Source organism: Kitasatospora sp. NPDC101801, assembly GCF_044766665.1.
Lineage (GTDB): Bacteria > Actinomycetota > Actinomycetes > Streptomycetales > Streptomycetaceae > Kitasatospora.
Map to the genome: position 1 here is coordinate 113471 of NZ_JBIWML010000003.1, position 57516 is coordinate 170986.

The following is a 57516-nucleotide window of genomic DNA, read 5'->3' on the forward strand; positions in this document are numbered from 1 at the left end:
CATGCCGGTCGAGCCGGAGGTGTAGATGACGTAGGCGAGCGAGTCCCGGCCCGCCTCCTCCGCCCAACCCGGCGACTCCGCACCGGCCTTGGCTATCGCCTCGCGCTCCTGGTCGACCGCGATGACCGACCGGGCCGCCGAGGCGGGGATGTTCGCCTGGACCCGCTGCTGGGTCAGCACCACCCGGGCCGCGGTGTCCTCCAGGATGTACTCGAGCCGGCCCTGCGGGTGCGAGGGGTCCAGTACGGCGTACGCCGCACCGGACTTCAGCACCGCGAGCAGGGCGACCAGCGCGTCGAGGTCGCGTTCCATCGCCACCGCGACCACCTGGCCGTGCCCCACGCCCAGGTCGCGCAGGTACGCGGCGAGCTCGAACGCCCGGAGCTCCAGCTGGTGGTACGTCAGGCTGTCGCCCTCGTACACCGCGGCGACGTGGTCGGGCTGGGCGGCGGCCCGGCGGGCGATCGCGGCGTGCACCGGCTCGTCCGGGTGGGAGATCGGCTCGCCGCGACCGGCGGCCAGCAGTTCCCGGACCTCGGCGTCGTCGAGCAGCGGGAGTTCCGACACCCGCCGGGTGGGCTCCGCGCAGGCCGCGCCCAGCGCCTGGGTCAGGTGGCGGACCAGCCCTTCGATCCGCCAGCCGTCGAACAGGTCCGTGGCGTACTCGACCATCACGTGCAGCCGGTCGGCCGACTCGACGAAGTTCAGCGACAGGTCGAACCGGGCACCGGGCGAAGGGAGGGCCACGGTCTCCGCGGTCAGGCCCGGCAGGTCCAGTGCCGTGCCGGAGGTCCGCTCGGACAGGAACTGGGTGCAGACGCCGAACAGCGGGTTGCGGCCGGGGTCGCGCTGCGGGCGCAGCCGGTCGACGACCCGCTCGAAGGGGACGTCCTGGTTGTCGTAGGCGTCCAGCAGGGTGTCGGAGAGCCGGGCCAGCAGCTCGGCGAAGGCGGGGTCGTCCGCGAGGTCGGTCCGGAGCACCACCATGTTGGTGAAGTACCCGACCACCTCCTCAAGGTCGGGGTCGGTCCGGCCGAGCGCGGCGGTGCCGAGCGTGACGTCCTGCTGGCCGGTGTACCGGCTCAGCACCACGGTCAGTGCGGCGGTCAGGACCATGAACAGCGAGGCGCTCTCGGCCTCGGCGAGCCGGCGGGCCGCCGCGAGCAGCTCGGCCGGCAGCTCGGTCCGCACGGTGCCCGCGGTGAAGCCGGGTTCGGCCGGGCGCGGTCGGTCGGCCGGCAGGTCGAGCGGCGTGGCACCGTCCAGATTGCTGTGCCAGAAGGCCAGTTGATCCTCCAGCGCACCGCTGTCGAGGGTGCTGCGCTGCTCGGCGGCGAAGTCCGCGAAGCGGACCACCGCCGGGCCGGCCGGGGTCGCGGCACCGCCCGGGAGCGCGGCGGCGTAGGCGTCCGGGAGCTGCCGGAGCAGCAGGCTGGTCGACCAGCCGTCGGTGACCAGGTGGTGCAGGACCAGTGCCAGGACGTGCTCGTCCGCCGAGAGTCGGTACAGCGCGAACCGGTACAGCGGACCGCGCACCAGGTCGAACGAGCCGGTGGCCTGCCGGTGCAGGACCTCGGTGAGACGGGCCTCGCGGGACTCGAGGCTCCCCTCGGTGAGGTCTTCCACCGGCAGCTCCACCGCGGACGGCGGGGTGAACACCAGACCCGGTGTTCCGTTCGCCGTCGTCACCGTGGCACGCAACTGTTCGTGCCTGCCGACCAGTTCGGTCAGCGCGGCGGCGAGCGCCGCATGGTCCAGGGTCCCCCGCAGCCGATGGGCGACCGCGACGTTGTACGTCGCATGCCCGGGGTTCAGCTGCTCCAGGAACCAGAGCTGCTCCTGCCCGATCGACAGCGGGACCTGTTCGGCCGCCGTCGAATGCTGATCATCGACCACTGTGTCCGCTCCAAACCTGTGAACTCGACAGCCCTGTCAGCCTGTCGAGATCCACCGTGCCCTGTGCCGGCCGCCACGTCTTGTACGTTCTTGACTCCTCCGCCGGACCGCTCCGGAACTGCGCCGATCCGTCGACGAACGGGCTAGCATGCCCGCTTGTTCCTGCAGACGTTCGGAGGAGAACCCCCTGTGACCACCCATGTTCTGACGATCGGTGTGCCGGTCGACGACCTGCACGAGCGCCGTCTGGGCGCCGTCGCGGCCGCCGCCGGGCGGCTCGGCGCACCGCCCGCGACCGAGCCGTCCGGGCCGCCCGCGACCGCCGTCGACCTGCTCCGCGCCCTGGCCGGGACCGGCCGGATCGCGGTGAGCGCGGCGGACGAGACGGCCGGGCCGTGGACGCTGTCGTACGTGCCCTCGGCGGCCGCGCTGAGCGCGGTGGCCACCGGCCGCGCCCCGTCCTGGGGTGCGCGGGTGGACGCCAAGCAGCAGAAGGCGCTGCGCCGCAGCAGGGGCGCCCTGATCCGGCTGCCGTTCGCCGATCCCGAAACCGGCGGGCCGGGCGGCGGGGCGCTCAGCACGTTCACCACCGACTGGTCGCCGTTCACCGCCGCCTGCGCGGCCGTGGTGCACCCGGACCACGAGGCGCTGGCCGGCACCGAGGTACGCCAACGCCCCTACTTCAGCGGGCGGTTCGTGCACCACCCGCTGCACGGGGACCTGCTGCCGGTCTGGGTCGCGGACTGGGCCAGGCCCGAGTTCGGCACCGGTGCGGTGATCGTCAATCCGGCGCACTCGGCGGCCGATCTGGAGTTCGCGCGCGCCGTCGGCCTGCCGGTCCGCTTCGGCCTCGCCGAGCGGGAACCCGGCGCCGACCCGGCCGGCTGGCCGGTGCCGCCGGTGGTCAGGAGCGGCGTGGCGGTGCGGGCGGGCAGCCGGGTGGACGGGCTGTCGTACGAGGCCGCGATGCAGGTCTACCTGGACGACCTGACGGCGGCCGGGCACGCCGAGCCGGCCGAGTCCGTCTCGCTCGGCCGGATCCCGCTCGCCGTGCTCACCGCCGATCCCGGGGGCGAGCTGCGCTGGGCGCCGGCCCTGCGGGCCCGCAGTCTCACCGAGGCGGCGGAGGGCGTGCCGGTGGTGGTCGACGCCGCGCCGCTGCTGGACGCGGTGGCCGGGTACGCGGCCGGGCGGCGCACCCTGGTCGCGGCCTCGGAGGCGGTCGCCGGTGACCTGCTGTGGCTGCGGCTGCTGGCGCTGGACCTGGAGGTGGCGCACCCGCCGGTCGCGGTGCTGCCGGTGGCCCGGGTCGGTTCGGCGCAGGGCGTCGAGGAGCAGTGGCTGACCGGCGCCCTGCTGGTGGCGGGCCGCACCGACGAGACGGTGTCGGTCAAGGCCCAGCTCGGCGACCAGGTGGCACGCATCGCCGCAGATCACGCCGCTGCCGCCGGGGCCGCCGGGGCACCGGAGGAGGCCGAGTCCAAGCACGCCGTGAAGCTCCGCGAGGCGCTGGCGGCGGCGGACTTCCCGGCCGCCTTCGGCACCGTCGCGACGCTGGCGAAGGCGGTCCGGCGCGGCGGCGCGATCGGGGCGTCGGAACGCGCCGCGTTCCTCGAGGCGCTGCACGTGCTGCTCGGGCTCCCGCTGCCCGAGGACGCCGCGGCCGTGCCGGTGAGCCCGCCCCGGGTGTGATCCTGCGGGAAGCCGGAAGGGCGGGGCGACACCATGTCGCCCCGCCCTTCCCGGTGTTGTCAGCGGCCGGAGACCCGGTCCGGCACCTCGTCGCCGGCGGGGTTGCGCTTGGCGCTGATCCGCTTCTGGTTCGGGTCGGTGATCATGACCTGCGGGAGGACGCCCGGCAGGCCGGACATGTCCGTGGCCGCCGACCACAGCGCGCCGTCGTGCAGGGCCTGCAGGTCGGTCAGGCTCAGCCCGCTGATCCGCTCCAGGCGGGCCGCGAGCGCCCGGTCGGTGGCGCCGGCCAGCACCTCCCGGATCCGGTCCTCGGCCTCCAGCAGCTCGGGGTACTCCTGGACCAGGAACTCGTGCAGGTTGGCCGCCCGCCCGGCGAACGGCGAGTACACCATGCAGACCAGCTGGGTGGTGTCGAGCCCGAAGGCGTCCTCGCCGTACCGAGTGGCCTGCTCGCGCATCGACTCGACCCCGGCCTCGGTGGCGTAGCGCCGCTCCATCTCCTCGACCAGGTGCTCCGGGAAGTGCTTACGGCGCATCAACTCGATGCCGAAGTCCACGTACTGGCCGATGCCCTCGCCGTACGAGCGCTTGTAGACCCGCTCGGTGCGCAGCCCGCGCAGGTGTGCCATCAGCGCCGGGTTCACGCAGTCGGACTCGGTGAAGTTGAACGCGATCTCGTCGAAGACGAAGCCCAGGAAGTCGGTCAGCAGGCTCCAGTGCGCCCCCGAGGCGTAGCTGGTGTAGTCGTAGATCGAGTAGAACTGCAGCGCGGTGGAGATGTTCGAGGCCACGCCGCGGGCGGCGATCCGCTCCGGGTTGTCCAGGCCGTGGATCTCCTGGAAGTAGGCCTTGGCCAGCGAGTTCAGCGTCTCCAGGGTGCCCTGGAAGCCCTTCCGCCCCTCGGCCGGCTTCAGGCCGGCGCTGCGCGCCAGCTGACGGATCCACAGGGCGTAGTCGCGCTGCTCCTGGGGCGAGTCGCCGGTGATGATCAGGTCCACTCCCCCGCCGTGACCTGCGGCGACACCGAAGGAGTCCGCGACGTTGAGGTTGCAGGCGTTGCAGAAGGTGGCCCGGCCGTCGCCGTAGGTCCGGTGACCCGACATCAGCATGTCGATGCGGTTGAAGTCGATCAGCCGGTGCGGCATGCTCCGGTCCCGGTCGAACGGGCGGACCTGGCCGCCCTCGATGAGCAGCAGCTCGACGTCCGGGTCGTCGTAGAGCCCGAGCGCCCGGTAGCACCGGTCGATGTTCAGCATCACCTGGTACGGCATCCCGCCGTGCCGCATGGTCGCCACCCGGAGCTTGAAGGTGGTGCCGTGCCGCTCGGCGACGGCCAGGTGCACCGCGCGGACGAAGGCCAGCGCGTACGAGCTGTCCTTGCCGCCGCCGTAGGCGACCATCACCGTGTTCTGCCCGAGCTCGTCCGGCCGGGGCAGTGCCTCCAGCAGCGTGGTCGCACACTCCTGGACGGCCGGCACGTCGTGCTCCGGCAGGGCCTTCCGCAGATCGCTCAAAATGGACGCACTCATGACATCTCCTCCTGGCTGCCAGGCCCCAGGAAGGCAGCTGGTTCCAGTCGTCGAGGCCCCTCGGATCGGGGCCGGATGTGGGTGGACGAAGGCGCCGGCCAACGGTCGCGTCTCACATGGTGGACAGTATCGACCGCTCGTCCCCGGGGGCCCGGGCAGTGTCGCCGGGCAGCTCATCCGGGGTGGCGCGAGCTCTCGGCCGGTAGCCAAACACAGGTGTTCGTCCGATGTCCAGCGATTCAGGTTTCGTTCACCGAGCACCCCATCTCAGCATGCGAGACGTCGGAAGCCGGCCTCCGACCGCGCGAATTTCCGTTTCGGAGACTCCCCGGACCGCCCGTCAGGGCCCCCGTCCGGCACCCCGGTTGTCGGTCTGACCTGTGACGATCCGCCACCGGCCGGAGCGCGGCCGGGCTGCTGCGGTGGCCGGATCATGTCATCGGCGCGCCTGATCCAAGTCGGACAGAAGCGCGCATGTCGGCTCTCCGTCGCGCCGATCGGCGTTGATCTCCATCGGTTCCTGAGGCATAGTCGACCGCCAGGCGAGGTGGCCGGTGCCCCAGGGGGGACTGAGGCATTTCGGCACGGACCCAGATTGCTTGCGCATACCCGGCACGGGACTGCCGGTGGTCGCGCGGCGGTGGTCCCACCCTCCCTTCCTCCCGATCGAGACCGAGATCGGGATCTTCTGCAGCCGAACTCCCTCTGTGCCGCACCGCCATGCCCGCATGGCCGACGCCGGCGCATTCCTGCAGGAGCCGACCGAATTCATCTCCCATCTGGCACACCACAGAGCTACGGAGGACGGACATGTCTGCAATTCCCGTCTCGCTGTCCCCAGCCCCGTCGAGCGAGATCCTCGACGCGACCCTGCGCGACGGCTCCTACGCCGTCGACTTCCAGCTCGACGAGAAGTTCGTCACCGAGCTCCTCGGCAAACTCAACGAGACCTCCATCGGAAAGGTGGAGATCGGCCACGGTCTCGGTTACGAGGCCGAGCGCTCCGGGATCAGGGCGAGCAACATCGAGCTGGACCGCTGGTGCGAGATGGCCCGCGCCGAACTTCCGGACACCGACTGGGGCATGTTCGCCCAGCCCGGCTTCAGCCGGCTCAGCACCCTCCGGGAACTCGTCGACCAGGGCATGTCGTTCGTCCGGATCGGCCTGGAGGCCGACCAGGTGCCCGAGCACCTCGACTACATCGAGCGGGCCACCGAGATCTGCGGCGAGGTCTACCTCAACCTGATGAAGACCAGCGCCACGCCCGCCGCCCAGCTGCCCGGACTGCTGCGCGGGGTCACCCCCGCCGTGGCCGGCCTGTACGTGGTCGACTCCTACGGCTCGATGCTCCCCACCGACGTGCACCGCTACGTCGAGGTCGCCAAGGAGTGCTTCCCGGTGGTCGGCTTCCACGGCCACGACAACCTCGGGATGGCGAACGCCAACAGCATCGCCGCCCTGGAGGCCGGCGCCGCCATCGTCGACGGCACCCTGGACGGCATCGGCCGGGGCGCGGGCAACGCGGAGACCGAATCGCTGGCCGGCATCCTCAACATGGCCGGCAACCACCGGTACGACTACAAGCAGTTGGCCCGGCTCGCCGAGTTCTGCCGCACCAGCCTGGAGCTGCTCCCCGAGGACCGGAACATGCAGGTCCTCGGCGGCGTCATCGGCATCCACTCGGGCTACTTCCCGCTCATCCAGGAGCTCTGCGCCGAGCTCACCGTCGACCCGGCCCCGCTGATGGAGATCGCGCTCGGCCTGGCCGGGCAGAGCGTCGGCAAGAACCACATCCGGGCGGCCGCCGAGCGGATCTCCCAGGGCCTCGTCACCGTCTGACGGTCCTTCAACCACCAGCCACGGGGAAACACATGCGCATCGCACGAGTCAACACCGCCACCGGCCAGGAGATCGTGGCCGGCCAGGACGGCAGCTGGATCCCGCTCTCGGCCATCGAGGGATACCGGGCCCCGGCCCGGATCACCGACCTGCTGGACGGAGCGCGGCTGAGCGAACTCGCCGCCCTGATCGCCGCCCAGCCCGCCGACCGACGGGTCGAGGTCGGGTTCGAGGACGCCGCGACCGTCGCCGACGCCGGCGACATCTGGGGCGCCGGCCTGAACTACCGCGGCCACTCGGCGGACCTGAACACCGACCAGCCCGCCTCCGGCCCGGGTTCCTACCTGCGGCCGCGCGGCTGCCTGATGGACAACGGGCAGCAGATCGAACTGCCCTCGCAGAGCAAGCGGGTGACCGCGGAGGCCGAACTCGGCCTGGTCATCGGCACCGAGTGCAAGAACGTGTCGCGTGCGAACTGGCGCTCGGTCGTCGCGGGCGTCACCGCCGTGCTCGACCTGACCGCCGAGGACGTGATCCGGGAGAACCCCCGCTACATTCCGTGGGCCAAGGGATTCGACACCTTCTGCAGCGTCGGGCCGCAGCTGGTGACGCTGGACGAGTTCGACGACGCGGCGCTCCGGGCGATTCGTGTCACGACCGTCCGCAACGGCGCGGTGGTCTCCTCCGCGCCGGTCTCGGACATGAAGTACGACCTCGGATATCTGGTCGAGTACTTCTCCGCCGGTCGCACCCTCACGCCGGGAACCGTCATCTGCACCGGTACTCCGGGCGCCGCCGTGATCAGTTCCGGCGACACCGTCGAGGCCGTCGTCGAGGGCGTGGGAACGCTCGTCCACACCGTGCGGTAATTCGCCAAGACCATCGCTGAAAAGGGTTGAGTACGTGACTGTCCAGCAGATATCGGTAGTCGACGCGATCGCACGCGCCGTCCAGGACAATCCCGACGGCAGTGCCATCGAGACCACCGCGGGCGCGATCAGCTACCGGGAGTTCGACGAGTACGTCCGCGATTTCGCCTCGCGTCTCGAATCGCTCACCGCACCGGACGAGTTCGTCGGCATCGAGGCGAGCCGCACCTCGGGTTCGATCGTCGCCATGGTCGGCGCGCTGACCGCCGGCCGCCCGTTCGTCTTCATCGACCCGCGCGACAGCGCGGCGTCGAACCGGCGCAAGGTGTCCTCCCTCGGCATCAACGTGGTCGCGGCCGACCACGCCGCCGGGCCGGCCCCGCGGCTCGGCGCGGTACCGGCCGAGTGGCAGGACGGGGACGGGCCCCGGCAGGCACCGGCGGACCTGGCGCGGTACCGGGGGACGCTCGGCTACGCGATCCACACCTCGGGATCGACCGGTGAGCCCAAGTGCGTCCTGGTGCGCGCCGAGCCGCTGGTGCCGATGATCCGCGACCACGTGCGCCGCCTGGAGCTGGACACCCGGTCCCGCACCCTGCAGTTCGCCCGCCTCACCTTCGACGGGTGCATCACCGAGATCCTCTGGACCCTCACCTCGGGCGCCTGCCTGGTGATCCTGGGCGAGGAGCACCTGGCGCCGGGAGCCGTCCTCCAGCGGACCTTGGAGACGCACCGGATCACCCACCTGAAGACCACCCCGTTCGCGCTGACCGCCACCGCGCCGAGCGGCGCGATGGCACTGCGGCACGTCGTCAACGGCGGCGGCGCCTGCCGGCAGGCCGTCCTGCGGAAGTGGTCGCCGGTGGCGAAGTTCCACAACGCCTACGGGCTCACCGAGACCACCGTCTGCAACTTCCTCAGCGAGCCGCTGGACCCTGAGCGCTGCCGGGAGTCCGTGCCGCTCGGCGACCTGGTCGGCGACTGCGGGTACGACATCCGCCCGCTGACCGGGCCGGCCGGCTCCCCGGCGACCCGGGGCGAACTCGTCATCACCGGCGACAGCGTCGCCGTGGGCTACCTGACGCCGGACGGCGTACGGCCGTTCCTCGACGAGCGGGCCGACCGGGTCTACCCGACCGGCGACATCGTCGAACTCCGCGACGGGCAGGTGCACTTCGTCGAGCGGCTGGACCGTCAGCTCAAGGTCCGCGGCTACCGCCTGGACCCGGGCGAGGTGGAGAGCGCCGCCTGCCGGCTGGCCGGCGTGGTGGAGTCGGTGGTCACCGCCGAGTCGCACGAGAGCGGTGACGACTCCGCCGCCGACGCGCTGGTCTGCTACTACCTGGGCACCGCCTCCTCCCGGGAGCTGCGGTCCCACCTGGAGGCGGTCCTCGACCCCTACAAGGTCCCCTCGGTGATCCAGCGGATCGAGGCGATGCCGTACACCCGCAACGGCAAGGTCGACCGCGAGGCGCTGCGCGCGGGCCGCCGGGCCGCACCCGAGGCGGCCGCGGCCGGCACGCCGCAGGAGCAGGTCCTCGACCTGGTCCGCCGGCTCACCGGTGTCGACGACGCCGCCCTCGACGACAACTTCTTCGACCTCGGCGGCGACTCCGCCTCCACCGTGATCCTGGTCGGGAAGCTCAAGGAACTCGGCTGGATGGCCGTCGGTGTCCGCGACGTCCTGCGGGCGGAGAGCCTGCGGACGCTCGTCGACGAGCTGCGCGAACGGAGTGCGTGACCGCGATGTGTGGTGTGTGCGGAACCTACTCCCCCACCGGCCGGGTCGATCGCGGCATCGCGGCCGCCATGCACGACCGGCTGGTCCACCGGGGACCTGACGAGACCTACTCACTGAACACCGAGACCCTCTCCGCGAAGCTCGGCCGGCTCGGCATGACCGGCCTGACCGACGGCTGGCAGCCCGCCGAGGACCGCAGCGGCCGGTACGTGGCGATGACCAACGGCGAGGTCTACAACGCCAGGGCGCTGCGCGAGAAGGTCGGCGCCGACCGGCACGGCAACGCCGTCGACGTGTCGGTCGTCCCGGAACTGATCGCCCGGTACGGCATCCAGGGCCTGGACCTGGTGGACGGTCAGTTCGCCACGGTCGTCTTCGACCGGGCCGAGAACACCCTGCTGCTGGCCAGGGACCGGTTCGGCGTCTGCCCGCTGTACTACGCGGCGGCCGGCTCCGACGTGACCTTCTGCTCGGAGCTCAAGCCGCTGGTACGGAGCCTGGACCGGTCCTGGAAGGTCGACCTCGGCGCGGTCGACCAGTACTTCGCGCTGGGCAACGTGGTCGCACCGCGCACCCTGGTGCAGGGCGTGAGCGCGGTGCCGCCGGGCTGCGCCGTCCGGTTCGGACCGGACGGCAGCCGGGAGACCGTCCGCTACTGGCGCTACGGCGAGTTCGCCCCCGCCGCCGAACCGGTCTCCGGAGAGGCCCTGCGGGCCGGGCTGCAGTCCTCGATCCGGGACCGGCTGCACGCCGACGTGGAGATCGGCGCCTACCTGAGCGGGGGCTTCGACTCCACCGCGATCGTCACCGAGGCGACCGCCCAGTCGGACCGGCCGATCCGGACCTTCTCGGTCGTCTTCGACGACCCGTCACTGGACGAGGGCGGCTTCCAGCGGGAGGTGGCCCGGCAGGTCGGCAGCAAGCACGAGCAGATCCTGTGCCGGCCCACCGACATCGCCGCGCGGTTCGAGGAGATGGTCAGGCACTGCTGCTACCCGCAGCGCGAGACCTACAACGTGGCCGCCATGCTGCTCGCCGACACCGTACGCGCCGGCGGCGTCAAGGGCGTGCTCTCCGGCGAGGGAGCGGACGAGCTGTTCTTCGGCTACGACTCCTACGCCTTCGACAGCGCCGTCCGGTCCACCCGCAGCGCCTGCGCGGAGAACGAACAGGCTTGGGGCCGGGCCGACTTCAGCTGGGAGGTGGACTGGCGCAAGGTCGGCCGGCGCCGCGAGCTGCTGGCCCCGGCGGCCCGCGAGGCGCTGGTGGGCGAGGAGTTCTGGCGCACCAGGCTGATCCCGTTCTCCGAGCAGGAGACCCGGCTGCTCACCCCGATGCAGCTGCGCTCCGTCTCCGACGTGTACGTGCAGCTGGCCGGCCACCTGCTGGGCGACCACGGCGACAGCATGGTCATGAAGAGCTCGATCGAGGGCCGCTACCCGTTCCTCGGGAACGCGGTGGTCTCGCTCGCCCTGCAGACCGGCGACAGCGCGAAGGTGGCCGACTTCGAGGGCAAGGCCTGCCTCAAGTCCGCCTACCAGGGCGTCATCCCGGACTCCGTGCTGCAACGCGGCAAGCACGGCTTCACCGCGTACGACCTGCGGTCGGTCGTCGACGCCCGGACCTGGGGCGACTGGCAGGGCCTGGTCGAGGCCACCGGGATCTTCACCCCGGGCAGCCTGGAGGCCGTCCCCGGGCAGAGCGGCGCGGACAAGTGGGACTTCAGGCTCAGCCTGATCAGCATTGCCATGGTGATGGACGAGCTCGGACTCGGGCTCTGACGTGAGCCGTGCCGTCGCCCAGGTCGTCACACGTCGTCGGAACAGGAGGAGGAACGGGTGAGTCCGGAGAGCCCGAGTGTGCTCGTATTCCCCGGTGCGGGATCTTTCGGCACCGAACTGCGGTGTCTGATCGCCGAGTTGGGCCCGTCCGCCCGGCTCGTGCAGTACCCGGGGAGGTTCGGCCGGGACTTCGGCCGGGCGGCGGGGTGCTTCGCCGAGGTGGTGCGGTCCTGCGTCGAGCAGGCGGTGCGCCACCGGCCGGACCGGTTGGTCCTGGTCGGCCACAGCTTCGGCGCGTACGCCGCCTGGGCCACCGCAGGGGAGCTGGAGCGGCAGGGGGTCGAGGTGACCGGCCTGGTGGTGGTGGGCGCCGACGCGCCCGCTCTGCTGACGGTGCCGGAGGCGCCCACGCTCAGCCACCCGGACGCGGTCGCCTACCTCGAAGGCATCGCCCCCGACCTGCTGCCGGACGAGGCCGACGAGTGGCGGGAGATCGTGGTCGACACCGCGATGCAGGACCTGCGGCTGCTGCGGGAGTTCACCACCGCGACCGAGTTCCCCGCGGTGCGCTGCCCGGTCCTCGCCGTCCGTGGCGCGGACGATCCGCTGGCCTCCGCCCGGGGCCTCGCGGCCTGGGCCGGCGCCACCTCCGGCGGCTGCTCCGCCCGGGAGTTCCCGGGCGGCCACTCGGAGCTGCTGCGGACGCCCGAGTTCGCCCACTGGCTGTGCGAGACCGTCTCGCACCGCGTGGCGGGCTGAGCCATGGGGAAGCACGCCGTGATCGTCGGCGGCGGCGCCAGCGGGGTGACCATGTTCACCGCGCTGGCGACCGCCCCCGGGATCAGCTCCATCACCGTGGTCGACCCCAACCCGATCGGGCTGGGCACCGCCTTCGGGACCACCGACCCGCTGCTGCTCTGCAACACCTCGGTGGACGTCACCTCGCTGCGGCCGGGCGGCGAGTCCGACCTGCTGGCCTACCTGGCCGCGCGCGGCTGGCCGGTCCACCGGGACCATTTCGTCCCGCGCTACCTGGTCGGCCAGTACTGCCGCGAAAGGTATCTGACGTACCGTCGGATCGTCGAGCAGTCCGGCGTCCGGGTCCGGCACCACCGGGCCCGGGGCACCGCCGTCGGCCCGGGCGAGGGCGGCGGGCACACCGTCGTGCTCGACGACGGGAGCAGACTCGCGGCCACCGACGTCTTCCTCTGCCTCGGCCTCGACCAGCCGGTCGTCCCCGAGCTGGTCCGCCGTCACCTCGGCCATCCCGACCTCAGCAGCTCGCCGTACCCGGTCCGACGGCTGCGCGAACTGCCGCGCACCGCAAGGGTCCTGGTGCTGGGCAGCAAGCTCGCGGCGATCGACGCGACGCTCGTGCTCGGCCGGCCGGGGCGGCACGTGGTGCTCGCCTCGCCCTCCGGCCGGCTGCCCGCCGTCCGGACCCGGCTCAGCCGGCCCGCCCGTCCGGTGCTGGATCCGGTCTCCTGGCGACGGCTCGCCCCGAACTCCCCGGACTTCGACCTCGCGGCGGCCCGCCTGGTGGTCTCGGCGGTGGGCCGGGCCGGCGCCGGCGCCGCGCTGCGCACCCAGACCAGCGGGGCGGCCGCCCCCGCCGACCGGCTGGCCGAGGAGCTGCGGCTCGCCGAGTCCGGCCAGGTGCCCTGGCAGGACGCGATCGCCGAGATCATCGAGGCGATCAACGACAGCACCTCTGCCTGGCCGGTCCGCACCCGCACCGCGATCCTCGGGCGCTACCGCACCCTGATCTCGCGGTACATCTCCTCCATCCCGGCCCGCAACGCCCGGCTGCTGCTCGACCAGTTCACCCGGGGCACCCTGGCGATCGCCCCCGGACTGCCGGAGGCCGTCACCCCGGCCGAGGACGGCCCGGGCTGGCTGGTGCACTGGGCGGATGGCCGCACCGAGCGGATGGACCACATCGTCTGCGCGGCCGGCTACCACAAGCCGACCCTGCGCCGACTGCCCGACGGCACCCTGCTGCTCCACTCCGACCCGGCGTCGGCCTCGGCCGGTGCCGAGCCGGAGATCTCCGCCGACCTGCGGGTCTGCGACCCGCACACCGGCGAACCCGAGCGGATCTGGGTGCTCGGCGCCGCCTCGCACCCCCGGGCCGCCATCGTCAACTACCTGAACACCGCCGCCCGTCAGGCCGCCGACGTGGCCGGCGAACTGCTCCGGGCCGGGTACCAGGTACCCGCACCCACCGTCACCGGAAGGCCCGCATGATGTTCGTTCTCGTCAATCCCGTCTCCACCGGCAAGGCGCTGGCCGAGGCGTTCCGGGAGGAGGGCGCCGAGTGCCTGCACCTGTACGACGCCTCGCTCCGGCACGCGTACGACGCCGACACCTCCCCGCACACCCTGCTGCACGACGACCCGGCCAAGACCATCGAGGTGCTGGCGGGACTGCGCCCGGCCGCCGTCATCGCCGCCAGCGAGTACGGCGTGCTGCTCGCCGACGAGCTCGCCGTCCGGCTCGGCCTGCCCCACCACCGGCCGGAGCAGGCCGCCGCCCGCCGCGACAAGGACCTGATGGTCCGGGCGCTGGAGAGCGCCGGGGTGCCCGCCGCGCGCACCGCCTCGGTGCGCGACGAGGCCGAACTGATCGAGCTGCTCGCCTGGTGGGACAGCAGCTTCCCGGTGATGGTCAAGCCGCGCGACAGCGCCGGCAGCGACGGCTGCACCATCTGTCCCGACCGGGCCACCGCGCTGGCCGCCTTCCGGTCGATCGTCGACCGGAAGAACCTGATGGGCGAGGTCAACCACGAGGTCCTGGTCCAGGAGTTCCTGACCGGCACCCAGTACATCGTGAACACCGTGAGCATCGAGGGCCGCCACCTGGTGAGCGAGGTGTACGCCGAGCGGATCGACCACGTCGACGGCGCCCCGGTGCTCCGCCACATCATCTCCCGGCCGCAACTCGACGCGGCGGAAGCCGAGTTGGTGGCCTACGTGCTCAACTGCCTGGACGCCCTGGGCATCCGCGAGGGCGCCGCCCACACCGAGGTCATGCTCACCCCGGCCGGGCCGCGCCTGGTCGAGGTCAACTCCCGGGTGATGGGGCCCTCGTTGGCGCCGGACCCGTACCACGCCGCCTTCGGCTACAGCCACCAGCACCTGGTGGTGGAGCGCTTCCTGCGCCCCGAGGAGTTCGCGCTGCGGCTCGAACTGCCCTACCTGGCGGCCCGGACGGTGGCCAAGGTCTTCCTCCGCTCCGACCGCCCCGGGGTGGTGCGGGCCGTGGACGGCGCCCGGATCCTGCGCCGGCTGCCCGGCTTCCACAGCATCGACCGGCTGGCCGAGATCGGTCAGCCGATCGCCGACCGGTACCTCACCACCGGGGCCGGCGGCATCGCCTACCTGGTGCACGAGGACGAGGACCTGCTGGCCCACGCGCTCGGCGTCCTCCACGACCTGGAAGACGGCGGGGCGTTCTACCGCCTCGCCGCACAGGACTGATCCCCGGTGCCGATCGTCCTCATCGCCGTCTCCGTCCTGCTCCAGGCCGGGGCCGAGGGCTTCCTCTCCGGCCGGCTCGACCCGGCCGCCAGCCTGCTCTTCTCGTTCCTGGCGTTCCTCACCACCGCCGTGGCCTTCGGGCTGACCTCACTGCTGCGCGGCCGCCGCCGGGGCGCGCTCCGGGACCCCGAGGTCCGGCGACTGCTGTACGGGATGAACCTGGCCAGCGCGCTGACCTTCCTCGGGTACTTCCTGGCCCTGGCCTGGGTGCCGGCCGCCCTCGCCGCGAGCCTGATGGCCGGGGTCGGTCCGCTCGCCGTCGCCGTCCTGGGCGCCGTGCGGCGGACCGGTGGACCGGTGCCGGCAGACGGACCGGGGCGGGCCGGCTGGCTGCGGGCCGGCGCCCTGCTCGCGCTCTCCCTGGTGATCGCCACCTGCACCGGGTCGGGCGACCTCGGTGCGAGCGGGCCCGAACTGCTCGGCGGAGCCGCCCTGGCCGTGCTGTCCGGCTTCGGCGCGGCCGTCCTGGCGACCATCTCGCGGAAGCTGGGCGGCCTCGGCGTGGACCCGGTGGTCGTCACCGCACACCGCTTCCACCTGACCTACCTGCTGGCCGGCGCGCTCCTGCTGCTGCACGGCGGCCCGACCGGCCACGGGCTGTCCCTCGGCGCCGCCGCGACCACGGCGCTCGCCGGGGTGGCCGTCCCGCTGTACCTGCTCCAGATCGGTGCGCAGCGCTGCGCACCGGTGATCACCATGCTGCTGCTCACCACCCACCCCGGCCTGACGTACCTGGCACAGGTGCTGTTCGGCGACCGGTTCAGGCCGTTGAGCGCGGTGCTGATCACAGCGCTGGTGGTCCTCGCCGCGCTGTTCACCCGGATCGAGGCCCGGCCCCGCCGGCCGCTCGCCCCGACCGTTCCCGCACCCACGAGAGAAGGAGAACGCGATGCCGACCGTACTGGTGATCGGGGGCGCCGCGCCCAGGGAGTCCGGCTTCGTCCGTGACATCTGCGACCGGGCGATGGACCAGTTCCGCAAGCGCGGCGCGCGGGTGGTGCTGACCGACACCCGGGAGAACCTGGCCGCCGCCCCGGAGTTGACCGCGCTCGCCGACGAGGTGCACGAGCTGGACTTCGCCGACCCGGCGGCCTGCCGGGCGTGGGCCGCGCGGTACACCCGGCACTCCCCGGTGCACGCGGTCGTCGGGTACCGCGAGTACGCGGCGCTCAGCGTCGCCTCGGTGGCCGCGCAGCTCGGGCTGCCGGGCAACCCGCCGGAGGCGGTGCAGCTGGTCCGCACCAAGGACGAGTGCCGCGAGCATCTTCGGCGGCACGGCTTCCGGCAGCCCCGGTTGCGGATCTGCGCCACCGAGCAGGAGGCGGCGGACTTCCTGCGGGCCCACGGCCCCACGGTCGTGGTCAAGCCCCGCCGGGGCTCCAGCAGCGAGGGCGTGACCAGGGTCGCGGACCCGGAGTCGATGGCCGCCGCGTTCCGGGCCGCGCAGGACCCGGACGGGCTGGTCCTGGTCGAGGAGTTCGTGCACGGCCGCGAGTTCAGCGTGGAGGGTCTGTTCAGCGAAGGCACCCCGCACGTCCTGGCCGTCACCGCGAAGACGCTCGCCGCCGGTGCGTTCGTGGAGATGGGCCATGTGCTGCCCGCCGACCTGCCGGCCGACCAGGAGGCCGAGATCGTCGCCGCCGTCACGGCCGCGCTGCGGGCGATCGGCCTGCGGCGCGGCCACTTCCACGTCGAGTGCTGGCTCACCCGGGAGGGCGTGGTGCTGGGCGAGGCCCACGCCCGCCAGGGCGGCGACTGGATCCACGCGATGCTGGAGTGGTGCCACCCGGCCCTCGACCTGTACGGCCGCTGGCTGGACGACCTGCTCGGCGCGGAGCCGGCCGCGCTGCCCGTACGGGCCGAACGGGGCGCGGCCGTACGCTTCCTGGCCCCGCCGGCCGGGGTCGTCTCCTCGATCGACGGCTGGCCCGAGGCGGCCGGCGACCCCGCCGTGCTGGCCGCGACCTGCACGCTCTCCGTCGGCAGCCGGATCGGCCCGGTCGGCTCCAACCTCGACCGGCACGGGGCGATCGCGGTGGGCGCGCCGGACGCGGCCTCGGCGGCCGCCAAGGCCGAGCGGCTGCTGGACTCCGTACGGATCGAGGTGGCCCGGTCATGAGCGTCACCCGGTTGCTCACCCGGCGGTTGCGGAGCCTCCTGGGCCGGCGGGCATGACCCGCCGCACGCTGACGGCCGCCGTGGTGCAGGCCGGCGCCCCGCTGTTCGACACGCCCGCCGCGGTGGCCCGGGCCCGGGAACTGCTCCGCGCGGCCGTGCTGGACCACGGCGCCGAGGTGGTGGTGCTGCCCGAGGCGTTCCTCGGGGGCTACCCCAAGGGTCTGGACTTCGGCGTCACGGTCGGCAGCCGCACCCCGGCCGGCCGCGAACTCTTCCGCCGCTACCACGCCGCGGCGATCGCCGTCCCCGGCCCGGAGGTGGACGAACTGGCCGCCACCACCCGGGAGTTGGGGTGCCACGCGGTGGTCGGCGCGGTGGAGCGGCGCGGCGCCACCCTGTACTGCGTGGCGCTGCTGTTCGGCCCCGACGGCTACCTGGGGCTGCACCGCAAGCTGATGCCGACCGCCGCGGAGCGGTATCTGTGGGGTCAGGGCGACGGCGCGACGCTCCCGGTCGTCGAGGTCGGCGGCGCCCGGCTGGGGACGGCCATCTGCTGGGAGAACTACATGCCGCTGTTCCGCACGGCGATGTACGCCAAGGGCGTCGACCTGTGGTGCGCGCCGACCGTGGACGACCGGGACGCCTGGCAGGCGACCATGCGGCACGTCGCCCTGGAGGGCCGCTGTTTCGTCCTGAGCGCCGGTCAGTACCTGCGCCGCGACAACCTGCCGGCCGACCTGACCGCAGGCGGGGAGGACCCGCCGGACACCGTCCTGATCGGTGGCGGCTCGGTGATCGTCTCGCCGCTCGGCGAGGTGCTGGCCGGTCCGCTGCGCGACGGCGAGGGCATCCTGACCGCCGAGCTCGACCTCGACGACCTGGCCCGGGCCCGGTTCGACTTCGACTCCGTCGGCCACTACGCCCGCCCGGACGTCTTCACCCTGCACGTCGACGAGTCCGCCCGCCTCCGGTGAGCCCGCGGCCCGGAGCCCTCCGGGGCCGGCCGCTTGCGGCGGCCGGCCCCGGACGGACGCGCTCAGCCGGGCAGCTTCCAGGCCGGCCCGAGCGCGACGGCCCTCAGCTGCTCCATGGTCAGCAGCGGCTCCTGACGGGTCGCCGGCTGCTTGAGCCGGCCGCTGGCGTACCCCACCACCATGATCCACAGGCCGTCCGGCCGGAGTGCCTCGACCAGCCGGCGCCCGGGTTCGCGGGGCTCCTCGCGGTCCCGGATCCGGGTGCCGTCCGGCAGGATCTGCCAGCCGGAGGCTGGGTCGGGGGCGCTCTGCAGGTCGGCACGCCGGTCCTGCAGGACGATCTCGACCAGGCTCGGGCCCTGGGCGTCCGCCACGGTGAAGTTGGCGTAGCCGAGGCCACCCGTGCCCGGGTCGGCCGTGCCGGGCTCGGCGGCGGTGAGGCCGGCCGGGAGCAGCGCGGTGGCGGTGGCGAGGACCTGCTCCCCCGGGATCCCGGGCGTCCGGGACTGCTGCGCGGTGCTGACGGGCAGTGCGGCCACCACGCCGTCCCACCCGTCCGCCTGCGCCGCCGCCGTCAGCTGATCGGTGGTCAGCGGTGGTGTGGTGCGGGTCAGCGGTTCCGTCTTGCTCACCGTGGCGTTGTTCGCCTTCAGGACGACGAGCCGGCCGTCCTTGCCCGCGAGCACCACCGACGCCTCGGTGTAGCCGTCCCGGCCCATGCCGTACAGCGGGGTCCGGAGTGTCCTGACCACCGTGCCGTCGGAGAGCGTGCCGGTCCGGCAGGCCTCGTACGGGTCGATCTTCGGGTCCGGGCAGCTCAGTTCGGGGCCGTCGGCCTTCGCCTGGGCGGCGCGGTGGACCACCGACACCGACATCTGGCCCGCACCCGTCCCGTCGTCGTAGCGCACACTGATCCACCGGCCTCCCGACCCGGCGGCCCACCCGATCGGGCCGCGCAGCTCGCTGAACGTGCCGGCGGGCAGCGAGGCCTTCAGCAGGCCCAGCAGTGCCTCGTCCGACGGCGGCGCGTCGGTGGGCGGCGTGCTCTGCTGCGGGGGGTCGGGCGTGGCCGTCCGGGTCGGGCCGGCCGGCGGTGCGGGCAGCGGGTCGGGGGCGGCCGGGCGGACGGCGAGCAGCACCCCGGCGGCCAGCACCAGGCAGCCCGCCCCGGCCGCCGTCCGGGTGGCCGTCCGCAGCCGTCGGGCCCGGCGGCCCCGGTGCAGCAGCTCGGCCACCGGCACCGGGCCGAACTCCTCCTGACGGTCCGCCAGACCCCGCAGGGCACGGACCGTCCGTTCGTCGTCCCGCGTCATCGTGCGACCTCTTCGTTCTCTCGCAGCGCGGCGCGCAGGCGGACCATGGCCCGGGCGTTCTGGCTCTTCACGGTGCCGAGCGAGCAGCCCAGCACGGCGGCGGTCTCCTTCTCGGACAGGTCCTCGACATGGCGCAGGACCACCACGGCCCGGGCCCGCGCGGGCAGCGTGCGCAGCGCGCGCCGGAGCGCGTCGCTGTCGTCGAACCGGTCACCGAGCGGGTCGTTCCGGTGCTGCGGGCTCTCCGGCAGGTCGCCGGTCAGGTGCTCCCCGCGCAGTCGGCGCCACCGGCTGACGTTGCCGTTGACCAGCATCTGCCGCAGGTAGGCGTGCGGTTCACCGGCCGACAGCCTGCCCCAGCGCAGGTAGAGCTTCACCAGGCAGTCCTGGAGCAGCTCCTCCGCCCGGTGCGGGTCGCCGGTGATCAGTGTCGCCGTACGCAGGTGTCGATGCCAGGCGGCTTCGACGAAGGCCGCGTAGGCGGCGTCCTCGGATTCTTGACTCACGGGCTTCACACGTCCGAGCTGCCGGGAAGGTTGCCAAGAGTGTTCGACTTTCCCGGCCGCGCCCCGCGCGGGGCCGGGTCGCGGGGCGCGGCGGTCAGCTGCCCTCCTCCTCCCGGCCGCGCCAGGTGGCGCGGACGAGTTCCCGCTCGGCGGCGGTCAGGTGGACGGAGGCGGCGAGCCAGCTCTCCGCGTACGCGTCGGCCCCGCCCTCGGTGAGCCGGCCGAACACGTCCCGGCCGCGCCGGTCGGCGGCGGCGGCGAGCTCGGTGGTGCGGGCGGCCGCGCCGTGGAAGCCCGTCCGGGTCAGCGTGGCGGCGTCGGTCCTGGCTCCGCCGGTGCGGGCGGACTCGGCGACGGCGCGGCGGCCGCCGGCCACCCCGAGTTCGACCAGCCGCCGGACCCGCCAGAGCGGGGAGTCGGCCAGCGGGTCGGCGACCGCCACCGGCCGGGGCGGCTCGGCCGTCAGCGGGAAGTGCGCCCCGAGCAGCAGGTCGTAGCCCAGGTCCGCCCGGCCCTGCCAGGCGGCGGGCAGCCGCAGCGTGCGGTCCGAGCCGGGCACCGGGCCGACCGCGAGCACCCGCAGGGTGGCCGCCCGGTCGGGGTCGATCCGGCCCAGCACCCGCAGCTCGGTGCCCGGGTGGGCGGCGAGCCGGACCAGGTTGGCGGTGTGGGCGAGCTCGGCGTGCGGGTGTCCGGGGGCCAGCCGGACCACCGGGCCCGTGCCGCCGAGCTGCTGGGCGAGCACGCTGTCGCCGGCCGCTCCGAGCACCACCAGGTCGGCGCCGACCGGCTGCTGCAGCAGGTGGTCGTCCTCGGGGTCGGCCGGCGGGCCGTCGCCGAGGCGTTCGGCGGCGGCGCCCGCCAGCGGGCGGGCGAACAGCGCGGCCAACGGGCCGGCCGTCCAGGCCAGCCCCGGCAGCGGGTTGGCCTTCACCCCGCGCCCGGAGCCGAGCCGGCCGTCCGCCGAGGCGGTCGCCCCGGACACCAGCAGGCCGCCGCGCGAGAGTTGGGCGTGGTCCAGGGCGGCGGCGCCGACCGAGACCGGTGCGGTGCCCGCTCCCCTGGCCCGGGACGGCCCGCCGGGGCGGACGTCGGCGACCGAGAACCACCGGCCCTCCTCGTCCAGCAGGTGGGTGACCACGCCCGCGTACCCGGTGGCGGTCAGCACCGGCTCCCGGCAGACGCCGTGCACCCGCAGAGCGCCGCCCGCCCGGTAGGCCCGCCGGGCGGTGCCGAGCAGCGCGGCGTCGCCGCGCCCGGTCCGTACCAGGGCGGTGGTGAGCAGGAGTTCGCGCAGCGCGGCGGTCAGGTCGGTGAGCCGGTGGCCGTCCCGGCGGGCCCGGGCGCTGCGCAGGCCCCGGACCACCCGCAGGGCGGCGGCCTCGGCCCGGTGCAGGTCGGCCAGCCGGGCGGTGTGCGCCGCCCGCAGGAGCTCGGCCTGCGGGACGGCTCCGGCGGCGGGCAGTCCGGCGGCCAGCACGGCCGCCGCGGCCGTCCACAGGGCGTCAGCCGCCCTGACCTGGGCGGCGGTTGCCGCGGCGGCGGGCTCCGGCTCCGCCGGGGCCGGCGGCGCTTCGACGGCGACGGGGGCGGCGTCCGCGAGCGGGCAGCAGTGCAGCAGCGCGGTCCGGTGCAGGCAGCGCGGCGCGAGCAGGCAGCTGCACCGCGCCTGCCCGTCCTCGGTGATCACGCCGTCCGGGCCGGAGGTCAGGGTGACCACGGCGTCCTCGCCGCAGCGGACGGTCAGCCCGTCCGCGCCTGCCACCACCGGCAGTTCGGCGTACTGCCCGACCGTGGCGTCCAGCTTCTTGCGCAGCCGGGAGGTGAGCGACTCCACGGCGGCCGCGAGCAGTGCGGGGGTGACGGGCGGCAGACCGGCCGCCTCGGTGTCGGGGGTCATCGGTTCTCTCCGCGCAGTCGGTCGCCGACCCAGCGGGCGAGGGCGAGGGGGCTGAGCGCGGCCACCGGCATGCCGGCCGCCACGAGTTGCTTGGCGACCGGCACCGAGTAGCGCGCGTTGCCGGTGTCGTCCAGGGCCGCACAGCCCATCAGGTGCACCCCGGACCCGGCCAGCGCCCGGACCTCCGCGAGCAGGCCGCCGAGCGGGGCGCCCTCCTCGAAGTCGCTGACCACCACCACCAGGGTGCGGCTCGGCACGGTGACCAGGGAGCGGGCGTGGGCGAGCGCCTTGGCGATGTGGGTGCCGCCGCCGACCCGGACCTCGAGCAGCAGCGACAGCGGGTCGTCCACCTTCTCGGTCAGGTCGGCGATCTCGGTGGAGAACGCCAGGAAGTGTGTCGAGAGGGTCGGCACCCCGCCGAGCACGGCCGCCGTCAGGGCGGACCAGATGACCGACGCCTCCATCGAGCCGGACACGTCGACCACCAGCACCAGCCGCCAGTCCGCCTCCTTGCGGGAGCGGGTGCTGAAGACCGGGCGTTCGGGCACCACGACCGTTCGGCCGTCCGGCAGCCGCCGGGTGTGCGCCAGGTTGGCGCGCAGCGTGCGCGGCAGGTCGAGCCGGCCGCCGGGGCGGCGGGTCGGGCGCGGGGTGGCCAGACCGCTCAGGGCGGGGCGCAGCCGGGTGGCCAGCTCGCGGGCGAGCTCCTCGACCAGGCGGCGGACCAGCGGCCGGAGCGTGGCGAGGCGCTGCTCGGGCAGGCCGCCGGCCAGGTTCAGCACGGAGGTCAGCAGCTCCACCGAGGGGCGGACGGAGGCCGGGTCCAGCTCGGCCAGCACGTCGGCCCGGCCGGCCTCGGCGGCGCTGCCGAGCACCTCCTCGCGGACTTCGGCCCCGAACAGGGCCTGCAACTCCTCCGCCCAGTCGCGGGCTGACGGGAAGGACGCGTCCTGCCCGCCGCCGGGACCGCCGGTGAAGTCGCCGGCGCCCTCGCCCCGGCCCGCGCCGTACAGCTCGTCCAGCGCGTTCGCGTAACGGCGGGCGCCGTCCGGCAGGCGTTCGGGCTCCCGGCCGAGCAGCAGCCGCCAGCGGTCGGCGGGGGCGAGCAGGGCGGTGCCGGAGGTCTCCGGGCGGGGGGCCGGCGCTGTCGGAGCGTCAACTTCTGCGCCGGGAGAGGCAGGTGTGCCCAGGCCGAGGGCGGTCAGGGCGGCGGACGCGGCCGAGTCCGCAGCCGTCCAGAGCGCGAGCAGCCCGGGGGACGCGGTCAGGGTGAGGTCGGGCCGCTCGCCGAGCTGTTCGGTGACGGTCTCCAGCAGACGGCCGCGCGCGGCCGGGCTGAGGGCGTCGAAGCCGGCCCGCAGTGCGGGCAGCCGGTCCAGGAACTGCTGGTCGGGCAGGGTGTCGACGCGCTCCAGCAGCGGGCCGAGCGCGGTCGGCGCGTACTGGAGCAGCGGGCCGCCGGCCGTCAGCAGGCCGGTGAGGTGCCGGGCCAGCCGGCGGCGGGCGTCGGGGTGGGTGGCGGTGTCGACCCAGCCGGCCGCCCGGATGCCGAGCCGGTCCGGGTCGTCCAGGTCGAGCAGCACCCGGGCGGCCAGGGCCGCGCCCTGCAGCAACGGGGAGGCGGTCCGGGCGAGTTCGGCGAGGGCGGCGTCCATCCGCAGGCCGAGCCGGTGCTCGCCGGCCCGGGTGGCGAGGGCTACCAGGGCGGCCGCGTCGCCCGGGTCGTCGCTGCCGGACAGCCCGGGCAGGCCACGGACGGCCGCGTCGAGCAGGGTGACGGCCAGCTCGGCGGCCTGCTCGCGGCCCGCCTCGGTGGTACCGGGCAGGTGGCCCCGGCGCAGGGCCTCCAACAGGTCCAGCGCGCCCAGCAGTTCCGGCAGGGTGGCGGAGGCGGGCAGCAACTCGGCGGCGGCGTCCAGGCGTTCGGCGACCAGCGGGGGCAGGTCGCAGGCGGCCGCGGCGCGCAGCCCGTCCAGCAGCTGGGTGCAGCTCGGGCCGCCGTCGGCGGTCTGCTGTCGGGTGTGTTCGCGCAGCGTGCCGGCGGCGGCCAGCTCGGCGGTCACGCCCCGGACGCCCGCCAGGTCGAGGCGGGCCGCCGCCGAGGGCGTCCAGGACGCCCGCCAGCGGGTGGTGAGCGCGGCGGCGTCACCGGTGCCGGCCACCTGGACGGGCTCGCCGTACCCGACGCCGCACACCGCGAGGCGCTGCAGCAGGGTCTCCCGGCGGCGGTCCAGCGGGGAGCGCAGCGGGTCCAGCCGCAGCTCGCGGGAGTCCGGGTCCTCGGGTGCGGGCAGCCGCAGTTCGGCGAGCTCGGCCTCGACGGCCGGGCCGAGCCCGGAGCGCGGGGTGCCGGGGGCGGTCCGGCCGCGTTCGCCGCCGACCAGCACCGTCTCCAGCGCGCGGGCCAGCGCCCGGCCCCGGCCGAGCGGTTCGCCCTGGCCGAGCACGCTGGTGACGGCCTCCAGCAGCTCGCCCCGCCCGGGGGCGGGCAGGCCGCGCAGCCGGGCCAGGTCGCCGGCCAGCCGCAGCGTCTCGGCGGCCTCGCCGGTGCCGGCCGGGTGCCCGGCGGCGCGCAGCTCGCGGCAGACGTCGGTGATCGCCCGCGCGGCGGCGGCCTGCACCGCCTCGGGGTCGCCCCCGGCCGCCAGGACGGCCTGCTGCCAGCGCGGGTCGCGGATGCCGGCCGGGTAGCCGGAGCGGGAGTCCAGCAGCCCGAAGGTGTACGGCACCAGCGAGGTGGTGACGCCGGACTCCGCTCCGGCCTCCGGGCCGTCGTCCTGAGGCGCCGTCAGGGCGGGCCCGTGGAAGGCGCCGACCAGCACGGCGACCCGCCGGCCGCCGGCCCCGGCCCGGGCGATCACCCGGCGCATGTGCGCCTCCCGCGCCAGGTCCTGGGCCGGGATCTCGGCGGTGTCCCGGCGCAGTGCCCAGCCGACCGCGAGTGCGGCCCGCCGGACGGCCTCCGGGGTACTGCCCGGCGCGCGGACCTCCACGCTGCGGTCCCACAGGTCGTCGCCGTCCCGGCCGGAACCGGCGGCGGCGAGCCCGTCCGCATAGCGGGTCGGACCCGCCGGACCTGACGACGAGTCGGCCGCCCATCCCGGCGCGCCCAGCGGCAGGTCGCAGCAGAGCACCTCGACGCCGTGCTCCCTGGCCCAGCGGATCGCCGCCAGCTCGGGCGAGAAGTCCGCGAACGGGTAGAAGCCGAGCCGCCCGTCGGCGTCGGCCCCGGCGAGCGCCACCGGCGCCTCGGTGCCGGGGTCGGCCAGGTGCGGCAGCCAGCGCTGGAAGTCGGCCGGCAGCTCGACGCAGAGCACCTCCGGGCCGGCCGCCGCCAGCAGGGCGGGGACCACGGCCGCCAGTGCCGGGCTGTGGTGCCGGACGCCGATCAGGTACGGCCGGGCCGGGTCGGTGAGCTCCGCCAGCGCGTCGCGCGGGTCGGTCTGGGTGGTCGTCACCGCAGGTTCTCCCGCAGGTCCCAGAGGCGGCGCCAGAGCGCGGAGCCGTCCTCGGCGCGGCGCCGCACCGGGCCGTCCCAGTAGCCGAGCAGCCGGCCGTGGTCGGCCGGGTCGTCCTTGCGGACGGCGCCCAGCAGGTGACCGGGCATCAGGTCCAGCGCGTCGCCGCCGGACAGGTAGGCGCGGGCCAGCCCGAGCGAGGCCGCGACGTGCACGGCCTCGGCGGTGGACATCACGGTGCCGGGCCGCTCGACGTCCCAGCCCTCGGCGGAGCGGCCGGTGCGCAGGTCGCGGAAGACCGTCACCAGGGCGTCCAGCACGGCGTCGTCGACGCCGAACGCGGCGCCGGCCCGCTGGACGGCGGCGGTGGCCTGGCCCCGGACCAGCTCGGTCTCGGCGGCGGCGTCGGCGATCGGGTGCACGGTCTCGAAGTTGAACCGGCGCTTGAGCGCGGCGGACATCTCCGAGACGCCCCGGTCGCGCAGGTTGGCGGTGGCGATCACGGTGAAGCCGGGGGCGGCGGGCGCGGTCGCGTCGGGGGTGCCGGCCAGCTCGGGGACGCTGATCCGGCGGTCGGAGAGGATCGACACCAGTGCGTCCTGCACCTCGGGCAGGCAGCGGGTGATCTCCTCGATCCGGGCCACCCGGCCGCTGCGCATCGCGGTGAGCACCGGCGAGGCGACCAGGGCCTGCGGGGTCGGGCCCTGGGCGAGCAGCAGCGCGTAGTTCCAGCCGTACCGGAAGGCGTCCTCGGTGGTGCCCGCGGTGCCCTGCACGGTGAGTTCGCTGGTGCCGCTGACGGCGGCGGAGAGCAGCTCGGAGAGCATCGACTTGGCGGTGCCGGGCTCGCCGACCAGCAGCAGGCCGCGCTCGCCCGCCAGGGTCACCACGCAGCGCTCCACCAGGGCCCGCTCGCCGACGAACTTCGGGGCGATCACCAGCTTGGCGGGCAGCCCGCCGTCCTTGCGGCGGGCCGGGGTCAGGGTGAGCGCCTCGCCCGCGCTGCCGCAGACGAAGGTGACCACGGCGTTCGGGGTGAGCGCCCAGCCGGGCGGGCGGGGGCCGGCGTCGTGCGCGGCCAGGAAGGCGAGTTCGGCGGCGTACCGCTCCTCGGCGGGCAGGATCTGCCGGGCCTGGTCGGTGGTGCTGGTCATGGTTTCGTTCCTCGGAAGAAGGGATGGGGCCGGGGTGCGACGGCTGTCGCACCCCGGCTGACGGCGGGTCAGCGGCGCCGGACGCGCTTGACCTTGAGCTCCGCGAAGCACGGCGGGTCGCCGTCGAGCACCCGCTGCCAGGCCCGGCGGAACAGCGCGGCGACCGGCTCGGCCGGGACCACGGTGCCCAGCGGGGTGCCCGCGGCGGCGAACTCGCCGAGCATCGGCACCTTCCAGGTCTCCAGCGGCAGGTGCGGGGAGCGCAGCTCCGTCCAGCCGCCGGGCAGGAACAGCGAGCGCCCGGCCCTGGTCCGGGCCGCCGGGACCACCAGGTCACCGGCGGCGAGCTCGGCCCGCGCGGCCTTCAGCCTGGCCGGCTTCCAGCCCGTCCACCGGGCGGTGTTGCGGTCGGTCGGGTCGGGCAGCGCCAGCAGCATCAGGTACAGCGTGGCGGCGTCCGCGCCCAGGCCGTGGGCGGCCGCCGCCTCGGCGACCAGGCCGGGCACCGAACGGGACGGGTCCTGCGGCCACCAGGTGCCGTCCGCGTCCCGCTCCCCCGCCACCGGCTCGCCCGGGTCGGCGAGCAGCGCGGCGAAGGCGTCCGAGGCGGCCACCCGCAGCGCGGCCTCGGCCGGGAACGGCTCGTCGTCGCTCCCCCGGAGCGCCGCCAGGTAGGGGTCCTGGCCGGCCGTGTCCAGCAGGCTGGTGCGGATGCCGGGTGCGGGCTGGTCGTCGTGGGTGGCCATCAGCACGGCGCCGTACCGCTCGTAGCCCTCGCCGGTCTCGGTGGGGGTGCCGGCCACCTTCCGGAACGCGGTCAGGTTGACGTACCGGCCCAGGTCGAGGATCAGTCCGGGGTTGGCCAGCCGGGCCCGGACGGCCGCCAGGGCCGCCGGGAGCGAGGCGCGCAGCGGGTCACCGGCCGGCAGCCGGTGCGCCAGCCAGGCGGCCGTCGCCACCGCGCCGGTCAGGGTGGTGGCGGTGAAGCCGGTCTGCCCCTCCTCCACGGGCACGCAGCGGTCGCGGCGCACCGTCCAGTCCAGATCGCGGCCCAGCTCGGCCGACTGCGCCGGGTCGAGCACGGCCGGGACGGCCTGGTTGGGCGTCCAGGAGATCCGCAGCGCCTTGGCGGCGTCGCCGAGCAGGGCCTCCGGGACGGCCACCCGGCGGCCGACGGTGGTGTTCCACACCTCGGCGGCCGAGGCGGTGTCAGGACCGTGCTCCCACAGGGCGGTCGGGTCGGCCGGCAGCAGCGCGGCCACCAGGCGCTTGCGGGTCGCGCTCGGCAGCGCCCGCAGTTCGTCGCGGGCGACGGCGGCGTCCGCGACCTTGAGGCCGAGGGCGGCCCGGGTGTCGGCGGGCAGGAAGTTCCGGTCACGCACGTCCACCTGCGGCAGCCCGGCGGTGACCAGGGCGGCCATCGTGGGGGTGACGCCGGTGAGTTCGGCGAACCGCTCGGCCGCCTCGGGGTGCCAGGGCGCCGGGCCGCACTCGGCGGCCTCGGCGAGCAGCGCGGCCACCCGCCCGGTCGTGTCCTCGCCGCCCAGCGTCTCGACCGACCCGACGGTGTACGGCGCGGGCACCTCAAAGCGGCCTGACGGGTCGTGGAACAGCACGGTCGACACGGTGTCGCCGTCCTGGGCCGAGTCGGAGTCCACGAACAGCAGGAACGCCCCCTCGCCCAGTGCCAGCAGCGCGTCCCGCTCGCCGTCGCGGTACTTGCCGTCGGTGCCGAGCAGGTGACGGCCCGCCAGGTGCACCCTGACCTTGCGCCAGGACGGGGCCGCCCCGGCCAGGCCGAGCGCGTCGAAGGTCCGCGCGCACCAGGCCAGCGTCTCGCGCTCCTCCGCCGGGACGATCGCCGAGGCGGTGCGCAGGGCGGCGAGCTCGGCCAGGCCGGGCAGCGCCTCCCAGCCGATCCCGCCGTAGGGCAGCGCCGTTCCGTCCACGTGCAGGCGGCCCGCCGGGGCGGCCGGGGCGTCGGGCTGCGCGGCCTCGGCCAGCAGGGCCAGCTGCCCGGCGATGTGGTGGCTGATCGCGTTGCCCCACCAGTGGCCCAGTGCGCCGACGCCGCTCAGCGCGGTGTGCAGCGTCCGGTCGTCCGGACCGGTCGGCGCCACCGCCGTGCCGCCACCCGCGAGTTCCTCGGCCAGCCGGGTGGCGACCGAGTCGAGCACCGTCTGCTGGGCGGCCGCGTACCGCACCACGCCGACGATGCCCGTCAGCAGCGCCTGGTCGGTGACCTCGGGCAGCAGCGCGGCCACCGCGGCGGTCAGCTCGGCCGGCCGCTCGACGGCGGCCGCGACGCCCGCCTTGAGCAGCGCGGCGGCCGTGCCCGCGTCCAGCCCGCGCAGCGCGAGCGAACCCGCCAGGTCGCGCGGGCGCAGGAAGTGCCAGTAGCGCACCGGCGGCAGGATCAGGGTGCCCTCGGCGAAGGTGCCGGGGGTGTCGTCCGTCCGGGCCTCGGCGGTGACGGTGCCGTCCGCGTCGTACAGCCGGACCCGGTAGCTGCTCCGGACCACGGCGGTCGGGCGGTCGGCACCCGGGAAGATCAGCAGCCGGTTGGGCGCGTCCGCGTCGGCGGGCACGGTGACGGCGTTCCCGGCCAGGTCCTCGCCCCGGCGGGTGCCGTCGGGGTGCTTGACGATGCGCCAGCCGAGCAGGCCGCCGACCGGGGCCGCGCCGGGACCGTCGACACCGTCGGGGGCGGGCAGCACCCAGCCGTTCTGGAAGATGCTCCCCGCCGGGGCGCCGCGCAGCGCGTCGGCCAGGAAGGCGGGCAGCGAGGCCCGGCCCAGGGCACCCGTCGCCGGGTCGTACTCCAGCCAGGTGTACGGGTCCTCGCCGCCCGGGTCGGCCCAGACCCAGAACGAGGTGCCGTCACTGATCACCTGCCGGTCGCCCGGCAGTGCGGTGTCGCCGACGTGCACGACGCCCTCGCCGGTGGTCAGGCCGCCGCCCGCCAGCGGCAGGCCGAAGCTGCGCATCGAGCCCAGGTAGGTGGTGCGCATACCCCGGATGGTGGTGCTCTCCGGCATGGTGAACGTCCGGTCGGCGGCGGTGTGCCAGTAGCCGGTGGCCCGGTACTGGTTGCTCTGCGAGTTCCACTGCACCAGCAGCGAGCCGTCCACGTACAGGAACCCGGTGTCGTTGCCCCTGAAGTCACCGGCGGGGATGCGCAGGTCGTGGGTGAGCACGGTGCCCTCGGCGCCGAGCACCCGGGCCTGCGCGGGGCCGGCCGCGATCAGGTGCGGCCAGGCGTCGGCGACCACGATCTCGTCGACGTCCTTACGGGGCACCAGGGTTGCCGCCGCCTCGTCCCAGGCGGGCCAGCCGAGCTCGTCCAGGATGCCGCCGCGCAGGGTGCGGGCCAGGGTCTGCGACAGGTCGAAGCCGGTCGCCGCGCGGACCTCCGGCTCGGCCAGCGCCAGCACCTCGCCCGGCAGCCGGCGCAGCCGGGACAGCGCGTCCGGCAGGCCGGGCAGACCGGCGGCCGCCGACTCCCCGGCCACCTGCGCCATCCACTCGGCGAGCATCGGGCGGCCGCCCGGGGAGCGGACCAGCACGCCGAGCGCGATCCGGCCCTCGTGGTCGTCGGAGATCCGCTGCACACCGTGCCGGAAGGCCGGCCGGAACCGTGGGTCGGCCTCCACCGCGAGCAGGTCCCGGCGCCCCTCCTCGTCCTGGGCCCAGTCCTCCAGGCCGAGCACCGCGCGCTCCCCGGGATCGGCCACCGGCAGGCCCAGTGTGAGCAGCTGGTCGAGCAGGTCGACGTCGGCCTCGACGATCGGCAACGCCCCGCCGGAGCGCGCGAGTTCGGCCCGCAGCTGCTCGGCCATCCGGTCCACCAGCGGGTACAGCGCGAGGATCCGCGGCGGGCGCCGCCAGCCCCGGTCGCGCCAGGCGGTGAACCGGCCGTACCAACCCGCGCTGCCGTCGGCGGGCCGCTCCGCCGCCCCGCCGCACAGACCGGCGTCCGCGCCGGACTCGGTGAGGATCTCCACCCACAGGCCGGGCAGTTCGCGGTCGTCGCCGGTCGGCATCAGGTCGAGCAGCTGCCCCCGGACGGCGGCGTCGCGCCGGGCCAGCGAGACCAGCGCGGGCCGGTGGCTCTTCCACCAGCCGCCGGCCGCCCGCAGGGTGGCGGGCAGGGTGAGCAGTTCGGCCAGGTACGCGCCCTCGGCGGCGTCCGGGTCGGTGCCCGCCGCCCGGGCCAGCTTCCGCAGGTCGGTCGCCATCTGCGCGGACGGCTGGAGCCCGCCCGCCGTACGGCGCACGCAGAGCAGCCGGAACCGCTCGAACGCCTCCTGGGCCGGCACCCGGGCGGCGAGCTCCTTTCCGTACCCGCTCAGCACCTTGACGGGCAGTGCGCCGGCCAGCGCGAACTCCAGGAAGACCGCGTCCAGCCGGTCCTCGTCGAGCGTCAGGCCGTGCTGCGCCTCGGCCCGGCGGGCCTTGCTGAACAGCTGCGCGGCGTAGGTGGCGTTCTCCAGGCCGAGGAAGACCCGGCCGGCCTGCTCGTAGTAGGTCGGCAGGAAGTGCGGCACGGCGGCGCTCAACCGCCCGGCCAGCTCCTGGTAGGCGTCCAGCGCGGCCTTCGGCTTGGACTTCGCCTGCCGGGCGATCCGCTCCAGCTCGGGCATGATGCCCAGCGCGTGGTGGCCGTCCGCCGGGTGGTGCGCGAGCACCCACTCGGGGAAGCCGAGCGCCTGCCGCAGACCGAGCCCGACCTCGGCCGGCCCGGCGGCCGGCTGGAGGCCGAGGTAGCCGACCGCGAGGTCCTCGGCGGCGCCGAGCTCCCCGGCCACCAGCCGGACCACGATCCGGTCGTCCAGGCCGGGGTGGCGGTAGCTGCGCGCGGTGAGCGGCACGGCCCGCTCGCCCGCGCCCTCGGTGCCGGGCGGCAGCACCGCGCCGGCCAGCAGCAGTTCGGCCGCCTGGTGCTCCGTCATCTCCGCCGTCTCTCCCCTGGTGTCCTCGCTCATGCGCCCTTGCCCTCCTCGACGGTGCGCCCGGCGTACAGCGCCGCGGCCATCCGCATCCCCTCCGACCAGGCGACCGGCCCGACCCCGGCCAGCGGGATCGCCCGGCCGTCCTGGTCGTGCCAGCTCAGCCCGCCGGTCTCGGAGTCGCCGTCCCAGTACGGTTCGCCGATCCACACGTGCGCCTCGACGGTGCCGCCGCCGTCCCGCACCCGGGAGGTCGCGTAGCCGCCGGAGACCCGGTAGCCGAGCGCCGAGGCGCGGGCGGCCAGGCCGAACCGCGAGGGGTAGCGGCCGCCGGCGAAGTCCTTCACCTCGACCGTGTTCTCGGCGAGTTCGGCGGGCCGCAGCCAGGTGGCCCGGTGGATCTGCTCGACGCCCTGGACCAGGCCGAGCTCGGCCGCGAACTCGCGCAGGTCGTCGAGGTCGGGGAGCAGGACGGGGTGCGGGAAGGTCACCGTGGCGGGCGAGATCCGGACGGTCTCGCCGTCCAGGTCGACCAGCCGGAGTTCACCGTCGGCGGTCGCGTCCCGGAGGAAGCCGACCTCGTCCGGGTCGGTGCCGACCACCACCAGGTCGCGCAGCGCGGCCTGCCACGCCTCGTCCGGCCAGACCCGGGCCAGCAGGCCGGACGGGACCGGCAGCGAGGACACCATCCAGGTGTCCACCTGGGCGACACACGAGGCGGCGTGCCGGTCCAGCCACTCGGCGAACCGCCGCAGCCGGTCGGTCTCGGGGTGCTCGCGCACCGCCTTGGGCAGCGTCTTCAACTGCCGCGCGCCCCGGCCCCCCGTCGAACGTGCCGTCACCCGGCCCTCCACCAGGGCAACTTCGTACCCTTCGCCCGCCGCCAACCAGCCCATCGGTCCCCACCTCGGTCTCGTACAAGTCGTCAAGAACCACCGCAGAGCCGGAGGGAATCGGACACTCCGTGCGGTGATGCGGAAAAGCTAGCGGCTCGCACGGACAATCGGGCACGCAGGGTCGCCCCCGCGCCGTTCCCGGGCAGCACTGCGGCCCCGTCCCGGTCGGGGCGGGGCCGCAGTGGGGGATCGGGCCGGGCGGTTCAGCAGGTGATGCTGCCCTTGCGCAGCGCGTGGCCGCCGGTGTTGCTGTCGTCGGACCAGTACACGGGCTTGGAGCCGCCCACGCACTCGGCGGCACCGGCCACCGAGAAGCCCTCGTTGTTCAGGTTGGCCATGCCGCTGGGGCGGTTGTAGACGGCGGTGGCCGCGAAGGCCCCGGCGGAGTTCACCTGCATGGTGCGGTGCTGGCCGCTGCAGGTGTCGTCACAGACCACCCAAAGGCGGGCGGCCTGCGGCTCCCACTGCAGCTCCATGACGCCGCTCATGCCACTGGCGACGGTGGCGACCCGGGTGTAGCCGCCGCCCTCCAGCAGGACGTAGCCGTGCACCGCGCCGGTGCCCTCGACGCCGACGAAGAACACCCCGCCCGTGTGCGCGCCGTAGCCGGCCGGGTTGTACGCGGCGCCGGTGGAAGCGTCCTTGAAGCCCGCGCCGGTCAGGTAGCTGTCGGGGACCCAGGTGATCGCCTCGAAGCCCGCGTTGGAGCCCACCGCCGGGAGGTCGGAGGTGAGGTTCCACTCCCGGGTGGCGGTCAGCGAGGTGGCCGTCCCGCTGACGTCGTACCGCAGCACCGACAGCCGGCTGGTGCCGGACACGTCGCCGTTGCGCTCACTGGCCACGAACACCCCGCCGGTGGCACCGGCGCCGGTGAGCGTGACGCCCTCGCTGTCGGCGGAGCCCGAACCGCCCGGGAAGCGCAGCGTCTTGCCCGCCGACCACCCGTTCGCGGTGTCCGGCTTCCATCCCCCGGAGCCGTTGCCGACCAGGCGCCAGAGCTTCCCGGAGTTCTGCGCGCCCCACAACACGGCGCCCTCCTGGTAGAGGCCGCTCAGGTCCTCGCCGAAGACGTTCGAGGCGTCGGCGGTCGTCACCGAGCTGCTGCCCGGCCAGGCCACCGGCGTGGTGCTCCCACCGCTGCCGCCGCAGGCGTTCGGGGCGCCGAGCGTCAGCGCGGCCGACTTGAACGCGCCGGTGCCGTCGGCACAGCGGGACCAGGACGGGGCGGAGTGGCTGCTCCAGCTGAAGCTGTCCACCTGGGTGCTGCCGTCCGCCAGGTACAGCCGCGCCTTGTCCGCCGAGCCCAGCCCGAACGAGCCGTGCACGTCGAACGCCCGGAACGCGCCCGGGGCCAGGCTGGTGCCCGAGGCGATCTTGTACTTGGACCCGTTGTCGTCGTCCTTGAGGATCCAGCCCGAGACGTCGACCGTGGCGGTGCCCTTGTTGTACAGCTCCACCGAGTCGTTCACGTCGCCGGTGGTGACCACCTCGTTGATGCGGATGTCGTCCGCCGGGGCCGCGTGGGCCGGACCCGCCGTCAGGGTGCCGGCGGCCAGCGCCAGCCCGGCCACGAGCAGGAGCGGAAGGCTGCGGTGCCACCGGTGTGCGGGCGATTCGGTCACGATGTCCGTCCCAGGGTTGATGCGTCAGGGGCGCCCCGAGGCTCCCGGCCCCGGCCGAATGGCTCACCCCCGGGAGGTGGTCCTCCCGTGAACGATTACCCAACTGTCCGTGCCCCGCACCTGCTTGACCGTCAGAGGTCGCCCGACCACTCCTCGGAGGTGGAGAAGAAGCAGAGTGTCTCGTGGTCGTGGGCCAGCCACCAACCGGCGGCCTGCGGGAAGATGTAGGACCCGACGGCGCTGTCCGACTGCATCATGAGGGCGCGGGGCTCGGTGTCCAACTTCTCGTCGCAGACCGTCTGCGAGGCTTCGGCGACGGCCTGTTCGCCGGGGTAGGCGAGGCCACCGGGGATGCCGACCGCCGCGTAGATCTCCGTGCGGTGCGGTTCGTCGCACGGGACCACCGTGACGTCGGTGGACATGTCCGGCTGCTGGTCGAGCTGCTCCCTGATGCAGTCCCCCGCCCGGAGGTACCACTCACCGGCCGGGCCGGCCGCCAGCGGCCGGCCGTCGGGCCCGCGCTCCGGACCGGCCGTCAGCTGGGTGTGGACCGCCAGGACCAGCAGCACCAGCGCGACGGTCGCCAGGAACTGACCCACCGCGAGCACCAGGCTGGTGACCGCCAGACCGAAGCCGCGCTGGGGCCGCCGCTTCCTGCGGCGCAGCGCCGCGACGGCGAACCCGGCCGAGAACGCCCACAGCGGGAGGACGAATCCGACCAGGCCGAGGACGAAAGCGGTGACGGCGAAACCGCTCCAACTCTGCTCAGCCGTACGGTCGGCCGACGGCCGGTCGGCCGGCCCGGGGGCCGGAGCCGCGAACGGGTCGGCGGACGGCGGCGGGGCGGCGGGCACGGCGGCGGACGGTTCGCCGGTGTCGTTCGACAAGGGAATCGGTTCCTGGACACTGGTGGGAGTCGCGGCCTCTGACGGACCGCCGGGCGACCGGACCGGGTCACCAGGGCAGCGATCGTACAGATGTCCGACGGCCGTCCGCAGCAGATTCCGGTACCGCGAGACCCGTGGAACGGACGACGGGTCAGCGGAGCCGGGAGCGTCCCCGGGCCCGGGTCGGGCCGGCCGTGGAGCGCTTCGTCCGGGCGGGCCGGGTCGGCCGTACGTCCACCGTGGGGGCCTCGGTCCTGGCAGCCTGCGCCGCGGTGGCGGCGGTCAGCGCCTGCCGGGCGGCGACCAGCGCGAGCATCGCGGCCGGCTTCGGCTCGGCGACTCCGCGCCGGGCCATCACCACCTGGCAGGGGCTGCACCACACCGGACTCGCCGGTGTGCCGTCGCCGTAGCGCAGGTCCTCGGGCGGCAGGTAGTGGGCGCCGCACTCCAGGCACTCGAACACCGGGCGCATCAGACCCACGCCCCGGAGCCGCCGCACGCCGGGCGGACCTTCGGCCGCGACGTCCCGCCGCCCGATCCCGCGTCCTGTCCACTCATGGACTCTCCGCCCTTCCGGCGATTCACGTGTGCCGTCACCGTAGCGGAATGACCGCACTGCGTCAGCAACACGGCCCGAGGCACACACTTCCGGCACATGCCCACCCGTCGGAGGTCGCACGGTCGGACGACAGACGAACAGACCGCCCGCCCCGCACCCTTGGCTAGGCTCGGGTCGGGCATGTCCCCGCCCCGTCCCGTTCGGAGGAAGAACCGCATGATCCTGATCACCGTCAAGTTCACCGCCCGGCCCGAGTACAGCGACAGCTGGATGTCGCAGGTCGAGGCGTTCACCCGGGCCACCCGCGCGGAGCCGGGCAACGTCTTCTTCGAGTGGTCCCGCAGTGTCGAGAACCCCGACCAGTACGTCCTGTTGGAGGCGTTCGAGTCCGCCGACGCGGGCACGGTGCACGTGAACTCCGACCACTTCAGGACCGCGATGGCCGTCCTGCCGAAGACCATCGCCACCAAGCCGCAGATCATCTACGTCGACACGCCCTCCGAGGGGTGGTCCGAGATGGCCGAGCTCTCGCCCGTCGAGGACTGACCTACCCCACCGACCGGTCGGGCAGCCGCTGTTCCGCAGTGCGCCAGGCCCTGGTGACGGCCAGGTGGGCGGTCGCCGTCGCCTCGGAGGTGTCGCCCGCCAGCCGGATCGGGGCACCGAGGTGCACGTGCAGGCTGGGGCGGCGCAGCGGGGCGGTGGCGAAGCCGGCCACCTGCTTGGCCGTGCCGCCCGAGCTGAGCCGGCGGGCGCCGCACTGGCCGAGCGGCACCACGGGAGCACCACTCGCCGCCGCGAGCCGGGCCAACCCGGTCCGGAACGCGACCGGCGCGGCGTCCCGGGAGTCCCGGCGCTTCGGCAGCCCGCCCTCGCCGTAGATCAGCACCACCCGGCCCTCGGCAAGGGCGGTGGCGGCGGCATCCAGGGCTTCGGCCGCCCGGGCCGAACCGCGCCGGACCGGGATGTGTCCGCCGGCCCGCAGCACCCCACCGAGCCCGGGCACCCGCCACAGCCCGGCGGCCGCCATCACCACCGGCTCGGTGCCCACCCGCCGCAGCGCGGCCAGCACCACCCCCGGGTCGGCGAGCGAGCTGTGGTTGGCCACCACGATGCTGCCCGGCGCGACCGGCCCCGCCACCTCCGAGCTGACGGACAGTCGGCCGAGGACGGGTACCAACGCACTGGCGATCCGGCTGAGCATGGCGGGAGTCCTTCGTCGCGTCGGGCGGGCGGTCACCCCATCCTCCCGGACCACCACCGCCGTCGGCCTGAGTACCGGTACTCACCTCGGGCGCGCGGCGTACTCCCCCGGTCCGCGCTGTTGATAGGGTCCGCCGATGCCGACGATCAAGAAATTCCAGGTCACCTTCGACTGCGCGGAACCCGAACGCCTCGCCCGCTTCTGGTGCGAGGTCCTGGGCTACGTCGTCCCGCCGCCCCCGGAGGGCTTCGCCACCTGGGACGACTACCAGCACGCACAGCCGCCCGAGCGGCGGGACGCGTGGTTCGCCTGCACCGACCCCTCCGGCGTCGGCCCGCGCCTCTACTTCCAACGCGTCCCCGAGGGCAAGGCCGCCAAGAACCGCGTGCACCTGGACGTCCGGGTCGGCACCGGCCTCGTCGGCGAGGAACGCCTCGCCGCCCTGGAGGCCGAGCGCGCCCGCCTGGTCCCCCTCGGCGCGGTGCACGTGCGGACCCTGTACGACGGCACCGACTCCTGCATCCCGATGCTGGACATCGAGGGCAACGAGTTCTGCATCGACTGACCACCCTCCGCTCCAGGAACTGACGGACCGTCCGGTCGTCGGGTCGCCCGGCCCGTGGTCGTGGCCCTGGGCGGAGTGCTCTCCTAGTCTTCGAGGTACGGCATAACGACACGAAAGGGACATCATGCCTTCTCGACTCAATCCGTACATCAGCTTCGACGGCACGGCCCGCCAGGCCCTGGAGTTCTACCGGGAGGTCTTCGGCGGCACCCTGACGGTGAACACCTTCGGCGAGTTCGGCCAGGGCGGCGACATCGCGGACAAGGTCATGCACGGCATGCTGGAGACCGACCGCGGCTTCACCCTGATGGCCGCCGACACCCCGCCTGGTATGTCCTACCAGCCCGGTGACAACATCTCGGTGAGCGTGAGCGGGGACGACGCCGACGAGCTGCGCGGCTACTGGGCCGAGCTGTCCGGCAGCGGGACGGTCTCGGTCGCGTTGGAGAAGCAGATGTGGGGCGACGTCTTCGGCATGTGCACGGACCGCTTCGGCATCACCTGGCTGGTCAACATCGGCGAGCCGCGGAGCTGACCCGCGGTCACACCCCCTCGGGGCCGGACGGCCCAGCGGAGGTCCCCCGGCCGGGGGACTAGCAGGTGTCCCTCCGGCCCGACCGGCCGTTGTTCTGACTCCTTGGTACGGGTGACCTCCACTACTCGCACTCACCGACGAAGTGGCACGGCGGCGGGCCTGATCATCGCGATCGTCCTCGGCTCGTCCGCCGTGCTCGGCTGCGCCTCGGCGTCCGCCCGGCCGCTGCCGGACCCCCCGGCCAGTGCGGGCGGCCCGGTCGCGGCGGAGGAACTCCTCCCGGCGACCGGGCCGCTCGGACCGGACGGGGCGCCGGCCCCGGTGGCCGCGCCCGGGCCCGCGCCCTCGGCGGAGACCGTCCGGGAGTGGGTGGACACCGCCGTCGCCATCCAGCAGGCCGACCTGCGGCTGCCCGCCCTGCAGGCGGACTCCGCCCGCCTGCACCAGGACGCCGTCGCCGCCGAGCAGCTCGCGGAAGCCGGCCGGGTCCGCCAGGAGATGCTGGGCGACCTGCTCAACGGCCTGGCCCAGGCCCAGTACATGCAGGGCGGCCTGACCCGCCTCGCCACCTTCCTGAGCTCGACGCCGGAGGAGAGCCTGGAGCGCTGGCGCGACGAGCGGCTCAGCGCCGACGCGCTGGCCCGCCGCTACCGCGAGGCCGAGGAGGTGCGCCAGGCCCGGGCCCAGCTGGCGGACGCCGCCCGCACCGCCGACGCGGCCGCCGCCGACGAGGTCCGCCGGACGGAGGCCGGCCGGGGCGACCTGACGCACCGGCAGGGCGAGCTCCGCGGCGACCTCGCGACCCGCTTCGGCGACGGCAGCTGGCGCCCGGGCCTGTACCAGGGCACGCTCCCCGCCGACCTGCAGGCCGACCCGACCGCCCACCGCGCGGTGGCCTACGCCCTCGCCCACCTGGGCAGCCCGTACGTCTGGGGCGCCACCGGGCCAGCCGAGTTCGACTGCTCCGGGCTGACCTCGCGGGCCTGGGACGCCGCCGGGGTGACCATCCCCCGGACCAGCCAGGAACAGTGGGCGCAGCTCCCCCGGGTGCCCACCGGTGCCCCGCTGCGCCCCGGCGACCTGGTGATCTACTTCGCCGAGGCGACCCACGTCGGCCTGTACGTGGGCGACGGCCTGGTGGTGCACGCACCCCGTCCGGGCACGGTGGTCCGGCTGACGTCCCTTCAGCGGATGCCGGTGGCGGGCGTGGTGCGGCCCGCTGCCGTTCCGCCGGTGGCGGCGCCGTAGCGTCAGGCGCCCCCGACGCCCGCCAGCAGTTCGGCGGCGGCCTGCGTGTTGACCGCGCCCGCGCCGTAGGCGCGGATCACCGGACCCGACGTCAGTTCGGCGTCCTCCGGCATCCCGAGGGCCACCAGTACGGCATCCGGCCTGGCGGCCAGCAGTTCCCCGACCAGCGCCCGCTGCGCGGGCGCCCGGCGGGCGTCCCGGACCACCAGGACCAGCGCGGTCCCGGCGGCGAGGGCCAGGATCTCGCCGGCCACCGCGGCCGCCGACGCGTGCACCGTCCGGGCCGACCGGCCGAGCCGCCCGAGTGCTTCGGCCAGGCCGCCACCGGTCGCCACCCCCAGCGGGTGGCCGGCGTCGGCGCCCACCTCCACCACGGTGGCCGGCCCGGCGAGGGCGACCGCGCCCTCGGCCCGGACCGCGCGCCGGGCCGCCGTCAGCCCGGCGCCGCGGTCCGGCGGCGTGGCCCAGGCGCGCAGGTGGGCGGTCCGGGCGGCGGCCTGTGCCAGCAGTTCCGGCGCGAGGGCTCCGCTGCGGACGGCCTCGGCGAGTCCGGCCACCAGGTCGCGGTGGACGCGCTCGCCGTCCGCCGGGCCGAGCAGCAGCAGGTCGGCGCCGGCCCGCAGCGAGTCGACGGCCGCCCGGGTCAACTCCTCGGCGGGGGCCGGGCCGAGGATCGCCAGGGCGGTGCCGATCACCACGCCCTCGAAGCCGAGTTCCTCGCGCAGCACCTCGTGCAGCAGGATGCGGCTGGTGTTGGCCGGGTGCACCGGGTCGACCGCCGGGAAGAGCACCTGAGCGGCCATCACGCTCCGCACGCCGGCCTCGACGGCGGCCCGGAACGGCGCGAGCTCGCGGCTCCGGAAGGTCTCCGGGTCGCAGTCGACCACGGCCAGGCCGCGGTGCGAGTCGGTGCTGGTCGCACCGTGGCCGGGGAAGTGCTTGGCGCAGGCCGCGACGCCCTCGCCCTGGGTGGCGCGGACGAAGGCCGCGCCGTGGGTGGCCACCAGCTTCGGGTCGGCGCCGAAGGAACGGACGCCGATCACCGGGTTGTCCGGGTCGCTGTTGACGTCGACCGAGGGTGCCAGGTTGAGGTTGACCCCGGCCGCCCGCAGGTCGGCCGCGACGGCGGCGGCGACCAGGCCGGTGGCGGCGGGGTCGTCGGCCACGCCGAGGGCGAGGTTGCCGGGGTAGGAGCTGCCGGTGCCGTGTTCCAGCCGGGTGACGTCGCCGCCCTCCTCGTCGACGGCGATCAGCGCGTCCGGGGCGGTCGCCCGGAGCGCGGCGGCGGTGGCGCGGAACAGCTCCCGGGGCGGTGCGCCGGCTCCGGAGCCGGGATCCGGCGGGAACAGCGCGAAGCCGGGCAGGCCGGCCCGGAGCCCCTGGTGGGCCCAGTCGGGGACCGGTCCGGCGGGCAGGCCGGGGAGCAGGCAGGCGTTGACCAGCCGGTGGAGTTCACTCATGACGGGCACCTTCTCTCGAGGGACGGACGGACGGCTCAGGACTCGGCGAACAGCGCCTCCAGCACGGCCGCCACCCCGTCCTCGTCGTTGCTGCCGATCACGTGGTCCACGGCGGCCAGCACGTCCGGGTGCGCGTTGGCGACCCCGTACGAGGTGCCGGCCCAGGCCATCATCGGGAGGTCGTTGGGCATGTCCCCGAACGCGGCGGCCTGCTCCGGGGTGATGTCCTCGCGCCGGGCCAGCTCGCCGAGCGCGGACGCCTTGCTCACGCCCCGCGCGACCGCCTCCACCAGGCGCTCGCCGTTGGAGTGGTAGACCGTCACCAGCTCGCCCACCACGGGGGCCGCCAGCGCCAGCAGCTCGTCGGCCGACAGCTCGGGGTGACGGCCGATCAGCTTGGGCGCGGGCCGGCCGAACAGGTCGGTGTCGGGGCGGCGCTGGACGGTGGTGTCGGAGTCCCAGTCGCCCGCCTCGTAGTGCTCGTCGCCGGCCAGCTCGTGGGCGTACTCGACCGCGAGCCCGATGCCGGGGACGGCGGCGCGCAGGCGGCGGGCGGTCTCGCCGAGCACCTCGACCGGGATCGCGTGCTCGGCGGTCACCGAGCGGGAGCGCAGGTCGTAGCGGAACGCTCCGTTGGAGCAGATCGCGACGCCCCGGTGGCCGAAGACCTCGGCGATCTCGTCCATCAGGCGCGGCGGGCGGCCGGTGACCAGGACGAACCGCCCGCCCGCGCGCTCGACCCGGGCGAAGGCGGCGATGGTGCGGGCCGAGACCGTGCGGTCGCTGCGGACGATCGTGCCGTCCAGGTCGGTGGCGATCAGCCGGGGGGCGGCGGTGGGAGGAGGTGTGCTCATGCGGGACGCTCCTGAGTGGGGGTCAGTCGAGCCGGTCGGACAGCGCGCGCAGTTCGCGGGCGGTCCGGGACAGCGGGAAGCGGGCGGCGTTGCGCAGGCCCGCCGTCCGCAGGTCGGCCAGGGCGGTCGGGTCGCGGACCAACTCGCCGAGTGCGGCGGTGAAGGCGGCGGGCCGGCCGTCGGCGGCGGGAGTGGCCAGGGCCGATCCGCCCAGCACCTCGGCCAGCCCGGGCACCGGCCGGTACAGCACCGGCAGTCCGCAGGCCTGCGCCTCGACCGCGACCAGGCCGAAGGCCTCCAGCCGGTTGGAGGGCACCACCAGCACGTCGTGCTCGGCGAACGCACCCCAGAGCCGGGGCCGGTCGAGCCAGCCGAGGTAGCGGACGCCCGTCAGGTCGGCGAGCGCCGCCAGCGCGTGGTACTCGGCGCGGGGTGCGGCCACCGACAGGGCGGCGCCGGGGACCGCCGCGAGGCGGGCGAGCAACTCGGCGTCGGCCTTCTCGGTGGTGAGCCGCCCGGCGTAGAGCACCCGGAGCGGTCCGTCGCCGCGCGGGGTGCGGGCGGGCGGTGTCCGGAGCAGCCGGTCGGGGATGCCCCACGGAATCGGGACGATCCGCTCCGGCGCCACCGGGGCCAACTCCCGCAGGCGGTCGGCCATCGCGCCGGTCGGGACCACGATCCGGCGGGCGGCGGCGGCCGCCTCCCGCAGCACCTCCAGCTGGGTCGGGTGGTCGGCGGCGAACAGCAGGTCGGTGCCGTGCACCAGGGCCAGTGCGGGCGTGCCGGGGAACGCCCGGAGCAGCGCGGGAGTGGCGCCGAACGCGAGGTGCTGGAGGTGCAGGACGCCCGCCGCGCCCGGGACGAAGCTCTTCCGGAGCGCGGCGGCGAGGTCGTCGACGTAGGCCCAGAAGCCGGGGCCCGCCAGCTGCTTGCCGGGGACGTCCAGCAGCACCGGCCCGCCCGGCACCGCCCCCGGCGGCCCTTCGAGCATGAACACCTCGGCCGGCACCGGGGGCCGGGGCCCGAGGTAGAGGTCCTTCAGGAGCTCGACGCTGCCGCCTGGGCTGCCGGCCGGCAGGTCCAGCCCGGTGATCACCTTCATGACACCCCCTCGGGCGCGGCCAGTTCCTCGTACAGCCGGGAGATGTCGATGCCCGGCGTCCGGGTGTACTTACGGCCCGTCAGCTGGTAGCTGAGGCCGGCCCCGAAGGTGTCCAGGAAGACGATCTTTCCGAACCGCATCCCCGGGTACACCCGGACCGGCCGGGCCACCCGGATCTCCAGCGTCCAGTGGATGGCGTGGCCCTGGTGGCCCAGCGGTGCGGAGACGTGCACCCAGATACCGAGCGCGCCGATGGTGTGGTCGCCGTTGATGAGTTGGGCGTACCGCTCCGAGCCGGTCCGCTCGTGGGTGACACCGAGGTAGAGCTGCCCCGGTTCGAGCAGCATCCCCTCCGGCGGGATCACCCGCTCCTCGAAGACGGTGGGCCGGGCCGCGTCCAGCTCCCCGGCGCAGATCCGGATCCGCTCGCCGAGCCGCCAGTCGTAGGCGTTCGGCGAGACCTGCTCGCGGTCGAACGGGTCGATCAGCACCTCGCCGCTGTCCACGGCCGCGAGGATCGCCTCCCGGGTCAGGATCACCGCGCCCCCACCCGGTCGTGCCAGTAGCGGGACTCCTGCGGGCCCTCCGAGGACTGGTACTTGCCCCGGTAGAGGTCGACCTCGCCGAGCGCGACGAAGAACATCACCTGGCCGATCTTCATCCCCGGGTAGACCCGCAGCGGGCGGACCGGCGAGAGCATCAGTGTCCACTGGCCGTGGAAGCCGATGTCGCCGATCGGGGCGGTGATCTCGACGAACAGCCCGAGCCGCCCGACCGAGGAGCGGCCGAACAACAGCGGGACGTAGTGGTCGGAGCCGACCCGCTCCATGGTGTGGCCGAGGTAGAGCTGCTCCGGCCGGAGCACGTAGCCCTCGTCCGGGATCCGGAGCTCGGCGGTGGGGTTGGGACGGTAGGCGTCGATGGTCTCGTCGGTGTAGCAGAGCAGGGTGTCGCCGAGACGGACGTTGTAGCTGTTGGGGTTCACCTGGTCGGCGCGGAAGGGGGCGATCGCGATCCGGCCGTCCGCGTTGGCCTCGGTGATCTCCGGTCCGGTGAGGATCACTGGAAGTCGTACTCCACTCGGTCCTTGATGCCCAACTCCTCCAACAGCCTTCGCACGGTGGAGAAGTCGTTCATCATCAGTTCGTTGCCGGGCAGCCTGCGGGTGTCCTCGATGATGTCGACGGCCTTCGGGATGCCGGCGAACTCCAGGATGCGCAGCGAGAGCCGGTAGTCCTCGGCGCCGAAGGCGGTGATCGCGGCGGGGAACATCGCGATCAGGAACTCGCGCTGCTCGGCGTTCAGTTGGGGGTGGATCTCGCGCATCAGCTCGTACAGCACCGGGCCGTGCGCGGCCTCGTCCCTGGCGTGCAGCCGGGCGATCAGCGTGTGCATCGGCTGGATGCCGTCGGCCCGGGCCAGCAGGTCCAGGAAGCCGTTGATGCTGATCTCCCCGACGGCGGTCCACAGCAGGTACAGCAGGTCGCGCTGCCAGCGCTCGGGGTGCTGGTCGGCGAGGGCGTACAGCGTGCGGTTGGTGACCGGCTGGCCGTAGTCCGGCTCGGCCTCCGGGCGGCGGGCCTGCCGGGTGCGCTGCATGGCCAGCATGTGCATGTACGAGTGCCAGACCTCGTCCACGTGCGACTGCTGGACCGCCTCCTTCACCTCCCAGCGGTCCACGCCCGGGAAGACGCCGTGCGCGAGCTTGTCGAAGGTCGGGTTGGCGACGAACTCCTCGGCGGCGATGACCCGTTCGTTGTAGCCGAGCCAGGACATCGTGTTCACCTGCCGGCGCTGCTCCTCGGAGGCGGCCAGGAAGAGCGGGTGCTCGGCGAACGGGAGCAGGTGCAGCGGGTAGTCCAGCAGGTCGGGGTCGTAGGCGCCGGGGTCGGTCACGGCGGCCAGGTCGGTGCGGATGGTGGCCCGGCGGGGCCAGGCCGCGGCGAGCCGGCGCAGGGTCGAGCGGCCGACGACGGGCTCCTCGTCGAGCAGGTCGGTGGCGGGGCCCGGGTCTGGTGCGGTCATGTGCGTGCCTTTCTCGGCTGACGGGTCGACGGGCAGGCGGGGACGACGGGCGGTCAGGAGGGTCGCAGGGCCCGGCGCAGGGCGATCGGGCCGACCAGGGCGACGGTCAGCGCCATCAGGGCGGGCAGCAGCATCGCGGCCCCGAGCGAGGTCGCCCCGGCGATGAAGCCGATCACGGCCGGGCCGGCCAGGTTGCCGCTGTAGGCGAAGGCGGAGACCCACGCCAGGCCGCGGCCGACCGCCCCGTCGTGAGCGGCCAGGCTGCCGAAGACGGCGGGCACCACGGTCGCCAGACCCACCCCGGCGACCGCCCAGCCGGTGAAGGCCAGCGGCATCCGGCCGGCCGGCAGCAGGGGGGCCACCAGCACCAGCAGGTACCCGAGCACCGCGACGGCACCGGCCCAGGCGATGCCGCGGACCGGCCCGAGCCGGTGCCGCAGCGGGTCGCTGGTCAGCCGGGTGAGGGTCAGCGCGGCGGCGAAGACGGTGTACGCGAGCGGTGCGGTGGCCTGGTCCGCGCCGAGTTCCCGCCCGGCGTGCAGGGCCGCCCAGTCGTAGCCGGCGCCCTCGGCGAGGAAGGCGGCCGTGGCGGTCAGGCCGAGCAGGGCGATCATGCCCCGGCCGAGCGGGGCCGCCGGCCGCTGCGGCTGCTCCCCCGCCTTCGGTGCGGCCCGGTCGGGGCGGGCCGGGGCCAGCAGCGCGGGGCCGGTGAGCAGGTAGAGGGCGGCGGCCGCGCAGGCGCTCAGCACGGTCAGCGCCTGGGCCTGGAGCCGCAGGTGGAGTCCGGCGACGATCACCGCGCTGCCGATCACCCCGCCCAGGCTCCAGAGGCCGTGGAACGAGGACAGGATCGGGCGGCCGTAGCGCTGCTCCACCTCGATGGCCTGGGCGTTCATCGCGACGTCCAGGGCGCCTAGGCCGACCCCGAGCACGAAGGCGGCAGCCAACAGGGCCGGGTAGCCGGTCGCCAGCGCGGGGCCGGCCGCCGTCAGGGCGGCGAGCGGGGCGCCGATCCGGAGCAGCCGGCGGCTGCCGTAGCGGTCGGACAGCCGGCCCACCGGCGGCATGACGGCGATCGATCCGACCCCCACGGCCAGCAGGGCGAGCCCGACCTGACCGGCGGTCAGGTGCAGCCGTTCGTTGACCGCGGGCAGCGAGGCGCTCCAGAGCGCCCGGGCCACGCCGCAGAGCCAGAACACCCCGAGCACGGCCACCCTGGCCCGCACCGCCGCGCGGTCCGGCCGACGGGCCGTCACTTCGGTCACGGTGTCCGGGCGTTCTCCTGGACCGGCGGTGGACCTACCCGGCATTGACTTTCCCCCGGCGTTAGTTAGTAAGGTTTCCTAACGCCGGTAATCATGGGCAGGCCCAGCCCGCCTGTCAAGACTGGCGATCAAGCTCGTGCCGGCCAACTCCACCCGGATCAGCCCGGGTTGGGGGCCCCGGTGCGACGTCGGTCACCGAACGGAGCCACCCCGCTGATGAGCCCCTCGACCACCCCGCCGAACCCACCTGCCGGTGCGCTGACCAGCCCGTCCACCGCCACGCCGGGCGCTCCGGCGGCGCCCGCCGACTGCCCGTTCTGCGCCATCGTCGACGGCCGCCTCCCGGCCGCGATCGTCCACCAGGACGCGGACACCCTGGCCTTCCTGGACATCACGGCGGTGACCCCCGGACACACCCTGGTGATCCCCCGGCGGCACGCCACCGACCTCTGGGAGATCGACGAGCAGGACGCGCTGGCCGTGATGCGGACGGTCCGCAGGGTGGCCCACCGGCAGCGCGAGGTGCTCGACCCGGCCGGGCTGACGCTGTTTCAGGCCAACCGCCCGGCCGGCTGGCAGGACGTGTTCCACCTGCACGTCCACGTGGTGCCGCGCGCCGAGGACGACCGGCTCAGCCGGCCCTGGACCGCCCGGCCCGTCCCGCTGTCCCAACTGGAGCCGCTGCGCCGCCTGCTGGCCTGGTGAACAGCCCCCCGTTCAGCCCCCGTCCGCCCACCGCGGCATACACTGCCTCGCGCCCCCACCGGAGGAGATCCACCCCATGCGCTACTGCGGAATCGCCTGGACCGAGCTCGGCTACGAACTCGCCGTCGTCGACGACCGGGGCCTCCCGGTGGAACCCCCGGTGCACGTCGCGGCCGGCCGGGTGCCCCAGCTGACGGCCCATCTGCTCGGCCTCCGGGACCGCTCCCGAGCCGCCGGGCAGGAGCTGGCGACCGTGGTCGACAGCACCAACGGAATGCTGGACGGCGGCCTGATGAGCGCGGGCCTGCACCTGTACCGGGCCGACCCGTGGTCCCTGCCCGAGCGGCCCGCCTTCGGCTCGGTCGCGGCCCTGACGCTGGCCGTCACCGCCGCCCGCGACCCCGCCACGGTGGTCCGGCTGCAGATCGAGAGCGGCACCCTCACCGGCCGGGTCGACCAGCTGGAGGCCGCCATCGCCGAGAGCGAGGACGCCACCGAGGCGCTCCGCCAAGCCGGCCGCTGCCTGGCCCACGGCTCCCGCGAGCACCGGGTGGTGGCGCTCACCTTCGACGACGGGCCCAACCCGCCGTACACCGGGCGGATCCTGGACGTGCTCGACCGCTACCAGGTCCCGGCCACCTTCTTCTGCGTCGGCCTGCACGCGCTGGCCCACCACGAGGAGCTGTCCCGGATGGCCGCGGCGGGCCACCAGATCGCCAACCACACCTGGTCCCACCCGTACCTGCCCGACCTCTCCCGGACCGAGCTGGCGGACCAACTCGCCCGCACCGACGACGCCGTGGCCCAGGTGGTCGGCGCCGAGGGCCCGCGCCTGTTCCGGCCGCCGTACGGATCACGGACCCCCGAGGTGCTGAGCTGGCTGGCCGACGGGGGCTCCACCGTCGCCCTGTGGGACGTCGAACCCTTCGACTGGGCCCTGCCCGGCGCCGACGCCATCACCCGCAGCATCCTGGAACAGACCCGGCCGGGCTCGGTGATCCTGATGCACGACGGCGGCGGCGACCGCTCGCAGACCGCCGAGGCCCTGCCGGGCGTGATCGAGGGCCTGCTCGCCCGGGGCTACTCCTTCGCCCGGATGGATCAACTACCCACCGACTGACGCCCTTTGCGGCGGGGCCACCGGTGGACACCGGCCGCCCCGCCGCAGGGTCGGAGCACCGGCTCCCGGCACAGCTCGGCCGTCCGGTACGGGCCGGTCACCGCCTCGGGGTGCGGGAAGCCGCGCGCTCGGCCCGCTTGAGGACCCAGGTTCCGGACGGGCCCCACGCCCCGAGGTGGTGCGCTGGGCGGCTTCGGTGGGCCGGGTTCGCGGCCGGGTGCGCACACGCCTGACTGCCCGAGCGCACGACCCGCAGTCCCTCCACGGCGCCGTCACCAGGGCACGGACCACGGCCGAACCCCACCCGGACCTGCCGCCGCCGGCCTGGACCCGGCGACAACCGAGGCACCCAAACTGCGTGTACCGGAAGCGGATCATGCCCCTAGGGTGTCGGCATGTCGCTCAGCCACGTGGTCCTCTCGTCCGGTCGTTCGATCGCGCTCACCACCCTGCGGATGTCCTCGACCTACACGGGGATGCTGGAGGGCTACCCGTGCAAGCGCATCAACGACCTGAAGGTCGGCGGCCTCCGGCGGATGGCGGAGAGCGGGTCGTTCTCCTCGCCGGTCCATCTCGTCCCGCCCTCCCTCGACCACCCGGACCAGACCGCCGGCGCGTTCGGCCCGGTCGAGGTGCTGCCTCCGGTGGCCTGCATCGGAGCCTTCGAGTCGACCGTGATCGATCCCGAGCTCCACCCGGCGCTGCACCGCTCCGCTCTCACCGTGATCTGGTTCCAGCCCGTCCCCGACGTCCCGTCAGGTGAGAACGCCGACCTCGCACTTCGCGGCATCCACTGGGAGGAACTGGCCCGGGACTACGAACTCTAGGGCCTGTCGTCCAGACTCCCGCCTGCCCCACGACACCCGGCACGCACGCACGCCGCACCGGACGAAAGCCCGAGGACGACCCAGTACGAGGGCTCCCGCCCGGTGCGCCGAGAGCACACACCAGGCGCCACAGGGCCGCCCTTCGGGCGACGACGGGAGTTCGACGACAGGCCCTGGCGCCGGGCCCGACCCGGCCGGTCGGCCCGCCTGGGCCGTTCGGCCGCAGGTCGTCCTCCCGCCGGGTGTCGAATCCGGGAGAGAGGTGCACCGGTCCCGGGCCACCGCACACCATCGCTCCGTCCGGGCCCTTCGGCCGGCCGACGGGAGCGACGCCTCGGGAAGGGGACGGGTGTGCCGACCACCACCGGCTTCACGCCGGACAGCCTGCTGCGCAGGACGTTCGCGCCCACCGGCCGCCGGGACCCGTACCCCTGGTACGCGCGGCTGCGCGAGACGGCGCCCGCGCACCGGACCGGCACGGCCCGGAGTTCGCCGTCAAGCCCAGGACCTGCTGATCCATCCCCTGCTCGCACCGCGATCCCGCCCGGTTCCAAGACGTCGAGACCGACCGGGCCGACAATGGGTGCCTGACCGCCGTGAAGATCCTCGACCGCGGGGTCTGACCTCCGCACCACTGCCCCAGGAGCGCCAAGTGCCCGTGCGTCGCAACGAATTCGACCAGCCCGTCGGCGATCCGCTGCCCGGCTGGTCGCCCCGGCCCCGGCCCGCCGCCGTCACACTGAAGGGCGACCGCTGCCGGCTGGAGCCGCTGGACCCGGAGCGGCACGCGGCCGAGCTCCACGCGGCCTACCGCAGCGGGGCGGACGAGCGGGACTGGACGTACATGTACGCCGGACCGTTCGAGTCGGCGGCGGAGTACTACCGCTACGCCGAAGCGGCGGCAGCCGGCACCGACCCGCGGCACTACGCCGTGATCGACCTCGCCGCCGGGACGGCGGTCGGCACCCTCTCGCTGATGCGCCAGGACCCGGAGCACGGGGTGGTCGAGATCGGCAACGTGATGTTCTCCCCGCTGATGAAGCGCCGTCCGATCTCGACCGAGGCGCAGTACCTGGCCATGCGGTACGTCTTCGAGGACCTCGGGTACCGGCGCTACGAGTGGAAGTGCGACAGCCTCAACGGCCCGTCCCGCACGACGGCCGAACGCCTGGGGTTCACCTTCGAGGGGATCTTCCGGCAGGCCCTGGTGTACAAGGGCCGCAACCGGGACACCGCCTGGTTCTCCGTCACCGACGGCGAGTGGCCCGCCGTCCGGCGCGGTTTCGAGGCCTGGCTCGCGCCCGAGAACTTCGACGACCGGGCACGTCAGCGCCACTCCCTGGCCGACCTGCGCGCGGCCCGGCCGACGGCTCCCTGACGGACGGCCGACCCGGTCCCGCGCGGGGCGCCGAGGGCAAGTGTCGGTCAGCGGGGTCGGCACGGGCACGCCGCCGCAGTCAAAAGTCCACGGCCTTCCCAAACCGACTGTCTCCACCGCTCCTGACGGTCCGTCAATACCTACGGCAGCGTTCGCCATCGGGCCTTCAGGCCGTTCGGCGGGGCGGAGCCCGACGTCGGCAGGTCCCACGACACGGCCGGATCCGCCGGAGTCTCGTCATGGCGGCCGCCGCGGGTCGGGCGACATGGTCGACGCCTGCCCCAGCCGCCGCACCGAGTCGTCGTCGTCACGTTCCCCGGCGTCGAACTGCTGGACGTCACCGGACCGGGGTGAGCCGGTCCCGATCCGGGCGCCGACCACCGACGGCGGGCAGTGCACGGATCCGGCCCTGACCAGGGTGCGAAGGCGGGGTCGTGGGTGGCCTCGCGTACGTCGAGGGCCACCAACCCCCACCGCTACTCCCGGAGGGCGTCGGCGGGGATCCAGGACGGCTCGCCGAGATGGCCGCCCTCGGCCACGAAGGCCAGGACGGCGGCGGCGAAGGCGGCCGGTGGCTGGTAGCCGTGTGCGGTGACGTAGTGCCAGATCATCTGGGGCGCCGCGTAGACGACGCCGTCATCACCGGGGACACGGATCTCGTGACAGCCCAGCGCCCCGCTCCGGACGGCCTCGTCCCAGGTATCCGGCTCCCGGTAGGGGTTCGTGTCGCAGAGCCCGCAGGCGTGCATCCCGCGCATCACGTTGAACCGCTGGTGGTCGACCACCGCGCGAAGGGCGGCCGCGAACACCTCGTCGACCGGACCCGGCTCACACCTGTCGCCCAGCCAGCCCACGTTGAGGCGTGGGCCGGCCGGCACGTACGACACGTACCCGTCCGCCACCGAGAGGGTCTCCTCGTCGTCGTCCTCAAGGTAGGTGTACGGGCTCAGGTCATCGAAATGGGTCATGCAGGCATGGGTACCAGTCCATGCGCCGCCCCGTCACGACGATTTCGGCCGGCGGCTGCCCGGCCCCACCCACTGTGCGGTCGGCGCATCCGGCCCGGCCTGCTCCCCGGTGGACCGGTCCGACGACGCCGGCCGGAACCTGGTGCCGGGCACGGCGCCAGGGCCTGTCGTCGAACTCCCGTCGTCGCCCGAAGGGCGGCCCTGCGGCGTCCGGTGCGTGCTCTCGGCGTGCCGGACGGGAGCACTCGTACTGGGGTCGTACCTGGGCTTTCGTCCGGTGCGGCGAGAGCACGCACCAGACGCCGTGGGGCAGGCGGAAGTTCGACGACCGGCCCTAGGCGCGCGAGGGCCAGGTCGGACCCTCGTCGGTCCAGACGACACCCTTGTTGCGGCACAGGCAGAACGGGTGACCGATCGGGTCGCTGTAGACCCGCCAGCCGTACCCCTCGGGACCCACGGAGTCCTGGAGCAGCGTCGCACCGAGTGCCAGCAGGCGGCGCTGCTCGGACTCGATGTCGTCCACCTCGAAGTCGAGGTGGAACTGCTTGGGGTGCTCACCGTCGGGCCACTGCGGGGCGCGGTAGTCGTCCACCCGGATGAAGGCCAACTCGATCTCGCCGAACTGGATACCGGCCCAGAAGTCGTCGCTGCTCTTCTTGACCGGACGACCCGTCACTTCGGCGTAGAAGGCCGCCAGCTCCATGGTGTCCGGGCAGTCGATGATGAAGTCGGTGAGTCGCAACATGCCGTGATCTTGCCACACGGCCGGATCGGACGGCCCGGGAGGTGCCCTCCGTACCGGTACCGTCCCGGCGATCCTGCTGCCCACTCTCCCGGACCGCCCGATCCGGCCGGAAAGCTCTGCGAGGATGGACCGGTCGGCGACAGGACGGGCACGAAGGGGGCGGCACATGGCGCGGGTTGTGGTCATCGGAGGAGGCATCGCCGGTACGGCGGCGGCGTTGGCGCTGCACAAGGCCGGGCACCAGCCCGTCGTCCACGAGGCGCACCCGGACACCGGTGAGGACATCGGCGCCTTCATGACCCTGGCCAGCAACGGCATGCGCGCCCTGGCCGGGTTCGACGCGGCGCGGGCCGTCGCCGGGGTCGGCTTCGAAGTCACCGGCATGAGCGTCCTCGACGCGACCGGGGTCGAACTGGCCGCCGTACCGCTCGGCGAGTCCGACCGGCCGCTGGCCCGCTACCGCTGCCTGCGCCGGGCCGAACTCGGCGCCGTACTCCAGACCGAGGTCGACCGTCGCGGGATCGCCCTGCGGCACGCCGCGAGGCTCACCTCGGTCACCGAGACCGACAGCGCGGTCACCGCGCACTTCGCCGACGGCAGCACGGCCACCGGCGACCTGCTGGTCGGCGCCGACGGCCTGCACTCGACGGTGCGGACCTGGCTCGACCCGTCCGGCCCCGGCCCCGAGTACGCGGGCCAGCGCGTCTTCTACGGCTACAGCACCGCCGCACCGCCGCCCGCCTCCGGCCCCGACCTGATCACCATGGTCCGCGGCAGCGAGGTCGCCTTCGGCTACCTGGTCTCGCCCGCCGGCCAGACCTTCTGGTTCGCCCGCGTCCCCGGCCCGCCCGTCGACGCCGACGACCGGGCCAGGACCACCCCCGCCCAGTGGCGTGACCGGCTCGAACCGCTCCTGCGCCCGGACCGCACCCCCTGCGCCGACATCGTCGCCGGAACGGGCGACGACCTCCTGGTCACCAACGCCCTCCACCTGCCGTCGGGCACCCGCTGGCGCAGCCGGCGCGTGGTGCTGATCGGCGACGCCGCCCACGCCGCCTCCCCCGCGACCGGTCAGGGCGCCTCGATGGCCCTCGAGGACGCCCTCGTCCTCGCCAAGGCCCTCCGCGACGCCCCGACGCTCGACACCGCACTCGCCCGCTACGAACACCACCGCCGTCCCCGTACCGAACAGAACATCGCCACCAGCGCCCGCCTCACCGCGAGCCGACCCCCGACCGGCAGCCGGTCCCAGGACGCGGCCCCGCCCCGGGACTCCGAGCGCCCCGCGAACCAGCCCGACGAGCAGCTGGTACGTCTGCTGGACTGGGACACGCCGCTCCCGGAGGCGGCTCACGATGCCTGAGCCCGTGGGCCGGAGCCGTTCGCCGGACACTCCCTCAGGCCAATGACTCTGCCGACCCGCCTGCCGTCCTTGTTGATACTTGTCCGATCTATTCGAGTGCCTGGACGGCGCGGAGCCCAACCCCGCGCCGCCCTCGCTCACCCCCGGCAATCGGAGCCGCACCACGTCCGCACAGCAGCCGCCCGCCGACCTCGGCAGGCGCCTGACCTGGCCGTGGTTGCCGGCCGTGGCGTTCGTCCACCTCGTGATTCCTGACGATTCATCGGATCAGATGAGCCCGCCCCGGGGTCAGGGCCGGAACCGGTCGATCAGGACGCTCCACCAGCTGCGGCGCTGCGGCGGTACCGTCACCGTGGCGGTCGCACCGACCGGCGGAGCGGTCGGCCACCCGGGCTGGGCGAAGGGCACTGCGGGTGCCACCGTCGGCGGTGGCGGTGTCGTGATGACGGCACCCGCCCCGGCCACCGCTCCCCCGGCGGGCTTGGCCCGTGGGGTGAAACGCACCGGGAGCTCGACCAGGTGCCGGGAGAGCCAGGCCGAGGTCCAGGTCAACTCGTCCTCGGAGATGGCGAGTTGCAGGTCCGGCAGTCGGGTGAGCAGGATGTCGATGCCGGTCTCGGCGATGGCCCGGCCCATGTCCTGGCCGGGGCACTCGTGCGGACCGCCGCCGAACGCCAGGTGGGCACGGTTGCCGTGCAGCGGCTTCGACAGGTCGGGCCGGACGACCGGGTCGACGTTGCCGGCCGCGAGACCGAGCAGGAGCATGTCGCCGGTCTTGATCTGCTGCCCGCCGAGCTCGGTGTCGCCGGTGGCCCAGCGGCCCGCGACCAGCGACATCGGCGCGGAGTCCCAGAGCACCTGGTCCAGCGCGTCGGGCAGGGTCATGTGACCCCCTGAAAGGTGGGCGCGGAACCGGCGGTCGGTGAGCACCATCTTCAGCGTGTCGGCGATCAGGTTGACGGTCGTCTCGTTCGCCGCGAGCAGCACCACCCGCAGGTGCTCCAGCACCTCGTCGTCGGTGAGCCCCGCCTCGTGCTGCATCAGCCACGACACCAGGTCGGCGCCGGGCGCCACCCGCTTGCGGTCCATCATCCGGCGCAGCGTCGCCACCACGTAGTCGTTGCTCGCGATGGCCGTCTCGGTGCCCTTCATCAAGTCCCGTGCGGCCTCGACGAGTCGGGGCCCGTACTCCTCGGGCATCCCGACCACGTGGGTCATCACCAGCATCGGCAGGTGCTCGGCGAACTGGGCCACCAGCTCGGCCTGGCCGGCCGGGCCGAAGTCCTGGATCAGCTGGTCGGCGAAGCGGGTGACGTACCGGCGGATCCCGCGCCGGTCGACCCGGTTCAGGCCGTCGGTGACCGCCCCGCGCAGGCGCTTGTGCTCCGCTCCGTCCGCGAACACGCAGAGCGGCTGCCAGGCGATCACCGGCATCAGCGGGGAGTCCGGGGTGACCCGGCCCTCCTGGAACGCCGTCCAGCGGCGGGAGTCCCGGGAGAACCGGGAGGGCGTCCGCATGGCGGTGAGGTTCGCGGAGTGACCGAGGATCAGCCAGGCCGGCAGGTCGCCGTGCAGCAGGACGGGCGCCACCTCGCCGTGCTCGGCGCGCAGTTTCTCGTACAGGGCCGCCGGGTCGGCCTCGGCCTCCGGCCCGTACAGCCGCCGCAGGCCGTCGGCGCCGAGCCCGTGGGTGCCGAGCCCGTGGGCGGGGCAGCCGGGCGGCGGGGTGAGGGAGGCATCGTCACGGAACGGGGTGGTCACGGTATCTCCGGGGGTGTCATGAGGCGGTCGTCGTGAGGTCGGTGCGCAGGAGCCGTCGCGGGACGGTCACCGCGCGGACGGGGCCGAGAGGTCGTACAGGTAGCGCATCAGCGCCATCAGGACGTCGCGGCTCGATTCGCGGGTCCGGGCGTCGCACCTGACGATCGGCACCTCGGGGGGCAGGTCGAGGGCGGCCCGCAGTTCCTCGGTCGGGTAGGTCGGCGACTCGGCGAAGGTGTTGGCCGCGACGACGAACGGCACGCCGCTGTCCTCCAGCCGCCCGATCACGTCGAAGCTGACCTCCAGGCGGCGGGTGTCGACCAGCACGACCGCGCCGAGGGCGCCCTCGAACAGGCCGTTCCAGAGGAACCAGAACCGCTCCTGCCCAGGGGTGCCGAACACGTACAGCACCAGTTCGTCGTTGATGCTGATCCGGCCGAAGTCCATCGCCACCGTGGTGGAGGTCTTGCGCTCGACCCCCGCGAGGTCGTCGACGCCCGCGCCGGCCTGCGTCATCGTCTCCTCGGTGGTCAGCGGCCGGATCTCGCTCACGGAGCCGACCAGGGTGGTCTTGCCGACGCCGAAGCCGCCCACGATCACCACCTTGACCGCCATGGCGGCCGAGGCCGGGAGCAGATCCGCGTGCTGCGGCCCCCATTCGGTCTCAGAGCTTCTGAAGTCCATGTATCACCGCCTCCAGCAGGGCTTGGTCGGGAAGGATCGCTTTCGGGACGGAGGCCCGGGCCTCGATCCGTTTCTCGCTGAGCAGGTCCGCCAGCAGCACGGTGACCACGCTGATCGGCAGCCGCAGGTGGGCGGAGATCTCGGCCACCGACAGCGGCGAGCCGCAGATCCGCAGGATCGCCGCGTGCTCCGGCTGCATCGTGGGCGTCGGCTCCGAACGCGCGACGATCAGGGTGACCAGGTCGAACGTGGTCTGCTCGACCCGACCGCTGCGACCGCGCGTGATCACGTAGAGCCGCTCGGGGCTGCCCTCGTGCCAGTCCTGGCCCGTGGCGCTCATCCGGTGTCCTCCGGGCGGTCGCCGTCCGGTTCGCCCACTGCGCGCCCGCCACCGGTCCGCTCGCTCATCCGACCTGCTCACTGGCGCGCGGCGGAGTGCTGAGGTGCTCGCCGATCCGGGCGACCAGGTCGCGCATCCGCTGGCCCATCAGCCCGGCGTCCACGCCCTCGTCGGCCAGCACCGCGAGGTAGGCCCGGGCGCCCGCCGCCATCAGGTAGAAGAAGCCGCCGCCCATCTCGATCACCACCAGCCGCATCCGGCCGTCCCCGTGCGGGAACTCGTGTCCCACCGCGGCGGCCAGGCTCTGCAGACCCGCACAGGCGGCGGAGAGGCGGTCGGCGGTGTCGGTGTCGGTGCCGTACTGGGCCATCCGCAGACCGTCGGCGGAGAGCACGACGACGTGCCGGGCGTGCGGGACGCCGTCCGCCAGCTCCTTGAGCATCCAGTCCATGTTGTTCCGTTGCTGGGTCACCGTTCGCCCTTCCCTGCCGACTCTTCGTCGGCCTGGTCGGCCGCGCCCGTGGACGGCGCGTTGCCGTTCACGCCCTCGTGGAACGCGGCCAGCCACATGCCGGGCTGCGCCGGGGCCTGCTGCGCTCCGGTGTCCTCGCGGGCGCCGGGCCAGGCCGGCGCGGCGTGGCGGCGGCGCTGCGGCAGGCCGTTCGGGAGCTGCTCGCCGCCCGCCGTCGTCCCGTCCCCGGTCGGGTCCCCGAGGGCGGGTACCGTCCGCGACCCCCCCGGCCGCTGACCACCCGTCGGCTGCGGAACGGCGGCCGGGGCCGGCCGGGGGCCGGAGGCGGAGCCGATGCCGTGCGCCCGGCCGGTCGCGGGCGCCGTGGTGATCAGCTCCTGCGGCACGATCAGCACCGCGCGCACGCCGCCGTAGGCGGAGGGGCGCAGCGAGACCTGGAAGCCGTACTCCTGCGCGAGGCGCCCGACCACGGCGAGGCCGAGCCGGGGGGTCTCGCCCAGGTCGTTGAGGTCGATCCCGGCCTGCGCCTCCTCGAGCATCCGCTCGGCGCGGGCCCGGCCCTCCTCGCTCAGGCTCAGACCGCCGTCCTCGATCTCGATCGCGATGCCGGTCTGCACCTCGACCGCGGTCAGGTGCACGTTGGTGTGCGGCGGCGAGTACCGGGTGGCGTTGTCCAACAGCTCGGCCAGCGCGTGGATCAGCGGCTCGGCGGCCGGGCCGACCACGGCGACCTCGGAGACCGGGTGCAGTTCCACCCGCTGGTAGTCCAGGATTCGCGAAATGCCGCCGCGCAGCACGCTGTACAGCGGTACCGCCCTGCTCCACTGCCGGCCGGGGCGGGCGCCGCCGAGGACGGCGATGCTGTCCGCGAGCCGGCCGACCAGGGCGTTGCCGTGGTCCAGTCGCAGTAGGTCGTCGAAGACCGCCGGATTGGTCCCGTGCCGGTCCTCCATCTCGCGCAGGTCCTGGGCCTGCCGGTGCACGATCGCTTGCACCCGGCGGGCGATGTTCACGAACGCCCGCTGGGCCGACTCGCGCAGCCCCTCCTCCGCGTCGACCGCCTCCAGCACCGTGCGCAGGACCGCCTGCCGGGCGGCGTGGAACTCCGGTCCGGCAACGCCGTCGTGGGACTCGTACGCCTTCAGCACGTCCCCGGTGAACTCGCCGCGCTGCAACCGGGCGACCGTCTCGGGCAGGGTGACCCTGGCCAGCCGGACGGTCTCGGCCTCCTGCCGGGCGAGCCGACGCCGCAGCTCGCTCTCCTGCCGGTCGTACCGCTCGCCCAGGGCCACCAGCCTGCGCCCCCGGCGCACCGCCTCGGCGGCCACCACGGCCACCGCCGCCGTGCCCACCACCCCGCACCAGACGACTCCCGCCCGGGCATCGGCGGACGTCAGCGACACGGCGGCGACAGCGGCGGCCGTCGACACGACCGCGGGCAGGAGCCACCCGAGAACGGGCGCGGAGCGCCGACCTCCGAGTGATGATCCAGCACGAAGCATCAGCATCCTCAAACGATCGAAAGAGTACGGACGGGCGGCCGGTGAACGCCTCCGGCCAGGCCGGAGCTGGTAGAACCGCCTTCGGAATTTCCCTGACGAAACCTCAACAACCCTGCACAGCAGCCGATCTGACGCCTTCCCGCCGAATCTCCCGGGCCGCCCCGCACC

The 57516-nt window shown here is 74.4% G+C and carries 47 protein-coding genes (1 of these 47 running past the window's edge); 20 read left to right on the forward strand and 27 right to left on the reverse strand.

Annotated features, from left to right (window positions below):
• A protein-coding gene (locus ACIRPK_RS06785; RefSeq protein WP_403034010.1) for an amino acid adenylation domain-containing protein crosses the window boundary here: on the reverse strand, nt 1-1896 show its 5' portion. 1308 nt of this gene lie to the left of the window's left edge; 1896 of the gene's 3204 nt are visible here — the first part of the coding sequence; the start codon lies at nt 1894-1896; its stop codon lies off the left edge, out of view.
• Between the two features lie 189 nt (nt 1897-2085).
• Here ACIRPK_RS06785 and ACIRPK_RS06790 point away from each other — a divergent pair, with 189 nt between their 5' ends.
• Nucleotides 2086-3588, forward strand: a complete 1503-nt coding sequence (locus tag ACIRPK_RS06790; protein ID WP_403034012.1) for a hypothetical protein — start codon at nt 2086-2088, stop codon at nt 3586-3588.
• Nucleotides 3589-3647: 59 nt separating this feature from the next.
• Here ACIRPK_RS06790 and ACIRPK_RS06795 read toward each other — a convergent pair whose 3' ends face one another.
• Entirely contained in the window at nt 3648-5120 is a 1473-nt protein-coding gene (locus ACIRPK_RS06795) for a PqqD family protein (protein WP_403034015.1), read from the reverse strand.
• 810 nt (nt 5121-5930) lie between these two features.
• Between ACIRPK_RS06795 and ACIRPK_RS06800 the strand changes: the two genes are divergently transcribed.
• From ACIRPK_RS06800 to ACIRPK_RS06845, 10 genes are read left to right on the forward strand one after another with little or no spacing between them, the layout of a single operon-like run.
• Complete coding sequence (locus ACIRPK_RS06800) at nt 5931-6959, forward strand: hypothetical protein (RefSeq protein ID WP_403034018.1); 1029 nt, start codon at nt 5931-5933, stop codon at nt 6957-6959.
• A 32-nt stretch (nt 6960-6991) separates the two neighbouring features.
• Nucleotides 6992-7828: a fumarylacetoacetate hydrolase family protein gene (locus tag ACIRPK_RS06805; protein ID WP_403034020.1), complete on the forward strand. Its 837-nt coding sequence runs from the start codon at nt 6992-6994 to the stop codon at nt 7826-7828.
• Between the two features lie 34 nt (nt 7829-7862).
• Nucleotides 7863-9569 (forward strand): non-ribosomal peptide synthetase, encoded by a 1707-nt coding sequence (locus tag ACIRPK_RS06810; RefSeq protein WP_403034023.1) that lies wholly within the window; start codon nt 7863-7865, stop codon nt 9567-9569.
• A 5-nt stretch (nt 9570-9574) separates the two neighbouring features.
• Nucleotides 9575-11350 carry an asparagine synthase (glutamine-hydrolyzing) gene (gene asnB / locus ACIRPK_RS06815; protein WP_403034496.1) on the forward strand — a complete coding sequence of 592 codons (1776 nt, stop codon included), beginning with the start codon at nt 9575-9577 and terminating at the stop codon, nt 11348-11350.
• A 57-nt stretch (nt 11351-11407) separates the two neighbouring features.
• Nucleotides 11408-12109, forward strand: a complete 702-nt coding sequence (locus ACIRPK_RS06820) for a thioesterase II family protein (protein ID WP_403034026.1) — start codon at nt 11408-11410, stop codon at nt 12107-12109.
• A gap of 3 nt (nt 12110-12112) precedes the next feature.
• Nucleotides 12113-13597 (forward strand): FAD/NAD(P)-binding protein, encoded by a 1485-nt coding sequence (locus ACIRPK_RS06825; RefSeq protein WP_403034029.1) that lies wholly within the window; start codon nt 12113-12115, stop codon nt 13595-13597.
• Nucleotides 13594-14829 carry an ATP-grasp domain-containing protein gene (locus ACIRPK_RS06830; RefSeq protein ID WP_403034031.1) on the forward strand — a complete coding sequence of 412 codons (1236 nt, stop codon included), beginning with the start codon at nt 13594-13596 and terminating at the stop codon, nt 14827-14829. The genes ACIRPK_RS06825 and ACIRPK_RS06830 overlap by 4 nt, the downstream gene beginning before the upstream one ends.
• A 6-nt stretch (nt 14830-14835) precedes the next feature.
• A complete protein-coding gene (locus ACIRPK_RS06835) occupies nt 14836-15837 on the forward strand; it encodes a hypothetical protein (RefSeq protein ID WP_403034033.1) in 1002 nt (333 codons plus the stop codon).
• The gene (locus ACIRPK_RS06840) at nt 15779-17008 is read left to right on the forward strand and encodes an ATP-grasp domain-containing protein (protein ID WP_403034035.1); all 1230 of its coding nucleotides are present in this window, start codon (nt 15779-15781) and stop codon (nt 17006-17008) included. The genes ACIRPK_RS06835 and ACIRPK_RS06840 overlap by 59 nt, the downstream gene beginning before the upstream one ends.
• A 52-nt stretch (nt 17009-17060) precedes the next feature.
• On the forward strand, nt 17061-17981 hold the full coding sequence (locus tag ACIRPK_RS06845; RefSeq protein WP_403034037.1) for a nitrilase-related carbon-nitrogen hydrolase: 921 nt from the start codon (nt 17061-17063) through the stop codon (nt 17979-17981).
• A 62-nt stretch (nt 17982-18043) separates the two neighbouring features.
• Here the strand turns inward: ACIRPK_RS06845 and ACIRPK_RS06850 are convergent, their stop codons facing one another.
• From ACIRPK_RS06850 to ACIRPK_RS06895, 10 genes are all read right to left on the reverse strand, one after another.
• Nucleotides 18044-19294, reverse strand: coding sequence for a hypothetical protein (locus ACIRPK_RS06850; protein WP_403034039.1), 1251 nt, complete (start codon nt 19292-19294; stop codon nt 18044-18046).
• Nucleotides 19291-19800, reverse strand: coding sequence for a SigE family RNA polymerase sigma factor (locus tag ACIRPK_RS06855; protein ID WP_403034042.1), 510 nt, complete (start codon nt 19798-19800; stop codon nt 19291-19293). Before ACIRPK_RS06855 ends, ACIRPK_RS06850 begins: the two co-directional genes overlap by 4 nt.
• A gap of 94 nt (nt 19801-19894) precedes the next feature.
• Nucleotides 19895-21700 carry a hypothetical protein gene (locus tag ACIRPK_RS06860; protein WP_403034045.1) on the reverse strand — a complete coding sequence of 602 codons (1806 nt, stop codon included), beginning with the start codon at nt 21698-21700 and terminating at the stop codon, nt 19895-19897.
• Nucleotides 21697-25158, reverse strand: a complete 3462-nt coding sequence (locus ACIRPK_RS06865; protein ID WP_403034048.1) for a DUF5682 family protein — start codon at nt 25156-25158, stop codon at nt 21697-21699. Before ACIRPK_RS06865 ends, ACIRPK_RS06860 begins: the two co-directional genes overlap by 4 nt.
• The gene (locus ACIRPK_RS06870) at nt 25155-26312 is read right to left on the reverse strand and encodes an AAA family ATPase (protein ID WP_403034051.1); all 1158 of its coding nucleotides are present in this window, start codon (nt 26310-26312) and stop codon (nt 25155-25157) included. The genes ACIRPK_RS06865 and ACIRPK_RS06870 overlap by 4 nt, the downstream gene beginning before the upstream one ends.
• Nucleotides 26313-26380: 68 nt before the next feature.
• The gene (locus ACIRPK_RS06875) at nt 26381-31297 is read right to left on the reverse strand and encodes a DNA-binding protein (protein ID WP_403034053.1); all 4917 of its coding nucleotides are present in this window, start codon (nt 31295-31297) and stop codon (nt 26381-26383) included.
• A complete protein-coding gene (locus ACIRPK_RS06880) occupies nt 31294-32157 on the reverse strand; it encodes a DUF4132 domain-containing protein (protein ID WP_403034056.1) in 864 nt (287 codons plus the stop codon). The genes ACIRPK_RS06875 and ACIRPK_RS06880 overlap by 4 nt, the downstream gene beginning before the upstream one ends.
• A 203-nt stretch (nt 32158-32360) precedes the next feature.
• Nucleotides 32361-33779: a lamin tail domain-containing protein gene (locus ACIRPK_RS06885; RefSeq protein WP_403034058.1), complete on the reverse strand. Its 1419-nt coding sequence runs from the start codon at nt 33777-33779 to the stop codon at nt 32361-32363.
• A gap of 131 nt (nt 33780-33910) precedes the next feature.
• On the reverse strand, nt 33911-34666 hold the full coding sequence (locus ACIRPK_RS06890) for a hypothetical protein (RefSeq protein WP_403034061.1): 756 nt from the start codon (nt 34664-34666) through the stop codon (nt 33911-33913).
• 151 nt (nt 34667-34817) lie between these two features.
• Entirely contained in the window at nt 34818-35165 is a 348-nt protein-coding gene (locus ACIRPK_RS06895; RefSeq protein ID WP_403034063.1) for a hypothetical protein, read from the reverse strand.
• Between the two features lie 276 nt (nt 35166-35441).
• Here ACIRPK_RS06895 and ACIRPK_RS06900 point away from each other — a divergent pair, with 276 nt between their 5' ends.
• A complete protein-coding gene (locus ACIRPK_RS06900; protein ID WP_403034066.1) occupies nt 35442-35771 on the forward strand; it encodes a putative quinol monooxygenase in 330 nt (109 codons plus the stop codon).
• Between the two features lies 1 nt (nt 35772).
• On the opposite strand, the gene ACIRPK_RS06905 is transcribed toward ACIRPK_RS06900, so the two are convergent.
• A complete protein-coding gene (locus tag ACIRPK_RS06905) occupies nt 35773-36429 on the reverse strand; it encodes a lysophospholipid acyltransferase family protein (RefSeq protein WP_403034068.1) in 657 nt (218 codons plus the stop codon).
• A gap of 136 nt (nt 36430-36565) precedes the next feature.
• Here ACIRPK_RS06905 and ACIRPK_RS06910 point away from each other — a divergent pair, with 136 nt between their 5' ends.
• The 3 genes from ACIRPK_RS06910 (at nt 36566) to ACIRPK_RS06920 (ending at nt 38777) form a co-directional block, all read left to right on the forward strand.
• Nucleotides 36566-36994 (forward strand): VOC family protein, encoded by a 429-nt coding sequence (locus tag ACIRPK_RS06910; RefSeq protein ID WP_403034070.1) that lies wholly within the window; start codon nt 36566-36568, stop codon nt 36992-36994.
• A 124-nt stretch (nt 36995-37118) separates the two neighbouring features.
• The gene (locus ACIRPK_RS06915) at nt 37119-37529 is read left to right on the forward strand and encodes a VOC family protein (RefSeq protein WP_403034073.1); all 411 of its coding nucleotides are present in this window, start codon (nt 37119-37121) and stop codon (nt 37527-37529) included.
• Nucleotides 37530-37640: 111 nt separating this feature from the next.
• Complete coding sequence (locus ACIRPK_RS06920; RefSeq protein WP_403034074.1) at nt 37641-38777, forward strand: C40 family peptidase; 1137 nt, start codon at nt 37641-37643, stop codon at nt 38775-38777.
• A 2-nt stretch (nt 38778-38779) separates the two neighbouring features.
• On the opposite strand, the gene ACIRPK_RS06925 is transcribed toward ACIRPK_RS06920, so the two are convergent.
• Genes ACIRPK_RS06925 through ACIRPK_RS06955 form a run of 7 tightly spaced genes read right to left on the reverse strand, consistent with a single transcriptional unit; the run spans nt 38780 to nt 45483 of the window.
• Entirely contained in the window at nt 38780-40237 is a 1458-nt protein-coding gene (locus ACIRPK_RS06925; protein ID WP_403034077.1) for a glycoside hydrolase family 3 protein, read from the reverse strand.
• Between the two features lie 35 nt (nt 40238-40272).
• Nucleotides 40273-41091 (reverse strand): HAD family hydrolase, encoded by an 819-nt coding sequence (locus ACIRPK_RS06930; protein ID WP_403034080.1) that lies wholly within the window; start codon nt 41089-41091, stop codon nt 40273-40275.
• A 22-nt stretch (nt 41092-41113) separates the two neighbouring features.
• A complete protein-coding gene (locus ACIRPK_RS06935; RefSeq protein ID WP_403034083.1) occupies nt 41114-42193 on the reverse strand; it encodes a glycosyltransferase family 4 protein in 1080 nt (359 codons plus the stop codon).
• Nucleotides 42190-42732 (reverse strand): dCTP deaminase domain-containing protein, encoded by a 543-nt coding sequence (locus tag ACIRPK_RS06940; RefSeq protein ID WP_403034085.1) that lies wholly within the window; start codon nt 42730-42732, stop codon nt 42190-42192. Before ACIRPK_RS06940 ends, ACIRPK_RS06935 begins: the two co-directional genes overlap by 4 nt.
• Nucleotides 42729-43256: a dCTP deaminase gene (gene dcd / locus ACIRPK_RS06945; protein WP_403034088.1), complete on the reverse strand. Its 528-nt coding sequence runs from the start codon at nt 43254-43256 to the stop codon at nt 42729-42731. Before dcd ends, ACIRPK_RS06940 begins: the two co-directional genes overlap by 4 nt.
• Nucleotides 43253-44218 carry a diiron oxygenase gene (locus ACIRPK_RS06950; RefSeq protein ID WP_403034091.1) on the reverse strand — a complete coding sequence of 322 codons (966 nt, stop codon included), beginning with the start codon at nt 44216-44218 and terminating at the stop codon, nt 43253-43255. The genes dcd and ACIRPK_RS06950 overlap by 4 nt, the downstream gene beginning before the upstream one ends.
• A 53-nt stretch (nt 44219-44271) precedes the next feature.
• Nucleotides 44272-45483: an MFS transporter gene (locus ACIRPK_RS06955; protein ID WP_403034093.1), complete on the reverse strand. Its 1212-nt coding sequence runs from the start codon at nt 45481-45483 to the stop codon at nt 44272-44274.
• A 216-nt stretch (nt 45484-45699) separates the two neighbouring features.
• Between ACIRPK_RS06955 and ACIRPK_RS06960 the strand changes: the two genes are divergently transcribed.
• From ACIRPK_RS06960 to ACIRPK_RS06975, 4 genes are all read left to right on the forward strand, one after another.
• On the forward strand, nt 45700-46188 hold the full coding sequence (locus ACIRPK_RS06960; protein WP_403034096.1) for an HIT family protein: 489 nt from the start codon (nt 45700-45702) through the stop codon (nt 46186-46188).
• 76 nt (nt 46189-46264) lie between these two features.
• Nucleotides 46265-47308: a polysaccharide deacetylase family protein gene (locus ACIRPK_RS06965; protein WP_403034099.1), complete on the forward strand. Its 1044-nt coding sequence runs from the start codon at nt 46265-46267 to the stop codon at nt 47306-47308.
• A gap of 395 nt (nt 47309-47703) precedes the next feature.
• Nucleotides 47704-48135, forward strand: coding sequence for a hypothetical protein (locus ACIRPK_RS06970; RefSeq protein ID WP_403034102.1), 432 nt, complete (start codon nt 47704-47706; stop codon nt 48133-48135).
• Between the two features lie 658 nt (nt 48136-48793).
• Nucleotides 48794-49513, forward strand: coding sequence for a GNAT family N-acetyltransferase (locus ACIRPK_RS06975; protein WP_403034104.1), 720 nt, complete (start codon nt 48794-48796; stop codon nt 49511-49513).
• Between the two features lie 476 nt (nt 49514-49989).
• Here ACIRPK_RS06975 and ACIRPK_RS06980 read toward each other — a convergent pair whose 3' ends face one another.
• Complete coding sequence (locus tag ACIRPK_RS06980) at nt 49990-50481, reverse strand: hypothetical protein (protein ID WP_403034107.1); 492 nt, start codon at nt 50479-50481, stop codon at nt 49990-49992.
• Nucleotides 50482-50815: 334 nt separating this feature from the next.
• Nucleotides 50816-51226, reverse strand: coding sequence for a VOC family protein (locus ACIRPK_RS06985; protein WP_403034109.1), 411 nt, complete (start codon nt 51224-51226; stop codon nt 50816-50818).
• A 166-nt stretch (nt 51227-51392) separates the two neighbouring features.
• On the opposite strand from ACIRPK_RS06985, the gene ACIRPK_RS06990 reads away from it, so the two are divergent.
• Nucleotides 51393-52589, forward strand: a complete 1197-nt coding sequence (locus ACIRPK_RS06990; protein ID WP_403034112.1) for an FAD-dependent oxidoreductase — start codon at nt 51393-51395, stop codon at nt 52587-52589.
• A gap of 288 nt (nt 52590-52877) precedes the next feature.
• Here the strand turns inward: ACIRPK_RS06990 and ACIRPK_RS06995 are convergent, their stop codons facing one another.
• From ACIRPK_RS06995 to ACIRPK_RS07015, 5 genes are all read right to left on the reverse strand, one after another.
• Entirely contained in the window at nt 52878-54350 is a 1473-nt protein-coding gene (locus ACIRPK_RS06995; protein ID WP_403034114.1) for a cytochrome P450, read from the reverse strand.
• A 66-nt stretch (nt 54351-54416) separates the two neighbouring features.
• Nucleotides 54417-55034, reverse strand: coding sequence for a GTP-binding protein (locus ACIRPK_RS07000; protein ID WP_403034116.1), 618 nt, complete (start codon nt 55032-55034; stop codon nt 54417-54419).
• Nucleotides 55015-55374, reverse strand: coding sequence for a DUF742 domain-containing protein (locus ACIRPK_RS07005; protein ID WP_403034119.1), 360 nt, complete (start codon nt 55372-55374; stop codon nt 55015-55017). The genes ACIRPK_RS07000 and ACIRPK_RS07005 overlap by 20 nt, the downstream gene beginning before the upstream one ends.
• A gap of 64 nt (nt 55375-55438) precedes the next feature.
• On the reverse strand, nt 55439-55825 hold the full coding sequence (locus ACIRPK_RS07010) for a roadblock/LC7 domain-containing protein (RefSeq protein ID WP_403034499.1): 387 nt from the start codon (nt 55823-55825) through the stop codon (nt 55439-55441).
• A 17-nt stretch (nt 55826-55842) separates the two neighbouring features.
• Nucleotides 55843-57348 carry an ATP-binding protein gene (locus ACIRPK_RS07015; protein WP_403034501.1) on the reverse strand — a complete coding sequence of 502 codons (1506 nt, stop codon included), beginning with the start codon at nt 57346-57348 and terminating at the stop codon, nt 55843-55845.
• Nucleotides 57349-57516 lie beyond the last annotated feature (168 nt).

Coding starts and splice junctions, on each gene's coding strand:
- ACIRPK_RS06980 (WP_403034107.1), bottom strand. CDS start 50,481: ATGACCCATTTCGATGACCTGAGCCCGTACACCTACCTTGAGGACGAC.
- ACIRPK_RS06910 (WP_403034070.1), top strand. CDS start 36,566: ATGCCGACGATCAAGAAATTCCAGGTCACCTTCGACTGCGCGGAACCC.
- ACIRPK_RS06915 (WP_403034073.1), top strand. CDS start 37,119: ATGCCTTCTCGACTCAATCCGTACATCAGCTTCGACGGCACGGCCCGC.
- ACIRPK_RS06900 (WP_403034066.1), top strand. CDS start 35,442: ATGATCCTGATCACCGTCAAGTTCACCGCCCGGCCCGAGTACAGCGAC.
- ACIRPK_RS06905 (WP_403034068.1), bottom strand. CDS start 36,429: ATGCTCAGCCGGATCGCCAGTGCGTTGGTACCCGTCCTCGGCCGACTG.
- ACIRPK_RS06830 (WP_403034031.1), top strand. CDS start 13,594: ATGATGTTCGTTCTCGTCAATCCCGTCTCCACCGGCAAGGCGCTGGCC.
- ACIRPK_RS06925 (WP_403034077.1), bottom strand. CDS start 40,237: ATGAGTGAACTCCACCGGCTGGTCAACGCCTGCCTGCTCCCCGGCCTG.
- ACIRPK_RS06800 (WP_403034018.1), top strand. CDS start 5,931: ATGTCTGCAATTCCCGTCTCGCTGTCCCCAGCCCCGTCGAGCGAGATC.
- ACIRPK_RS06960 (WP_403034096.1), top strand. CDS start 45,700: ATGAGCCCCTCGACCACCCCGCCGAACCCACCTGCCGGTGCGCTGACC.
- ACIRPK_RS07015 (WP_403034501.1), bottom strand. CDS start 57,348: ATGCTTCGTGCTGGATCATCACTCGGAGGTCGGCGCTCCGCGCCCGTT.
- ACIRPK_RS06985 (WP_403034109.1), bottom strand. CDS start 51,226: ATGTTGCGACTCACCGACTTCATCATCGACTGCCCGGACACCATGGAG.
- ACIRPK_RS06875 (WP_403034053.1), bottom strand. CDS start 31,297: ATGAGCGAGGACACCAGGGGAGAGACGGCGGAGATGACGGAGCACCAG.
- ACIRPK_RS06795 (WP_403034015.1), bottom strand. CDS start 5,120: ATGAGTGCGTCCATTTTGAGCGATCTGCGGAAGGCCCTGCCGGAGCAC.
- ACIRPK_RS06850 (WP_403034039.1), bottom strand. CDS start 19,294: ATGACGCGGGACGACGAACGGACGGTCCGTGCCCTGCGGGGTCTGGCG.
- ACIRPK_RS06845 (WP_403034037.1), top strand. CDS start 17,061: ATGACCCGCCGCACGCTGACGGCCGCCGTGGTGCAGGCCGGCGCCCCG.
- ACIRPK_RS06990 (WP_403034112.1), top strand. CDS start 51,393: ATGGCGCGGGTTGTGGTCATCGGAGGAGGCATCGCCGGTACGGCGGCG.
- ACIRPK_RS06930 (WP_403034080.1), bottom strand. CDS start 41,091: ATGAGCACACCTCCTCCCACCGCCGCCCCCCGGCTGATCGCCACCGAC.
- ACIRPK_RS07005 (WP_403034119.1), bottom strand. CDS start 55,374: ATGAGCGCCACGGGCCAGGACTGGCACGAGGGCAGCCCCGAGCGGCTC.
- ACIRPK_RS06805 (WP_403034020.1), top strand. CDS start 6,992: ATGCGCATCGCACGAGTCAACACCGCCACCGGCCAGGAGATCGTGGCC.
- asnB (WP_403034496.1), top strand. CDS start 9,575: ATGTGTGGTGTGTGCGGAACCTACTCCCCCACCGGCCGGGTCGATCGC.
- ACIRPK_RS06935 (WP_403034083.1), bottom strand. CDS start 42,193: ATGAAGGTGATCACCGGGCTGGACCTGCCGGCCGGCAGCCCAGGCGGC.
- ACIRPK_RS06965 (WP_403034099.1), top strand. CDS start 46,265: ATGCGCTACTGCGGAATCGCCTGGACCGAGCTCGGCTACGAACTCGCC.
- ACIRPK_RS07000 (WP_403034116.1), bottom strand. CDS start 55,034: ATGGACTTCAGAAGCTCTGAGACCGAATGGGGGCCGCAGCACGCGGAT.
- ACIRPK_RS06950 (WP_403034091.1), bottom strand. CDS start 44,218: ATGACCGCACCAGACCCGGGCCCCGCCACCGACCTGCTCGACGAGGAG.
- ACIRPK_RS06860 (WP_403034045.1), bottom strand. CDS start 21,700: ATGACCCCCGACACCGAGGCGGCCGGTCTGCCGCCCGTCACCCCCGCA.
- ACIRPK_RS06840 (WP_403034035.1), top strand. CDS start 15,779: ATGCCGACCGTACTGGTGATCGGGGGCGCCGCGCCCAGGGAGTCCGGC.
- ACIRPK_RS07010 (WP_403034499.1), bottom strand. CDS start 55,825: ATGGACTGGATGCTCAAGGAGCTGGCGGACGGCGTCCCGCACGCCCGG.
- ACIRPK_RS06970 (WP_403034102.1), top strand. CDS start 47,704: ATGTCGCTCAGCCACGTGGTCCTCTCGTCCGGTCGTTCGATCGCGCTC.
- ACIRPK_RS06880 (WP_403034056.1), bottom strand. CDS start 32,157: ATGGGCTGGTTGGCGGCGGGCGAAGGGTACGAAGTTGCCCTGGTGGAG.
- ACIRPK_RS06870 (WP_403034051.1), bottom strand. CDS start 26,312: ATGACCAGCACCACCGACCAGGCCCGGCAGATCCTGCCCGCCGAGGAG.
- ACIRPK_RS06825 (WP_403034029.1), top strand. CDS start 12,113: ATGGGGAAGCACGCCGTGATCGTCGGCGGCGGCGCCAGCGGGGTGACC.